Source organism: Pseudomonas sp. S2_H01, assembly GCF_054668305.1.
This window is the reverse complement of the sequence record NZ_CP162756.1, coordinates 2295572-2351310: the sequence shown is the minus strand read 5'-3', so window position 1 is coordinate 2351310 and position 55739 is coordinate 2295572. Positions and strand designations below refer to the sequence as shown.

Sequence of the window (55739 nt, the reverse complement as noted above, 5' to 3'; positions counted from 1 at the left end):
GGCGCTGGCGTTGAGCAGGTAGATGGCCGGGTACATGGCCCAGTAAAACAGGTACAGCGGAACGGCCGTCCACAACGACAGCAGTTCAGGCTTGCGGATGGCCCAGGATTTAGGAGCTAGTTCGCCGACCACGATGTGCAGATAAGAAATCACGAAGAAGGCGGAGAAGAACGACACGCCCTTGATCACTTCGGGCGAGCCAACGCCCATGGCTTCCAGCAGCGGCGCCAACAGGTGCGCGAAAGCGGGTTCACCGACCCAGCCCAGGCCCAGCGAGGCGAGCGTGATACCGAGCTGACAGGCAGAAAGATAGGCATCGAGCTGACTGTGTACGGTGCGAAGGATCCGGCCGCGCCAGCCGTTTTTCTCGGCGATGGATTCCACGCGAGTGGAGCGCAGTTTGACCATGGCGAACTCTGCTGCGACGAAAAAGCCGTTGAGCAGGACCAGAATCATTGCAAAGAGAATCATGCCGAAGTCGGCGAAAAGTGACGCGAAGCTAATACCTGGGGAAGGGTCCATGATGGGGTTTTGCGGGTTCCGTTTTGAAAAAGGATGAAATAAGCCCTCACGAATGGAGGGCATAAGCGATGCAATTTAGCGGCTATCGGCCACCAATACTAGGGCTTGGTCATCTGGATCGGGGCAAAGTTGCAGATGAATACGCTGCCTTTGCCCGGCACGCTGTTGATCTCCAGCGCGCCGCGATGGCGAAGCAACACGTGCTTGACGATCGCCAACCCCAGTCCTGTGCCACCGGTATTGGACGCCCGGCTGGAATCCACTCGATAGAAACGCTCGGTCAGGCGCGGGATGTGTTTGGGGTCGATACCGATCCCGGAGTCCTGCACGCTCAGGTGCGCGCCCCGGCCATCGGCCCACCAGCGGATGCGAATCTTGCCCTCGGCCGGTGTGTACTTGACCGCGTTGAAAATCAGGTTCGAGAACGCACTGCGCAATTCCGCCTCGCTGCCTTTCAGGCTCCAGTCGCTTTCCACGTCCAGGGTGATTTCCTGATTCTTGGCGCCTGACAGGGCCTGAGCGTCGTTCTTGATGCTCTGCAGTAACGCCGGCACGGCGATCGGCTGGTTGTCCGAGGGGTAATCCGTCGCCTCAAGCTTGGCGAGCAGCAGCAGGTCGTTGAGCAACGTCTGCATGCGGCCGCCTTGTTGCTGCATCTGTTGCAGCGCGCGGACCCAGCGCGGGTTCACCTCTTCCACGTTATCCAGCAGCGTTTCGAGGTAACCGCAGATCACCGTCAAGGGTGTGCGCAGTTCATGGGAGACGTTGGCCACGAAGTCTTTGCGCATTTGCTCCAGCAGATGAAGACGCGTCACGTCACGCACCAGCATCAGGTGCTCGTTGTTACCGTAGCGAGTGATCAACATCTGAATGCGCAGGCGGTCGTTGACCGGAGAAGGGATCTCCAGCGGTTCGGCGTAATTGGCGTGCTCGAAGTATTCCTTGAAACGCGGATGGCGCACCAGGTTGGTCACGGGCTGGCCGCTGTCCTGAGGTGTTTTGAGACCCAGGAGCGTTTCGGCAGCGCGGTTCCACCATTCCAGGTTGCCTTCGCTGTCGAGCATGATCACAGCGTCTCTCAGCGCCGCCGTGGACTCTTGAACCCGGTCGATAACGGCTTGCAGACGACCACGCACACGCTGATCGCGGCGTTGCAGGTGATAGATGCTGTCGAAGACTTCGCCCCACAGTCCGTAGCCATCGGGCGGCGGCTCATCGGGTTTGTGATGGCGTAGCCAGTCATGCAGCCTGAGCAACTGTTTGAGGGTCCAGGCCAGGTACAGGCCCAGGCCGATTGCCAGGCACCCGCCATAATGGCCGCTGATCAGCCCGGCCAGCAGCGAGGCCGTGACCAATAGCAGCAGATGGCGGATCAGGGTGCCATGCCAGTTTTGGTTCAATTAACGCGTCCTTGTCTTCCGCGATCGGAGTCGCTACCAAAAGCTGCTCAGCTTTTGGTGGAAAAACGGTAGCCAGTACCGCGGACGGTTTGTACCAGATTTTCGTAAGCATCGCCGAGGGCTTTACGCAGGCGACGAATGTGAACGTCCACCGTGCGCTCTTCGACGTAAACGTTGCCGCCCCAGACCTGATCGAGCAGCTGGCCGCGGGTGTAGGCGCGCTCCTGGTGGGTCATGAAGAACTGCAGCAGGCGGTATTCGGTCGGGCCCATTTCAGCAGGTTTGCCGTCGATGGTGACGCGATGACTGATCGGGTCCAGCAGCAGACCGCCCACTTCGATGGGCGACTCACCGTCGTTCGGGCCCGCGCGGCGCAGCACGGCCTTGAGGCGCGCCACCAGTTCACGAGGAGAGAAGGGCTTGGTGATGTAATCGTCGGCGCCGACCTCAAGACCCTGAATCTTGTTGTCCTCTTCGCCTTTGGCCGTGAGCATGATGATCGGGATGTCCCCGGTCAGCTCATCACGCTTCAACCGACGCGCCAGCTCGATGCCGGACGTGCCGGGCAGCATCCAGTCGAGCAGGATCAAATCGGGTTTGCGGTCGACGATGACCGCGTGGGCTTGCTGAGAGTTCTCTGCCTCCATGCAGTCATAGCCGGCCATTTCCAGTGCGACGGCGATCATCTCGCGAATCGGCGCTTCGTCGTCGACGATCAGAATGCTCCTGCCAACCATGCCTTGAACCTCATGTCATTTAACTGTCTTGGGGCGCATTAGATAACGGAATTATTGCAGTCGTGTGACAGGTTAGTTCGAACCAGGCGCATTGCCCGGTCTAGGGCTAAGCTTGTGGTCTTGTCCTACAACGTTTGTCCAACCTACGACTAACAAAAAGGGAACATACCGATGGCTAAAATTTCTTCTGCTTTTATGGGTCTTTTTGCTGCTGTTGCACTGGCATCCTCCGGGATGACGTTTGCTGCTGACCCCGCGATGGTGACGAAGGACGGCATGATGGCCGACCACAGCAATATGATGCTGTACACGTACGACAAGGACTCAGGTGGCAAGTCCATGTGCAACGACCAGTGCGCAACCAACTGGCCACCGATGATGGCACCGGCAGACGCCAAGGCGTCAGGTAAGTGGACCACGATCAAGCGTGACGACGGCAAGATGCAGTGGGCCTATGACGGCAAGCCGCTCTATACCTTCAAGAACGACAAGCCCGGCGAAATGACCGGCGATGGCAAAGGTGGCGTGTGGCACGCCGTCCACGGCATGAAGCACTGATCGGAGCTGCCCTTCAAACCTGCGCTGGCCTGTCGAAGGTCAGCGCAGCGCGTAGTCCACGACGATCCCCACGAATATCGCCAACCCCGCCCAATGATTGTGCAGGAAAGCCTTGAAGCAGGCTTGGGGCGCTTTATCCCGCGTCGACCAGAATTCCCAAGCGAAGCATCCCGCCGCGACCAGCAGGCCGAGGAAGAAATACAACCCAAGCTCAAACCTTGAGCCGGCGAGCATCAGGCAGAACAGCGCCAGGCACTGCAGCGTCAGGATGATCACCCGATCGGCGTCGCCAAACAGCACGGCCGTGGATTTCACCCCGATCTTCAGGTCGTCCTCGCGGTCGGTCATCGCGTAATACGTGTCGTAGCCCACCGTCCACAACAGATTGGCGATGTACAGCAGCCACGCGGCGGCAGGCAGGTCGCCGGTCTCGGCCGTGAACGCCATCGGCATGCCCCACGAAAAGGCCGCGCCCAGCACCACTTGCGGGTAATAGGTGTACCGCTTCATGAAGGGGTAGGTGGCAGCCAGGGCCAGGCCTCCGAATGACAGCCAGATCGTTGTCGAATTGGTCAGCAGCACCAGCAGAAAGCTCAGTCCCACCAGCACGGCGAACAGAATCAGCGCTTCTTTGGAGGTGACCCTGCCGCTGACCAGAGGGCGTTGCTCGGTGCGTTTGACGTGACCGTCCACCTTGCGGTCGGCGAAGTCATTGATCACACAGCCCGCAGCGCGCATCAGGAACACGCCAACGACGAAGATCAGGACGTTGCTCAGCGATGGCGAGCCTTTGCCGGCAATCCATAAGGCCCACAGCGTTGGCCACAGCAACAGGTAGATGCCAATCGGCTTGTCGATGCGGGTCAGTTGAATGAAATCCCAGGCGCGTGGATGCAGGCGGTTAAGGGACTTGAGCAGCGACAAGTACATCAGTGACGCTCCTTGGCGGATTCGGAGGCGGCATCAATGGCGCGCCAGACGGTCGGCAAAAATACCTCGGCGACGAGGATGCCCAGCGCCCCTCGCGTGAAACAGGAGCGACGACCCCAGAGTCCTGCGCGGTTATCCGCTTGCGGCAACCAGGACGAGGGGTATTGGCAAATCTGCAAAGGTCCGCGCGCGAACGCCCGGTCGCTGAACAGCAACTCGCCCAGCGAGCGCGTCCCCAGTTCGTCCATGTGCAAGCCATCGTTTTCCAGCGCGGCACGCGCGGCGACGCTTCGGGCAAATACCCACTTCTCGCCATGCCCGAGCAGGTATACCTCGCGCACCCAGCCTTCACTGCCATCCGGCAGGTTCAGCGCCGCACATTCATCGGCACGCAGCGGTTGCCAGCCTTCGAACAACGGCGTGACGCTAAAGCCATCGTGGGACAGTCGGGTGAGGCGGCGGGTCAGGGAGTCTTCGTGGAACAGCCACTCAAGGACGACGGGCGCGGGCGCATTGATCAGTTGATCGCGCAACAGCCATTCGGGCGTTGGGCATGCAGGATTTTGCTGGATCACAGTGAACAGTTATTGGCAGCAATCGAGGCGGCGAGCTTAGCATGATTGAGGAGGCTGGCCGACGACCGGGTCGGGGTCTGCGCGTCGATGAAACTTGCGTGAACGCCCGGTGATCAGTAAAACGCCCAGACCCATTCGAAAAAGCGTGCGACGGCCGTCAAGTGTCTGGGCACGTATAGCCTGTGAACCAAGAGAACCAACCCATGAAAAAGTGGCAATGCATTGTCTGTGGCCTGATTTACAACGAAGCCGATGGTTGGCCGGATGACGGCATTGCACCGGGCACCCGCTGGGAGGATGTCCCGCAGGACTGGCTCTGCCCTGACTGCGGTGTCGGTAAAATGGATTTCGAGATGATCGAAATCGGCTGATCCGCCGTTCCTTATCTGATTCAGGAGACACGAATGAACGCACCTGTGGTGATCGTCGGTACCGGCCTTGCGGGTTATAACCTCGCACGGGAATTTCGCAAGCTCGATGGCGAAACGCCGCTGCTGCTGATCACGGCCGATGACGGTCGTTCCTACTCCAAACCCATGCTCTCCACCGGCTTTGGCAAGAACAAGGAAGCCGACGGCCTGAGCATGGCCGAGCCCGGCGCCATGGCCGAACAGCTCAAGGCCGAAGTGCGCACCCACACTCGAATCAGTGGTATCGACCCGGGTCACAAGCGCCTGTGGATAGGTGAAGAGTCGGTGTACTACCGTGATCTGATCCTGGCCTGGGGCGCAGAGACCGTGCGTGTGCCGGTGGAGGGCGATGCCGGCGACGCCATCTTCCCTATCAACGATCTGGAGGACTACGCACGTTTTCGCACTGCAGCAGCAGGCAAGCGGCGTGTGCTCATCCTCGGCGCTGGCCTGATCGGTTGCGAGTTTGCCAATGACCTCATCGTGGGCGGTTACGAGGTCGATCTGGTGGCGCCTTGCGAACAGGTCATGCCGACCTTGTTGCACCCGGCGGCAGCGGCGGCTGTTCAAGCCGGACTTGAGAGTCTGGGCGCGCGTTTCCACTTGGGCCCTGTCCTGACCCGGCTCTCGCGAACGGGCGAGGGCCTTGAAGCGCACCTGTCCGATGGCGAAGTTGTGCCGTGTGATCTGGTGGTGTCGGCCATTGGCTTGCGGCCCCGGGTCGATCTGGCTGCAGCCGCAGGCCTTGAGGTTGGCCGAGGGGTGGTGGTTGACCGTCACCTCAAGACCTCTCACGCCAACATCTATGCGCTGGGCGATTGCGCCGAAGTGGACGGGTTGAATCTGCTCTATGTCATGCCGCTGATGAGCTGCGCACGTGCCCTGGCGCAAACACTGGCTGGCACATCTACGCCGGTCAAATACGGCCCCATGCCGGTGACGGTGAAAACGCCTGTTTGCCCACTCGTGGTTTCGCCACCGCCCAAGGGCCGGGAAGGCGTCTGGACCGTTGAAGGGCAGGGCGCGGACATCAAGGCGCTGTGTCACGATGCGGACGGAAACCTGCTGGGTTACGCCCTGACAGGCGCCGCCGTCATGGACAAACTGGCCTTGAACAAGGTCTTGCCACCGCTGCTGGCATAAATAGCTGTCGTTCTGTCGGATAAGGCACGTTTTTGTTGATACAAACGTGGCCCACGTACTGGCGCGGGGATCGGCAGCATGCCATCCTCATTCCGGTCTGCCGCAACGTAGAGCCGTTGCGGTACCTGCTCGCTGCCCTGGAAGGGTGGCACGGGACATAAAAACAAAAAACCGTAAAAGAGGCTTCATATGCGTAAACCAGAACTCGCAGCCGCTATTGCCGAAAAGGCAGATCTCACCAAAGAACAAGCCAATCGTGTCCTCAATGCCGTCTTGGATGAAATCACCAACGCCTTGCACAAAAAGGACAGCGTGACCCTCGTGGGTTTCGGCACGTTCCTGCAGCGCCATCGCGGCGCGCGCACAGGCAAGAATCCACAGACTGGCGAGCCGGTCAAAATCAAGGCCAGCAACACCGTTGCATTCAAGCCGGGCAAGTTCCTGAAAGACAGCGTTAACCCTGTCGTGACGCCTGCGAAGAAGAAATAAATAGCTGGACGTCTTGCGGAAGGCGAACAGCGTGGAAATGGGCATACCAAGCAGTTGGATGCCCATTTTTTATGGCCGGTTGTCTGGCCCGGCGAGCTGTCTGCGTCGCCACTTTGCGACCGTCGGGTTCTGTTACGTCATTCGGTGTTCAAGCTCGCTACACTGCCGTTGGTTGCTCATCCGCACCTGATCGCATGAGGCGTCGCACATGAAGTTTCGTTTTCTCCTCTGGATGCTGGGTCTGCTCATGACCCGCGCCAGCCGCAACAACCCTGCATTCCAGCAACAGCTCGCCGGCAAGGACCTGACGTTCCAGCTGCAGACCTGCGACGGCAAAGTGGCTCGTCATTTCGTGGTGAAGGATCAACGCGTCAGCAGCCGCAGTGGCGCTGTCGCCGCGCCAGCGTTTGCGATCTCGTTCAAGGACGCGACTTACGGCTTCGCCACGATGCAGGCGAAGAACAAGCAACTGGCGTTCATGCAGGGGATTCAGGACAAGAACATTCAGGTCACCGGCAACACCGGACTGGTGATGTGGTTTCAGGGCCTGACGAAGTATTTGAAGCCGAGGAAGAAAAAGGTCTGAGGCTGGAAAAAAACCAACGGTGGGAGCGAATTCATTCGCGATGAATCAGCAAGACCAATACAAACGTGTCGGCTGAAAGATTTATCGCGAATAAATTCGCTCCCACAGATTTTCGAGTCGTTTCATTCACCCTTGCAGTCATTGAGCGCAGCTTTCGGCGGAATGCCGCTCAGGTCGAGCTTGGTCCCACAGGTCGTTCCAACCGCCGTGGAATCACAGGCGGTTGGCACAAGCGGTCAATCAGTGGAACTGCGAGGCGAGTTCGCGCAGCAGCACTTCGGCTTCCAGCACCTTGTGCACCACGTCCTGCGCTTTATCGCGTGGCAGTTCCAGGCGTTCGAACAGCTCGTCCGGAATGCTTTCCATCGGGCCGGAGCCGATCCCTTCCTTGCGCAGCAGACGCACCGCCAAACACACCAGGTTGGCGTACTCGCAATGTTCGCCGTTGTAATGCGGGTCGTGCTGAAAACGCAGCGCGGTAGAGAGTTCTTCAGGCATGTCCCAGTTACGCATCAGCCAGGCACCGATCTGCTCGCGGGAAATGCCCAGCAGATGCTGCTCCACGAAGCTGTGGTGAAGGTGCGGGTTGACCTCGATTTGTCGGCAGATCAGCGAGAAGTGCGGCGGAAAGACGTGCGCCAGCAACAGATAGCCGAAGTTATGCAGCAAACCGGCAAGGTACGTCAGGCCGCTTTCAGGGCGCTTGGCGCGCGGCATGGCGCGGGTCAGGCCTTCGATGACGGCGGCGGTGTAGATCGACTGCTGCCAGTACGGCGTCGCGTGCTGCGGATGATCCTTGGGCAAGGCCAGTGTCTTGCCCAGCGCCAGACCCAGGGCCAGGTTGATCACCAGGTCGAAGCCCAGCACGCGCACGATGGCGTCTTCAACCGAGCGAATCTTGCCGGCGGAGCCGTAATACGGCGATGCCGCCCAGCTGACCACCTGCGCGGCCAGCGCCGGATCGGTTTCCACGACACCGGTAATGTCGTCGATGGTCGCGTCCGGATCGACACGCAGTTTGATGATTTTTTGAGCAGTGTCCGCCAGCGGCGGAATTTCCACCGTCGCTTCCAGGCGTTGCTGGATGCGGCGGGCGGTGAAATTCTGGACGGCCTTGGTGATCTCCTCACGGTCGTCATCGGGACGCGTCAGGTTCGGTTGCACCAGATTGACCGGCTCGCCGAAGGTGGCGGCGCTGGCTTTGCTCAACAGGGATTTGAAGTCTTCGCTGCTGATCTCCAGCAGCAGGCCAGGCTCGCCCGAGTCGATCAGTACGGTGGGCTCCTGAAGGATGCGCTCTTCGTACAGGCACGGTGAACTGGTCAGGGCCGGAAGGGCGGGGAGGCTATGCAGGTTGTTCTTGCCGAGCATCTGATCCAGGTGCTCTTGCGACACGGCGGTCAGCTTGCGACCGGTCAATTCGGTAATCCGATTGAGGTCCAGCAACTGGCTCTGCGGGAAAAGGATCAGCAGCGCGCCAACGGAATCGTGGACCAGAACGGCCTGGACCTTCTGCGCAGTGGGCAGCGTTTCGTCGTCCATGACTTCCCGGAAGTTGATGGCCGCTTTGCCAAGCAACTGCCGAATAACAGACGGGGCGTGTTGGGTTGCGTCGATGTGGGCAACTTCTGTCATGGCCTGTATCCAGATTCCTACAATTGCTGAAGTATAACCAGCTTAGTTGTTATATAGGTGAGACACGTTCTTATTGTTGACTGCTTCACACTTGCCCGTATTGCTGCCCGTGGCGCAACCAGCGCTCCAGCAGGGGGCTGACATGTTGCGGCCAGCGCTCCAGCAATGCTTGCGCGGCATCCCGAACGGCCGGCAACAGGTCTGCGTCGCGCATCAAATCGGCGACCTTGAATTGCAGCAAGCCTGTCTGCCGCGTTCCCAGCATCTCGCCCGGCCCGCGAAGCTCCAGGTCTTTTTCGGCGATGACGAAACCGTCGTTGGTTTCGCGCATGATCCCCAGCCGCTGTTTACCGATCTGTGATAACGGCGGATGGTACAGCAGCACGCAATGACTCGCTGCGCTACCGCGTCCGACCCGGCCGCGCAACTGATGAAGCTGGGCGAGACCCAGTCGTTCAGGGTTCTCGATGATCATCAGGCTGGCGTTGGGAACGTCCACACCCACTTCAATGACCGTCGTTGCGATTAACAACTGCAGATTGCCTTGTTTGAACTCGGCCATGACCGCCGCTTTTTCCACCGGCTTCATGCGGCCATGAATCAACCCGACCTTGAGTTCGCCCAAGGCGCTCGTCAGCTCTTCGAAGGTGGTTTCGGCAGCCTGACAGGTCAGCTCTTCAGATTCTTCGATCAGCGTACAGACCCAATAGGCCTGACGGCCTTCGGCACACGCGTTGCGGACCCGCTCCACGACCTCGATGCGACGGCTGTCGGCGACCAGTACGGTGTTGACCGGCGTGCGGCCCGGCGGCAATTCGTCGAGGATCGAGGTATCGAGGTCAGCGTACGCGCTCATCGCCAGCGTGCGCGGAATGGGGGTGGCGGTCATGATCAGCTGATGCGGACACATCAGGCCGCCGACGCCCTTTTTGCGCAACGCCAGCCGCTGTTGAACGCCAAAGCGGTGCTGTTCATCGATGATCACCAGCGCGAGGTTCTTGAACTGCACTTCATCCTGAAACAGCGCGTGGGTGCCGACCACCATGGGAGCACCGTTGGCGATCTGTTCAAGCGACGCAGCCCGGGCCTTGCCCTTGAGCTTGCCGGCCAGCCAGGCGGTTTCAATGCCCAGTGGCTGCAGCCAGCGCGTGAAGTTGATGAAGTGCTGTTCGGCCAGAATCTCGGTCGGCGCCATCAGCGCGACCTGGTAACCGGCCTCCAGCGCCTGCAACGCTGCCAGTGCGGCGACCACGGTCTTGCCCGCGCCCACGTCACCCTGAATCAGCCTCAGCATGGGTTCTTGCTGACTGAGGTCGTAGGCGATTTCCTTGCCGACGCGTTGCTGTGCGCCTGTCGGTGGAAACCCCAGGTTAGCGAGGAACTGCGTTGGAAGCCGCTTGGCGACCGGCAGCGCTGGCGCCCGTTGGGAGCGCAGGCTTTCACGCAGACGTTGCTGCGACAACTGATGAGTCAGGAGTTCTTCAAAGGCCAGCCTGTGCTGCGCCCAGTGGTGGCCCAGCGCGAGTTCTTCGACATCCGCGTCGGCGGGTGGGTTATGCAGGTAATGGATCGCGTCAGCCAGTGGCGCCAGTTGATAGTCGCGCGCAAGCTCTTCCGGCAGCCAGTCAGGCAAGCTTCTTGGCCCCAGCATCCCCAGGCTTTGCTGACACAACTGGCGCAAGCGCTGCTGGGTCAGGCCTTCGGTGGTGGGGTAAATGGGCGTGAGCGTCTGTTCGACCGCGACGTGCTCTTCGTCGGTGATCGCACGGTATTCGGGATGGTAGATCTCCAGTCCCGAGGCGCCGGGACGGGCTTCGCCATAGCAGCGCACATGCGTGCCGCGCTTCAAGCCATCCTTCTGTGCGTTGCTGAAGTGGTAAAAACGCAGGCTCAGCACGCCAGTGCCATCACCCAGACGGACCAGCAGGCTGCGACGTTTGCCCATCACGACGTCGGCACCGCTGACGACGCCTTCGATCACCGCATCCTGCCCCGGGCGCAACGCGCCAATGGGCACGACGCGGGTGCGATCCTGATAACGCAGCGGCAGATGGAACAGGACGTCCTGAATGTTCTCCAGGCCGACCTTCGCCAGCTTTTCAGCCATGGCCTCGCCGACGCCCTTGAGCGCCGTTACCGAGACGTGGGACAGCTCAGTCATACCGCCTCTTAGCTCGCTTGTGCCTGGGCTTTAGGGCGAGCAACGGAGCACAGACGAATGGAGTCGGCGAGGATTTCGATGGCTTTGGGCCGCGGGAAGCTCGCACGCCAAGCGATGGCGACCGTGCGGAATGGCACAGGAGGCGACAGCGGACGCACTTCAATCACGCCCGGCGCATAGTGATGGCTGTCGACTGCGGACATGGGCAGGATCGAGACGCCCAGCCCCGAGGCCACCATGTGGCGGATGGTTTCCAGCGAGCTGGATTCGACCGTCGTGTGCTTGGCGCTGTCGCCCCCTTTGACCAGCGTCGGGCACGCTTCGAGCACCTGGTCGCGGAAACAGTGGCCTTCGCCCAGCAACAACAGACTCTTGTCGTTCAGTGCCGATGCGTCGATGGTGGTTTTCTGCGTCCACGGATGATCAGCCGGCATGAGCACGTAGAACGGCTCGTCGTACAGCGACATGGTCAGTACGTCGGCTTCGTTGAACGGCAGGGCAATGATGATCGCGTCGAGTTCACCGTTGCGCAGCTTGTCGCGCAGCACATGGGTGAAGTTCTCTTCGATATACAACGGCATTTGCGGGGCGACCCGGTGCAGTTGCGGAATCAGGTGAGGAAACAGATAAGGACCGACGGTGTAGATCGCACCGACTTTCAGCGGCGCCGTCAGTTGGTTCTTGCCCGTCTGGGCGAGCTCACGAATGCCTTGAGCCTGCTCGAGCACCTTCTGCGCCTGAGCTACGATGCCCTCGCCAACCGGCGTAAGACGTACGGCACTCTTGCTGCGCTCGAAAATCAGCACACCGAGTTCATCTTCCAGCTTCTTTACGCCGACCGACAGTGTCGGCTGGCTGACGTGGCAGCGCTCAGCCGCATGGCCGAAATGCTGCTCTTGAGCGAGGGTAACGATATAGCGCAATTCTGTGAGGGTCATAGCGTGCGTCCATGAAGTTGCGGCCCCAGCATAGCGGGTGCAATCGATAGACGCACGTTATCAGGCCCTCTGTTGTCACAAAATCAACGTTTCAACGTTTATCCAGTGAATAAACGAAGGGCGCGACCACTTCCAGCGTGCCATTGTTGAGCAATTCCGCTGGCGGCTTGGGCAGCGGCTGGGCACGGCGAATCATCTCAAGGGTTGCGCGGTCCAGCGATGCACTGCCCGACCCCCCTGCGATTTCGTACGACAGCACCCGGCCTTCGCCATCCACCACGAAACGCAAACGGTTGATGCCTTGCATGCCGCGCCGACGGGCGTCGTCCGGATAACGTTTGTACTTGCTCAGGTGGCGCAGCAGGTCACCCTGCCAGGTTGGCAGTGCGGTGCTCGGCGGTGTGGGCGGAGCGGGTTGCGGCGCAGCCGATTTTTCCGGTTTAGCGTTGGAAGGTGGCGTGTCGACCGGTTTCTCATCGGCAGGCTTTTCCTCCTTCGGCGGCTCAACCTTCTTCACCGGCTTGGGCGGCTGTGGTTTGGGCTTGGGTTTGACCGGTTTGGGAATCGCGATTTCCGGCTTTGGCGCTTCGGCAATGGGCGGAATCGGCAACTCTTCTTCCGGCGCAGGCGGCTGCGGCGGTTGCACCACTTTCGGCGGTGGCGGCGGAGCAGGCTCAGGTAAGGGAGCCAGCTCGACCATCATGGCTGCCGGGGGCAGCTCGATGGCCTGCGAGGCGGGCCAGCGCAGCGCGACGATGATCGCAACCGCGTGAACCGCCAGCACCAACAACAGACTACCGCTATAGCGCGTCAGTTTTTGGCGCGTATTGATCATTTCTTACCAACCGTCTCAAGACCCACCAGACCGACTTTCAGGTAACCGGCGCCGCGCAGGGCATTCATGACGTCCATGAGGTCCCCGTAGTCCACGCCCTTGTCGGCCTGGAAGAAGATCGTGGTGTCCTTCTTGCCTTTGGTCCTGGCATCCAGGACCGGGCCGATCTGCTCGCGCGCAACCTTTTCGTCGCCCAGGTACAGGCTCTGGTCAGCCTTGACGCTCAGAAAAATCGGCTTTTCCGGTCTGGGTGCCGGTTTCGCTGTGGAGGCGGGCAGGTCGACCTTGATGTCTACGGTTGCAAGAGGCGCTGCCACCATGAAAATGATCAGCAGCACCAGCATGACGTCGATGAACGGCGTCACGTTGATTTCGTGGTTCTCGGCGAGATCGTCGCCACCTTCGTTCAGATGCAGGCCCATGGTTTACCCCATTTTTACCCTGTGCGGCTGCTGGACACGCTCAGCGACGGGCTGGTGATCCAGATCGCGGCTGACGAGCAACAGAACTTGAGCAGAGGCGTCGGACACCTGCGCCTTGTAACCGGCAATGGAGCGTGCGAACACGTTGTAGATGACCACGGCAGGAATCGCGGCCACCAGACCGAGAGCGGTGGCCAGCAGCGCTTCGGCGATGCCCGGTGCGACGACTGCCAGGTTGGTGGTCTGGGTCTTGGCGATGCCGATGAAGCTGTTCATGATGCCCCACACGGTACCGAACAGGCCGACGAAGGGCGCGGTCGAGCCGATGGTGGCGAGTACGCCGGTGCCCATGCTCATGTTGCGGCCGCAGGCTGCTACGAGGCGCTCGAGGCGAAACGCAACGCGCTCCTTGATGCCTTCACGTTCGCGACTGTTGACCGAGAGGTGCATCTCTTCCAGCGCATCGTGAACCAGCAGGTGGGCCAGCGTGCCCTCCTTTTTGGCGCCGGCGCTGGCTTCATCGAGCGTGCGTGCGCGCTTGAGGGCGGCGATCTCGCCACGCAGACGACGCTTGGCGCCGATCAGTTCCAGGCCTTTGGCAATCCAGATGGTCCAGGTGATGATCGAGGCGATGGCAAGGCCGATCATTACGGCTTTAACGATAATGTCTGCATTCTTGTACATGCCCCAAGGCGACAGGTCGTGGGACATGCCCAGGCTGTTCTCTTCGGCGACGGGCTCGATCGAATCTGCGGGGAAGGCAGGATCCTGAACGGCAGGGGCTGTCGCGGTGTCAACCGGAGCAGCAGCAGGCGCTGCCGACTGAACCGCAGGGGTTGGCTGGGCAGGAGCGCTGGAATCGGCAAGCGCAACTGGCGTCAGCATCAGGCTGAATAGAACGGCGACAATGGCGCGCCCTGCACGAGGCAGACCTGAAAATGTGATTGACGAAGCGGCGGATTGAATAGGTGTCATGCTGGCCCGACCTGATATGAAAATAGGTGTTCGTTCTGGATGCGTCGCGCTGGCCCGAGGCGAGCGGAGGAGAACAAAGGGCCGACATTATTGCAAGTAATTCTTGTTAACAAAAGTAATAGAGTCTCTTTTTTTAACGCGAACGCGTCCCGATGGTCGCTTTTCAGGCCGGTTTTATTGGTCGAAACCTACTTTTGATGTGGAGATTGGTCATGGCGGCACCGACCGTTCTGATTGCTGGATGTGGTGACATTGGTGGGCGTCTGGCGTTGCAGCTACTGCCTCAAGGGTGGACGGTGTACGGCCTGCGCAGAAATGTGGCGAAGCTGCCGCACGGTGTGCGAGGCGTGGGCGGTGACCTTTTTGACGCGCGAATCCCGGTTCAATGGCCCGAGAGCCGAATCGATTATCTGGTCTATTGCGCGACCCCGACGGCGCGGGACGAAGCCGGTTATCGCGCAGCCTACGTACAGGGCTTGCGTCATGTGCTCGGCTGGACAGAGCGCAGCGGGCAGAAGCCCAAGCGGATTCTGTTCGTGTCGAGCAGCAGTGTTTATGGGCAGCAAGGAGGCGAGTCGGTCGATGAGACGTCGCCTGCCGAAGCCGACGGATTCTCAGGCCGCGTGATGCGAGAGGCCGAGCAGGTGGCCCTGAACAGTGGCGTGCCGGCGAGTATCGTCAGATTGACCGGAATCTATGGGCCGGGCCGTAGCGATTTGATGAACCGGGTTCGTCAGGGTTACAGCGTGGCCGTCGATCCGCCGCTGTACGGCAACCGCATTCACGCGGATGACGCTGCGGGTCTGCTGGCTTTCCTGTTGCAGGCCGATGCGAAGGGGGACGCACTGGAAGACTGCTATCTGGGCGTTGACGACGCGCCGGTGCCTTTGGCTGAAGTGGTGGACTGGATGCGTACTCGCCTCAATGTGACGCAGTGGTCCGACGAGAACAGTGTGAGACGCGCAGGCAGCAAGCGGTGCAGCAACGCGCGGGCCAAGGCGCTGGGCTGGGTGCCGCGTTATGCGAGTTACAAGGAAGGGTATGAGGCGATGTTGGCTGATAATTGATTAAGTCTTGTGACAGACCCTGTAGGAGCGCGCTTGCCCGCGATGGCATTTCTGCCGTCACCACAGAGGTGATTAGCTGATTGCAATCGCGGGCAAGCGCGCTCCTACACACTCAAACAGGCGTAGAACTCAATTTTTCTCCAACACCCAATGCCGCTCGCCCGGACGCAAGTCCGGCATTTCAGTAGCCTGGGCATTGTTTACGGCCTGGAAGATTTCCAGTTGCTTGCCTTGGCGCACAAAGACCCACGGGTTGCCGCGCTCATTTTTCTCGAGCCACATGCTGTCGTACTCGCCACTCATGGCGGCGCAATCGCCCGCCAGACAGAGCGCGTAACGGTCGTTGCCCGGCAGGCCTGTCACGCTGCCGTCCGGCTGAAACTCAACGACGCTGCCTTGTCCGTCGCCATTGACGATCGTCCATTTGCCGCCCAGGTAGGCGGTATAGAGCGCACGCTCAAAGCTGCTTCCGGGTGGTGCGCCAGCGGGAGCGGCTTGCTTGGGCATGCGGAAATGCTGTTCGGGGCCTGAATCGCTGGCGCTTTGAACCAGCTCGTCGCCTTTCAGCTTGAGGTCGTCAGAGGCGCTGCCATAAACATTCACCTTCCACGATCCGTCGGGATCTTTGGCGATCTTGCCTTCGGTGAGTTCGAATCCGTTATAGGACGTAGCCTGGCCTGCCGCTGTATTGACGTTCCATTCCAGTGTCGGCCCGTACGCCAGCAGCGACTGGCGCAAGTTGCCGCCTTCTGCCGCAGCGTCGATGGCGGCTTGATTGATCCAGGTGCCGTCCGGGGTTTTGTTGGAATGGCTGGCGCAGCCGCTCATCAGCGCGGCCAGCAGCGAGAGGGCGAACGCGACGCGCATATGCATGCGGAGTCCTTCCTTTGCTCTGAGGGTAGCGGAGCGTGAATACGCTCCGCGGGGGATTTACTCGACGACCAGCACGGCGTCCATTTCAACCATCGCGCCTTTTGGCAGGGCAGCCACGCCGATGGCGGCGCGCGCAGGGTAAGGCTGTTCGAAATACTTGCCCATGATCTCGTTGACCTTGGCGAAGTGGCTCAAATCGGTCAGGAAGATGTTCAGCTTGACGATGTCCTTGAACGATCCGCCTGCAGCTTCAGCCACGGATTTCAGGTTTTCGAAGACCTGAACGGTCTGGGCTTCGAAGCCTTCAACCAGTTCCATGGTTTTCGGGTCCAGAGGAATCTGACCCGACATGTAGACGGTATTGCCAGCTTTGATCGCCTGAGAATACGTGCCGATAGCGGCAGGGGCTTTGTCGCTGGAGATAACGGTCTTGCTCATGAAGAACTCCTGTTGGCGGTTTGGCTACGCACGCATGCGGGTGATGCGAATCACACCGGTCAAGGCGCGCAGTTTCTTGATCACACGGGCCAGGTGCACGCGGTCGTGCACGCTGACCACCAGTTGGACCACGCTGATACGACCATCGCGTTCGTCCATGCTGATTTTCTCGATGTTGCCGTCGGCGGCGTTGACGCTGCTGGCCAGCAAGGCAATAAGCCCGCGCTGGTGCTCCAGCTCGACCCGCAGCTCGACATTGAATTCGCCGGTCACGTCCTTGGCCCAGGAAAGCTGGATGCACTTTTCCGGGTTATGGCGGATTTCGCTGATATTGCGGCAGTTATCCAGGTGCACGACCATGCCTTTGCCCGCAGACAAGTGGCCTACGATCGGGTCACCCGGAATCGGCGTACAGCACTTGGCGTAGCTGAGCACCAGGCCTTCGGTGCCACGAATCGCCAGTGGGCCTTCAGCGCTAGGCAGCTCTTCACCCTCGCTGGCGAGCAGACGCCTGGCGACGACATACGCCATGCGGTTGCCCAGGCCGATGTCTTCGAGGAGGTCTTCAATGACCTCGACCCGGTACTCGGCCAGGATCAGTTGCACGCGTTCGTTTGGAATCTTTTCCAGGCTGCTGTCGAAGCTGTTCAGCACCTTGTTGAGCAGGCGCTCACCCAGGTTGATCGACTCCGAGCGCCTTTGTAGCTTCAGCGCATGGCGAATGTGCGTGCGCGCCTTGCCCGTGACGACGAAGTTGAGCCATGCCGGATTCGGGCGTGCGCCCGGCGCACTGACGATTTCAACAGTCGAACCGCTCTGCAGAGGTTCGGACAGTGGCGCCAGGCGGCGATTGATCCGGCAGGCAATGCAGCTGTTGCCGACGTCCGTGTGAACGGCGTACGCGAAGTCGACGGCCGTGGAGCCTTTGGGCAGCTCCATGATCCGGCCTTTGGGCGTGAACACGTAGACTTCGTCCGGAAACAGATCGATTTTTACGCTTTCGATGAATTCCAGCGAGTTGCCGGCACGTTGCTGCATTTCCAGCACGCCCTTGACCCACTGGCGGGCGCGGGCGTGCGTACCTTTCGGCTGTTCGTCGCCAGAAGACTTGTACAGCCAGTGTGCGGCGATGCCGTTGTTGGCCATCTCTTCCATTTCGCGCGTGCGGATCTGGATTTCGATGGGCACGCCATGCATGCCGAAGAGCGTGGTATGCAGCGACTGATAGCCGTTGGCCTTTGGAATCGCGATGTAATCCTTGAAGCGTCCAGGCAACGGTTTGTACAAATTATGTACAGCGCCGAGCACGCGATAGCAGGTGTCTACCTTGTCGACGATGATCCGGAACGCGTAGACGTCCATGATCTCGTTGAAGGCGCGACGCTTGCCGCGCATCTTCTTGTAGATGCCATACAGGTGCTTCTGCCGCCCGCTGACTTCGCCTTCGATGCCGTCGACCGCCAGACAGTGGCTCAGCGACTCTTCGATCTTGTTGACCAGTTCCTTGCGGTTGCCGCGAGCCCGTTTGACGGCCTGACCGATGCGCGAGGAGCGCATCGGATACATGGCCTTGAAACCCAGGTCTTCGAATTCGATACGCACGCTGTGCATGCCAAGGCGATTGGCGATAGGGGCGTAGATCTCGAGGGTTTCCTTGGCGATGCGTCGGCGTTTTTCGCCTGACAGCACTTCCAGCGTGCGCATGTTGTGCAGGCGGTCAGCGAGCTTGACCAGGATCACGCGGATGTCGCGTGCCATGGCCATGGCCATTTTCTGGAAGTTTTCGGCCTGTGCCTCAGCCTTGGTCTCGAAGTTCATCTGGGTCAGTTTGCTGACCCCGTCTACCAGTTCGGCCACGGTTTCGCCAAACTGCGCACAGAGCGCTTCCTTGGCGATGCCGGTGTCTTCGATCACGTCATGCAGCATCGCGGCCATCAGGCTCTGATGGTCCATGTGCATATCGGCAAGGATATTGGCCACCGCCAGCGGGTGCGTGACGTAGGCTTCACCGCTGCGACGGCGTTGGCCGTCGTGGGCTTGTTCGGCGTAGAAATACGCTCGGCGAACCAGATTGACCTGGTCGGCGCCGAGGTAGGTCGAGAGGCGATCGGCGAGGGCGTCTATGCTCGGCATGGTGCAACTCCTTGCCGAGGATGGTGACCCTGCGCCTTGCTACGTCGACCGGGCATAGGCTTAGACGGCCTCGTTGGACTCGTCCTCGAACGCTGCGAACAGTGGTTCATCTTCAACGATTTCGGCTTCTGCAATGACGGCGTAATCCATCAGGCCCGCTGCGATTTCGCGCAGGGCAACAACGGTAGGCTTGTCGTTTTCCCAGGCCAGCTTTGGCTCTTTGCCGCCGGTCGCCAGTTGACGCGAGCGCTTGGTGGCGAGCATGACCAGCTCAAAGCGGTTATCTACATGTTCCAGGCAGTCTTCAACGGTCACGCGGGCCATGGGTATTCCTCGTAGCAAATGCGGTATGCGCGGTGCCCGGATGGGCGAGCGGACTCGGTAGTTTACAAGCGGACAGCTCAAAGCTTCAAGCGGCAAGCCCCAAGCGGTCGATTTATGGCGCTGTTTCGATGCGCTTTGCACCGCACCTGTAGGAGCGCGCTTGCCTGCGATGGCGGTGTGTCTGGCAATGAATGGGTTGAATTCATCGACGCCATCAGGGGCAAGCGCTCCTGCAGTTGATTATGCAAGCAACTGCGTCAGCAGCTCGGTATGACGCTGTTGCTGGTGTTCCTGGCTCAGCAGGTTGGCGCGGAAGATGGCTTTGAGGTCTTCCAGGGCCGTCGCGAAATCGTCGTTGATGACGATGTAATCGTACTCGACGTAATGGCTCATTTCACTGACCGCTTCGCGCATCCGGCCTTCGATGATCTCGTCGCTGTCCTGCCCGCGATTGGTCAGGCGCTGACGCAAGGCCTGCTGGGTCGGCGGCAAAATAAAGATCGAGCGCGCGTGGGGCATCAGCTTGCGCACTTGCTCGGCGCCTTGCCAGTCGATTTCCAGAATCAGGTCGTGACCTTCATCCAGTGTCTGCTGCAGGCGGCTTTGCGAGGTACCGTACAGGTTGCCGAACACCTCGGCCTGCTCGAGGAAGTCGCCGTGTTCGATCATCCGCACGAACTCTTCGCGATCAACGAAGTGGTAATTAACGCCGTCCACTTCGCCCGGGCGCATGGCGCGGGTGGTGTGGGAGACGGAAACGCGAATCTGCGGCTGAGCATCGATCAGGGCTTTGACCAGGCTGGTCTTGCCCGCGCCCGAGGGGGCGGAAATGATGTACAGAGTGCCGGTGCTGTGGGTCATGTCTAGATTGGCCTTACTCAATGTTCTGCACTTGTTCGCGCATCTGCTCGATCAACACCTTGAGGTTGACTGCGGCTTGAGTGCTGCGAGGGTCGAAGGCTTTGGAGCCCAGTGTATTGGCTTCGCGGTTGAGCTCCTGCATCAGGAAGTCCAGCCGGCGTCCGGCTTGTCCGCCGGTCTTGAGCACGCGGCGAACTTCGGTGACGTGGGTGCTCAGGCGGTCGAGTTCTTCTGCGACATCGCTCTTCTGCGCCAGCAGGACCATTTCCTGTTCCAGGCGTTGTGGATCGAGCTCTGCCTTCATGTCGGCGAAGCGATCCAGCACCTTCTGGCGCTGGGTCGCGAGCATCTGCGGCACCAGGGTGCGCAGGGTAGCCACTTCGGTCTTGATCGACACAAGCCGTTCGTCGAGAAGTTTGGCCAGGTCTGCGCCTTCGCGGGCGCGACCGGCTTTGAGTTCATCCAGCGCTTCGTTGAACAAGGCCAGTGCATCGTTGTTCAGCGCCTGCGGATCGCTCGCATCGGCGACCAGCACGCCGGGCCACGCCAACACTTCCAGTGGATTAAGGGCGGCAGGCTGCTTGATCAGGCTCGCGATGACTTCAGCGGCGGCGACCAGTTGGCTGGCGCGTTCACGGTCTACCTGCAGCGGTTTGCCGGCGGTTTCCTCGGTGAACCGCAACGTGCATTCGACCTTCCCGCGCGACAGGCCCTGACGCAATGCTTCGCGTACAGCGCCTTCCAGGTCCCGGAAGGATTCAGGCAAACGCAGATGAGGTTCCAGATAACGATGATTGACCGAGCGCAATTCCCAGCTCAGCGTGCCTTGAGTGCCGGCTCTTTCAGCCCGGGCGAAAGCCGTCATGCTGTGCACCATGGGAATTACCTCTATAAAAGTCAGGAGTTAGCCTGGAAGGGACGATGTTCTGTCCAGATGAATGTGATGAAGAAGCGACAGGCTATAAAGGCGCAAGATTGTAGCTCAGTGCGAGGTGCGCGCCCAACGTTGGCGATGTCGCAAGACGTGTGCAATGTCGCCGTTTCGCTGCCTAGTAGCGCTTTTTCATAAGCCCGCGGGTGCCCAGTGGTCATTGATGCCTCATTAGATGTCCCCAGCGCGGGTCCTCGCCTCTATAATGCTGGTCAGTTTTCCGTCTCAGTACAGGTATCCCAGATGAAACGTCCAAGTGGTCGCGCTGCCGATCAGCTTCGCTCGATCCGCATCACCCGCAACTACACCAAGCACGCCGAAGGGTCTGTACTGGTCGAGTTCGGTGACACCAAGGTGATCTGCACCGTCAGCGTCGAAAACGGCGTGCCGCGTTTTCTAAAAGGTCAGGGCCAAGGCTGGCTGACTGCCGAATACGGCATGTTGCCGCGCGCGACGGGCGAGCGTAACCAGCGCGAAGCCAGCCGTGGCAAACAAGGCGGCCGTACCCTTGAGATTCAACGTTTGATCGGTCGTTCCCTGCGCGCTTCGCTGGACATGTCCAAGCTGGGCGACGTGACGCTGTATGTCGATTGCGACGTGATCCAGGCCGATGGCGGTACTCGCACGGCGTCGATTACGGGTTCGATGGTGGCGCTGATCGATGCGCTGAAAACCATCAAGAAGCGTGGCGGCCTCAAGGGTGGCGATCCGTTGAAGCAGATGATCGCGGCGGTTTCGGTCGGGATGTATCAGGGTGAGCCGGTGCTGGACCTGGACTACCTGGAAGACTCGGCCGCCGAGACCGACCTCAATGTGGTCATGACCAGCACAGGCGGTTTCATTGAAGTTCAAGGCACCGCCGAAGGCGCACCTTTCCAGCCTGCCGAGCTCAACGCAATGCTGGCGCTGGCGCAGAAAGGCATGAACGAAATCTTTGAGTTGCAGCAGGCGGCGCTGGCCGACTGATTGCCGAAGATGTGATTCGCGTTACCACCGTCAGAACAGGGAAAGCATGATGATCGACAGTCAGCCGCCGTTGCCAGTGCCGAGCAAGGAAGTCCGCCAATGGGCCATGATGTGCCACTTTGCGGCGTTCTTCGGCCTGATCTTTCCGTTCGGTAATCTGCTGGGGCCATTGATTGTCTGGCAGTTGAAGAAAGAGGCCGATCCGTTCATCGATGCTCAGGGCAAGGAAGCCCTCAACTTTCAGATTACCGTGGCCATTGCTGCGATGATCTGCTTCCTGCTGATGATCGTCGTCATTGGTTTTCCACTGCTGATGCTGGTTGGCGTTGGAGCCTTGGTGCTGACGATCATTGCCGGGGTCAAGGTCAACGACGGGATCGCCTATCGTTATCCGTTTACCTGGCGGTTGATCAAGTAAGCGAGGCGATGGTTTGCTGCTCCTACAGGGTTGGGCGGCTGTCTAAACGCCGGACAAACAAAAGCCGACTTCACGTCGGCTTTTTTTGAGCAACTGAACGTCAGATGGTCAACGTCCAGTCGTAGTCCACAATCAGCGGCGCGTGCTGTGAGAAGCGCGGCTGGCGTGGCAGGCGTGCGCTGCGTACGAAACGGCGCAGACCCGGCGTCAGCAATTGATAGTCGAACCGCCAGCCCAGATTCAGCATCTCGGCCTGTTCGTTATCCGGCCACCAGCTGTACTGATCGCCTTCGCGGCTGACTTCACGCAGGGCGTCGACATAACCCATGTTGCCGACAATCTCGTCCATCCAGGCACGCTCTGGCGCCAGGAAGCCCGGAGATTGCTGGCTGTCGCGCCAGTTCTTGATGTCCAGCTTCTGCTGCGCAACGTAGAGCGAGCCACAATAAATGTACTCGCGACGCTTGCGGCGTTGCTTGTCCAGGTACTTGCCGAAGTCGTCCATGAGCTTGAACTTCTGGTTCAAGTCCTCATCGCCGTTCATCCCGGAGGGGAGCAGCAAGGTTGCAATACTGACTTTGTCGAAATCCGCCTGCAGGTATCGCCCGTAACGGTCGGCCGTTTCAAAGCCCAGACCGTTGATTACCGCCTTTGGCTGCAGTCGCGAGTAAAGCGCCACACCACCTTGGGCAGGAACTTCGGCATCGCAGGCATACAGGAAGTAGCCGTCCAGTTGGTAGGCTGGATCGTCCAGTTCAAAGGCGGAGGCGCGGGTATCCTGAAGACAGATGACGTCGGCATTCTGGGCTTGCAGCCAACTGAGCAAACCACGCTCGACTGCAGCCTGAATACCATTAACGTTCACACTGATGATCCGCATAAATGGCCCCAAAAATCACGTGCGTGTATGATACCCGAGCTCTACCTAATTAGCTAAATCCGTGGTATTCGGGGCTTTTTTCATGCAGGCGTATCAGCGCGATTTCATTCGTTTTGCCATCGATCGCGGGGTTTTGCGCTTCGGTGAGTTCACTTTGAAGTCGGGACGCACCAGTCCTTACTTCTTCAATGCCGGTCTTTTCAACAGCGGTTCAGCGCTTGCTCAACTGGGTAAGTTCTATGCCGCCGCCGTCGTGGAAAGCAGTATTTCCTTCGATGTTCTGTTCGGGCCAGCGTACAAGGGTATTCCTCTGGCGGCCGCGACAGCCGTAGCTTTGGCCGATCACCACAACCTTGACCTGCCGTGGTGTTTCAACCGCAAAGAGGCCAAGGCGCACGGTGAAGGCGGCAGTCTGGTGGGGGCTCCACTGACCGGCGATGTCCTGATTATCGACGACGTGATCACGGCGGGTACCGCGATTCGCGAAGTCATGCAGATCATCCAGGCTCAGGGCGCGAATGCGGCGGGCGTGCTGATCGCATTGAATCGTCAGGAGCGTGGAAACGGTGAGCTTTCTGCGATCCAGGAGGTCGAACGTGACTTCGGCATCCCGGTGGTGAGCATCGTTTCGTTAAACCAGGTTCTCGAGTTCCTGGCTGACGATCCTCAGCTCAAGCAGCATTTACCTGCCGTCGAAGCGTATCGGGCTCAGTACGGAATCTGAGTCATTAGAGGATCTCGTTTTTATGCTCAAGCTGGGCACAGTAGGTCTTTGTTGGGTTCTGGGTGTGGGCTGCGTTGCAAGCGTTCAAGCCGCCGATAATCCGGGCATCCTGCTCTATCGGTATGTCGACAGTCGCGGGGTGACCGTGCTGGATCGTCAGGGTGTGCCCGCTGAGTACTCCGGTAAGGGCTACGAAGTGCTGAATCAGCGCGGTCGCGTGATTCAGGTCGTGCCGCCCGCGCCCACAGCCGATCAGGCGCGAGAGGCGCAAGCTGCTGCGCAGGCGGCCAAGGTCCAGGCTGACGCCGATGCGCAGTTGTTGCACCTGTACAGCAGCCTGGCAGACGTTGACCGTGCGCGAACGCGAAAACTCGCGGAGCTGGACGGCCTTATCTCGGTTGCGCAAGGCAACATCCAGAACCTGTCGACCCAGCAGGCAGCCTTGCAAGGTCAGGCTGCGGATCAGGAGCGGGCAGGGCGACAGGTGCCGCAAAGTCTCATCGATCAGATGAACGATGTGCGTGATCAGCAGCAGAACCTCAAGGTCGACATCTTGCGGTATCAGACCGCGCGACAGCAGGCCGATACCGAATTCGCCCAGGATCGGGCGCGTTTGAAGCAGTTACTTGCGCAGTGAAATGCTGAAGCAAGACCCTCGACATACAAAAAGACCCCGCCGGTTTGCGCCGACGGGGTCTTTTTTTGGGCGTTGCCCGTAATCAGTGACGCTTGCGGTTACTGATCAGCGTGCCCACGCCGGTGTCGGTGAAGATTTCCAGCAGGACAGCGTTCGGCACGCGACCGTCGATGATGTGGGACGTGGTGACACCGCCCTGGACCGCTTCCAGCGCGCAACGGATTTTTGGCAGCATGCCGCCGTAAATGGTGCCGTCGGCGATCAGGCCGTTGACCTGTTCGGTGGTCAGGCCGGTCAGGACCTTGCCTTCCTTGTCCATCAGGCCGGCGATGTTGGTCAGCAGCATGAGTTTCTCGGCCTTCAGCGCTTCGGCGACTTTGCCTGCAACCAGATCGGCGTTGATGTTGTAGGACTCGCCGTCAGCGCCGACGCCAATCGGTGCGATGACCGGGATGAAATCGCCTTTGACCAGCATGTTCAGCAGGTCGGTGTTGATGCCCACGACTTCCCCGACATGGCCGATGTCGATGATTTCCGGCTTGGTCATCTCCGGGGTTTGACGGGTCACGTTCATTTTTTTCGCGCGGATCAGTTGCGCGTCTTTACCGGTCAGGCCGATGGCGCTGCCGCCATGACGGTTGATCAGGTTGACGATGTCCTTGTTGACCTGGCCGCCCAGCACCATCTCCACGACGTCCATGGTCTGGGCATCGGTAACGCGCATCCCGTCGATGAAGTGGCTTTCGATGGACAGGCGCTTGAGCAGGTCGCCGATTTGCGGGCCGCCGCCGTGAACCACGACCGGGTTGATGCCCACTGCCTTCATCAACACGATGTCGCGCGCGAAGCCGGTCTTCAGCTCTTCGCTCTCCATGGCGTTACCGCCGTACTTGATCACCAGCGTCTTGCCAACGAAGCGTCGGATGTAAGGCAAGGCTTCGGAAAGGACCTTGGCGGCATTGGCTGCGGCGTCACGTTCGAGGGTCATTTGGGCTCCACTCAAAAAGTTAGATCAAAAAGGAAGTTCTAAATCCGGTGCTACGTTTTTCAGCTGAGCATGGAACACGTCTTTGATTCGCTGCAGCTCGGCCTCTGTTTCGGCTTCGAAACGCAATACCAGCACGGGTGTGGTATTGGAAGCGCGGACCAGACCCCAGCCTTTCGGATAGTCGACGCGCACGCCGTCGATGCTCGTCAGGTTAGCGTTGCCCCACTGTGCATCCCGTTCCAGCGCTTCGATGATGCTGAACTTGCTGGTTTCGGTGACCTTGATATTGATCTCCGGTGTCGACAGGTCATTCGGGAAGGTCTGGAACAGCTCTTCGGCGCTCAGCGTCTCCTGGCTGAGAATCTCCAGCAGGCGCGCAGCACTGTAGATACCGTCGTCGAAACCGAACCAGCGTTCCTTGAAGAAGATGTGGCCGCTCATTTCGCCTGCCAGCAGCGCGCCGCTTTCTTTCATCTTCTTTTTGATCAACGAGTGACCCGTCTTCCACATGACCGGGCGACCGCCATATTCCTGGATCAACGGTATCAGGCGACGGGTGCATTTCACGTCGAAAATGATGTCAGCCCCCGGATTGCGTTTGACGACATCGCGGGCGAACAGCATCAGCAAACGATCGGGGTATATGACGCTGCCTGTGTTGGTGACGACACCTACGCGATCGCCGTCGCCATCAAACGCCAGGCCCAGATCGGCACCGGTTTCCTTGACCTTGGCGATCAGGTCTTGAAGATTTTCCAGCTTGCCCGGGTCGGGATGGTGATTCGGGAAGTTACCGTCGACCTCGCAAAACAGTGGAATAACCTCACAGTTCAGGGCCTCCAGCAGTTGAGGGGCGATGACGCCGGCTGCGCCATTGCCGCAGTCGACCACGACCTTGAGGCGGCGTGCCAGTACCACGTCATTGGTGATCTGCCCAGCATACAGGTCGAGGATGTCGACCTTGGTCACGCTGCCTTTGCCTGCGGGCAACTGGTTGCGCTTGATGCGCTCGTGCAGCGCCTGGATCTGCTCGTTCGCCAGCGTGTCGCCCGCGATCATGATCTTGAAGCCGTTGTAGTCTTTCGGGTTGTGGCTGCCGGTCAGCATCACGCCGGTACGGCCCTGGAGGACATTCGCGGCGTAATACAGCGCCGGGGTGGGAACCAGGCCGATATCGCTGACGTGACAGCCGCTGTCATGCAGGCCTTTGATCAGCGGTGCAACCAGTTGCGGGCCGGACAGGCGCCCGTCGCGGCCAACCGAAACGTTCGGCTCGCCCTGTGCCAGGCTCTGTGCACCGATGGCGCGGCCGAGCCAGTAAGCGGTTTCGCTGGTCAGGGTTTCGCCGACGATGCCGCGGATGTCATAGGCGCGGAAGATGGAGTCGGGGAATTCGGGGGCGATGGATACGGTACTGCTCATTGCGTGGGCGTGCTCCGACTTCAGAGAATCTTGTGATTCATCGAGCAGGTCGATGTCGAGAATGTCGGTGTCTTGAAACAGCGGATCGGTCAGCTCGGTGTCATCGACATCGGGTGACGAAAATACGGCGTTGCTGCTCGTTGAACCGTGGCTGGCGGCGGGCGAGGCAGCGTTGCTGGCCGCCAACGGCGATGCCGGTTGGTTGCGCAGCGAGAATCTCGCCATGCTCTGCGCCAACCCGTTGAGGGCTGGCATGCTCAAGCCGAAGGCTTTGACGGCTTTGCCCCCCGAGAGTTCTTGCAGCAGTTGTTCCAGTTGTCGGGCGTCGGCGAGGACGCGACGCTTCAGGGCGCTTTCGTTCAGATACAGCCCCAGCAGTACGCTGGCGATGGCAACCAGCGCGGCGAGCAGCAGCATCAGGGATGGCGGCGAAGCGTTCAGTGCGGGGCCGGGGGTGAACGTCAGCTTCCAGTTGGGATAGCCGGTCGGGAAATCCATGGCGCGACCATCATCGGCCTGTCCGCGGGTCAGAAAGCTTTGTGCCGTTGCGTTGCCAAACTGCTGGCTGAGCACAATCTGCCCGACATCAGCGGGGGCCTCAGGCAGTGCATTGGTCAGGCGCTGCATTTTGAACGCCAGCAACAGCGTGCCGTTGATTGGCGCGTCCGCTGCTTCACGCAGTGGCGCAACACTGTAAATCACCCAGCCGTCGCCCACTTTACGGGCCTCTGGAGGCGGAATTTCACCTTTGCCGGCTTTGGTGAGCATGTCCAGCGTCGCGAAGCTGATCGGCAACGGGCCCTGATTGTCCACGGTGTTGAAGCCGAGCGGTGAGAGCCGGGCGCCGATCACGCCGTCCCGGTAACCCAGCGGGCGTTGAGCGGCTTCGATCTGCTGCGGATTATTGCTTTGCAGGGCCTGAGCCAGCGTAGCGTCCATCGCTGCTGCCTGAGTGTCGGCAGTGATCTGACGTAACGCTTTGCCAGCGGCTCCGGCTTGCGCAGTGCCCCATGCCTGGGCGAGGAGATCTTTCTCCTGAGGCTGGCTGAGCAGGCCCAGCCAGACCAGGATGCCCGCCGCTATAAGGCCGATGAGCGCAGGGAGAAGGCCCGGACTTGCCAAGCTCAGGTTTGAGTCCTTGACCGTTGCGTCAGTGGTTTCCGGGCGGGACGTCGCCTTGGCTGTGCGCTTGATGCCTTTCAAACTTGACTCTCCCTGCTCGTACTTCCTGGGGCGATTTTTTAGTTATTGCATCGTGCCAGGCCGATTCAGGCCTTTGGCGACAGCGCTGCCAGGGCGATGTGCGCAGAATCAGTGGGTGCCGGAATGACCGAAACCACCTGCACCACGCTGGCTTTCATCGAACTCCTGAACGATTTCGAAGTGCGCCTGAACGACCGGAACCAACACCAATTGGGCGATACGCTCCCCGATAGCAATCTTGAAAGCCGTCTGACCCCGATTCCAGCAGGAAACCATCAGCTCACCTTGGTAATCGGAGTCGATCAGGCCCACCAGGTTGCCGAGCACGATGCCGTGTTTATGACCCAGGCCTGAGCGCGGCAGAATCAGCGCGGCAAGGCTTGGGTCTGCGATGTATATCGACAGGCCGGTGGGAATCAAGAGGGTCTGGCCGGGTTCGAGTACCGTTTCCTCTTTGAGCATGGCACGCAAGTCCAGCCCGGCGGAGCCAGTGGTGGCGTAGGCCGGAAGCGGAAATTCGTCGCCAATGCGAGGGTCGAGGATCTTGGCTTGTAGAGCATGCATACGTGATTAAACCTGGTTCATACGGTCGGCAATAAAAGTCATCAGCTGGCGGGCAATCTTGGCCTTGCTGGTCTGGGCGAAGAGCGTTTCTTGCAACGCTCGGTCGATCACGCTGCACGCATTCTCTTCGCTGTTGAAGCCGATGCTGGGATTGGCGACGTCGTTGGCGATGATCAGGTCAAGGTTCTTGTCCTTGAGCTTGCGGGCGGCGTAGTCGAGCAGGTGCTCGGTTTCAGCGGCGAAACCGACGCTGAACGGGCGGTCCTGACGTTGTGCGATGGTCGCGAGAATGTCCGGGTTTCGAACCATCTGCAGCAGCAGGCCATCACCGTTCGTAGGGTCTTTCTTCAATTTTTGTGGGGCAACAACTTCTGGGCGGTAGTCGGCGACCGCAGCAGATGCAATGAACAGGTCGCAGGGCATGGCGGCTTCGCACGCGGCGAGCATGTCGCGCGCGCTCACTACATCAATGCGCGACACCCGGTCCGGGGTCGTCAGGTTAACCGGCCCGGTGATCAGCGTGACGCGTGCACCGGCTTCGGCCGCAGCTTCGGCCAACGCAAAGCCCATTTTTCCGGAGCTGTGGTTGGTGATGTAGCGCACCGGGTCGATGTTTTCTTGCGTCGGCCCGGCCGTGATCAGCACATGCTTGCCGGTCAGCGTAAGGCGCTGGAAGCAGTCGGCCGCGGATTGAGCCAGATCGTTGGGTTCGAGCATGCGCCCGAAACCCACGTCGCCGCACGCCTGACTGCCGCTGGCCGGGCCAAACATACGGAAGTCTCGCGCTTCGAGGGTCTGCAGATTGGCTTGCACCGACGGGTCGCGCCACATGGCCTGGTTCATGGCCGGGGCGACAGCGACGATGGCGTCTGTCGCCAGCACGACCGTGGTCAGCAGGTCGTTGGCGATGCCCTGAGCCAGTCGTGCGATCAGGTCGGCAGTGCCGGGAGCGATCAGCACCATGTCAGCCCATTTCGCCAGCTCGATATGGCCCATCGCAGCTTCTGCAGCGGGGTCGAGCAGGTCCATGTGGACCGGGTGACCGGACAAGGCCTGCATGGTCAGAGGTGTAATGAACTCGGCCCCGCCCTTGGTCATGACCACGCGCACTTCGGCCCCGTGGTCGCGCAACCGGCGAACCAGTTCAGCGCTCTTGTAAGCCGCGATGCCGCCGCCGACGCCGAGAACGATGCGTTTCCGATACAGCCGCTGCATAGGCCTGCCTTTTTGGTCGAGTTAACACGCGGCAATCAAACGCCTCCCCAGGCCGGACTGTCGCGCAAAAAAGATGGGCTAAGATAGCACAGCGACCGCACGGGAACAGCGGCGCCCATGTCCATGGAGGTGCTATGAGTATTCGAGATTGGCCTGCGGCCGAGCGACCGCGGGAGAAGCTGCTGGAGCGAGGGGCATCGAGTCTCTCCGACGCTGAATTGCTCGCCATTTTTTTACGCACGGGCGTTTCCGGCAAAAGCGCCGTGGACCTCGCCCGACATCTTCTGGGGCAATTTGGCAGCCTGCGTGCGCTGCTCGAAGCCAACCTCGCTTCGTTCAGCAACGAGCTGGGCCTTGGACCGGCAAAGTTCGCGCAATTGCAGGCGGTCATGGAAATGGCCCGGCGGCACATGGGGGAAAATCTCAAGCGGGGTTCAGCCTTGAAAAGCCCGGCCGAGGTGCGCAGCTACCTCAAAGCGATACTCCGGCACGAGCCGCATGAAGTGTTTGGTTGCCTGTTTCTGGACAGCAAAAATCGTGTTCAGGCGTTCGAGGCGTTGTTTCACGGCTCGATCAATGTCGCTCATGTACACCCTCGGCAGGTGGTCAAGCGGGCGTTAGCCCATAACGCCGCAGCGCTTATCCTTTGCCACAATCATCCGTCCGGCATCTGCGATGCCAGCCCTCAGGACATCGAACTCACTCGGCGGCTCAAGGAGGCGCTGGCGATGATCGACGTGGTGGTGCTTGATCACGTGATCATCGGGGATGGCGATCCGCTGTCGATGGTGGAAAGCGGGTTAATGTAGTTTTCGCCAAACCTGCAGAAGCCCGCTGACTCCTGTTCGGCCCAAGTCCTGTGAGAGTGAGCTTGCTCGCGAATGCAGTGTGTCAGCCACCTTCAACAGTGACGGACACACCGCGTTCGCTGCCGTCGTAACCTCCGACGTCTCCTACAGGACCCGCGATCAGTCTTTGGTTTTAGCGTTGTACCGTGCTGATTGCTCAACCTACAAACGCTGGCGAGCCGAACGCCCGCGCTCATGCTGCAGACGCCGGATGGGCAATTACTTCACAGTCAGCTTCGAAAAGTCCTGGCGTCCGAACGGGCTGACCTCATACCCCAACACGTTCTTGCGGGTCAGGGCGAAGGCGGTCGGGTGTGCCAGTGGCAGCCACAACGCCTGTTTCTGGATCTGCTCCTGCGCCTGGTGATACAGCTTGCTGCGCTGCGCCTGATCGGTCACGGCCTTGCCGCTGCTGATCAGCTTGTCCAGGCCCTCGTCGCAGTAGCGCGCGAAGTTGGTGCCGGATTTGACCGCTGCGCAGGAGAACTGTGGCGTGAGGAAGTTATCCGGATCGCCGTTGTCGCCCGCCCAGCCCATGAACAACAGGTCGTGCTCACCGGTTTTGGCGCGCCGAATCAGTTCGCCCCATTCAATCACCTTGATTTCAGCCTTGATGCCGACAGCGGCCAAGTCGTTCTGCAGCAATTGTGCGCCTGCACTCGGGTTCGGGTTAAGCAGGCTGCCGGACGGGCGGGTCCAGATCGTGGTCTTGAAGCCGTCCTTCAGTCCGGCTTTCGCCAGCAGCTCTTTCGCCTTTGCGACGTCATATTTGTAACCGGGCAGATCGCTGGCGTAACCCCAGGTGTTAGGTGGGTACGGGCCATTGGCTGCTCGCGCCGAGCCTTCAAAGACTGCTTTCAGGTAGGTGTCCTTGTCGAACGCAAGGTTGATCGCCTGACGTACTTCGGGCTTGTCGAGTGGCGGATGTTGGCTGTTGATTGCCAGGAAGGCTGTCATGAACGCGTCGGTCTTCTCGACTTTCAGGTTCGGATCCTTCCCTGCCTCGGTGACATCCAGCGGTTTGGGTGAGAGGGCAACCTGACACTCGTTCTGCTTGATCCGCTGCAGGCGCACATTGGCATCCGGGGTGATGGCATACACCAGCGTGTCCACCGCAGGTTTGCCCGCGAAGTAGTCCGGGTTGGCTTCGTAACGCACTACGGAATCTTTCTGGAAGCGCTTGAACACGAACGGCCCGGTGCCGATCGGCTGGCTGTTGAGCTTTTCCGGTGTGCCGGCTTTCATCAGCTGCGCGGTGTACTCCGCCGAATAAATAGACGCAAAACCCATGCTCAGCGTGGCGAGGAAGGTCGCGTCAGGATGGTCGAGGGTAATGCGTACCGTATTCGCATCCGGCGCTTCGACTTTTTTGATCAGCGACGGCCACTGCATCGACTGCGCGTGAGGGAAGCCCTGTACCGCCACCTTGTTCCAGGGATTGGCCGGGTCGAGCATGCGCTGGAAGCTGAACACCACGTCCTCGGCGTTCATGTCGCGGGTCGGGGTGAAGTAATCGGTGTGATGAAATTTCACGCCGGAGCGCAATTTGAAGTCATACGTCAGGCCGTCCGGCCACACACTCCAGCTTTCTGCCAGACTGGCGACCAGCTTGCCGGTCTGGGCGTCATAATCCACCAGACGGTTCATCAGGACATCGGCCGAGGCGTTGGTGGTGGTCAGCGAGTTGTATTGCACCACGTCAAAGCCTTCGGGGCTGGCTTCGGTGCAGACGCTCAGGCTGGTGGCGGCGTGAGCCATCAATGGCGCTGACAATGACGCGAACAAAAAGGGTAAAACAGCTAGGCGCATGGCGATTTTCCTTTCAGAGAGAGCCCATCTGCCGGCGCAGTCTGGTGAGCGACTTACCCTAGACTATGGATTGGCGCAGAACAATCGCTGTGGCGCGACGAGTGGTATATTTCCCGTTGCGCCCTGCGCTGCTGGCCTTGTCGGGCGCAAAGCCCTGAGTTTCTTTCAGGTAATTCGTCGTTTCTGTTGTTGCTCCCCAGGGTTTCTGGTATAAAGCAGCGCTCTTTTCTAGGGGCCCGCTGCCTTCACCGCAGGTGTGGCCGGTAAGACCCCTGAAGAAACGCGGCGCCTGGCGCCAAATGACTGAGAGATTAAGCGGCCAACCCATGCCGGGTTGGGCATGTGGTTTTAGAGGGCTGAGGCATGTCGAGAGTCTGTCAAGTTACCGGTAAGGGTCCGGTAACCGGGAATAACATTTCCCACGCGAACAACAAAACCCGTCGTCGTTTCCTGCCAAACCTGCAGCATCACCGCTTCTGGGTTGAAGAAGAGAAACGCTTTGTACGTCTGCGCGTATCTGCCAAAGGCATGCGCATCATCGACAAGCGTGGTATCACGGTTGTTCTGGCCGAAATCCGCCGCGCTGGCGCTAAGGTTTAAGGGAGAGAATCATGCGTGAATTGATCCGTTTGGTGTCGACCGCTAACACCGGCCACTTCTACACCACCGACAAGAACAAGCGCACTACCCCGGACAAAATCGAAATTAAAAAATTCGATCCGGTTGCTCGCAAGCACGTGATCTACAAAGAAGCCAAAATCAAGTAATTGATTTTTGCCTCTTATAAAAAGCCCGCAGCGATGCGGGCTTTTTTGTGCGCGATGGGTTTGTATCGCAATTGATCATGTAGGAGCGCGCTTGCCCGCGAATGCGTCTTTTCAGCCACATCTCTGGTGCTGACCTGACTCATTCGCGGGCAAGCGCGCTCCTACAGTTGAAGATCGCATCAAGCCTTCTGCTCAAACACCACGTAAATCTTGCGGCACGCCTCCAGCACTTCCCAAGTGCCTTTGAAACCTGCCGGTATCACGAAGCGATCCCCGGCGCGCAGTGTCTTGGCGTTGCCTTCCTCGTCACGCAATACAGAGACGCCCTGCACAATCTCGCAGTATTCGTGTTCGGTGTAATTGACCTTCCACTGTCCGACTTCGCCTTCCCACACGCCTGCGCTCATCTGGCCGCAGGGGCTGTTGTAATGGTTGTAGACGGTTTGCTCCGGATCGCCTTTGAGGATCTTCTCTGCGGCAGGTTTGAAGCGCTCTGCAGCAGTGGTGGCTTCGCTGAAGTCGACGACGCTTTGGATACTCATGTCTCTGGCTCCTGAATGGCATTGGAAGAATGATTGTTTGATGAGGACGTTGGGCGATAGTGCCGGGCGCCTGATGACGCGCTGTTGAATAAAATGCACGATTTCGCGTCGTTTTGCCTCTTTTTGTCCAATATATTGGAAATTCATCGAGCGCTGGTTTAGGGTGACGTTTGCCTTTGGCCGATCCGACAGCATGTCAGGCGATGTCCTACAGCACGGTTCATGAGCGCGAGGGCGCGCACAATTCATAAGAGGAGGATGTTTCATGACCACCCTGACTCATGCTGACTGGGAAAAACGCGCCCAGGATCTGAAGATCGAAGGCCGCGCCTTCATCAATGGCGAGTACACCGCCGCCGCTTCCGGCGCAACGTTTGACTGCATCAGCCCGGTCGATGGTCGATTCCTCGCCCACGTCGCCAGCTGCGATGCCGCCGACGCCCAGCGCGCCGTCGAAAATGCACGCGCTACCTTCAACTCGGGTGCCTGGTCACGTCTGGCGCCGGTCAAGCGCAAGGCAGCAATGATTCGCTTTGCTGCGCTGATCAAAGAAAACATCGAAGAACTGGCGCTGCTTGAAACCCTGGACATGGGCAAGCCGATCAGTGATTCCTATGGCATCGACATTCCGGGTTCCGCGCAGGCGTTGAGCTGGAGCGGTGAGGCCATCGACAAGCTGTACGACGAAGTAGCGGCTACACCACACGACCAATTGGGTCTGGTGACCCGTGAGCCGATCGGTGTGGTCGCGGCGATCGTGCCGTGGAACTTCCCGTTGCTGATGGCGTGCTGGAAGCTGGGCCCTGCGCTGTCGAGCGGTAACTCGGTCATTCTCAAACCGTCGGAAAAGTCGCCGCTGACCGCCATTCGTGTCGCGCAGTTGGCGGTTCAGGCGGGTATCCCGGCCGGCGTGCTCAACGTTCTGCCGGGTTACGGTCACACCGTCGGCAAGGCGCTGGCGCTGCACATGGATGTCGACACGGCGGTATTCACCGGTTCGACCAAAATCGCCAAGCAGTTGCTGGTCTACTCGGGCGAATCGAACATGAAGCGCGTCTGGCTGGAGGCGGGCGGCAAGAGCCCGAACATCGTCTTCGCGGATGCGCCGGACCTGCAGGCGGCCGCTGAGTCGGCTGCCAGCGCCATTGCCTTCAACCAGGGCGAAGTGTGCACCGCGGGCTCGCGCCTGCTGGTCGAGCGGTCGATCAAGGATAAATTCCTGCCGATGGTGATTGAGGCGCTGAAAGCCTGGAAGCCGGGCAACCCGCTGGACCCTGCAACCAACGTCGGGGCGCTGGTGGACACTCAGCAGATGAACACGGTTCTGTCCTACATCGAAGCGGGCCATACCGACGGCGCCAAGCTGGTTGCCGGCGGCAAGCGCATCCTGCAAGAGACAGGGGGCACCTACGTCGAACCGACGATTTTCGACGGCGTGACCAATGCCATGAAGATCGCCCAGGAAGAAATCTTCGGCCCGGTGCTGTCGGTGCTGACGTTCGATACCGCGGAAGAGGCGATCCAGATCGCCAACGACACGCCGTATGGTCTGGCTGCCGCCGTATGGACCGCCGACCTGTCCAAGGCGCATCTGACGGCACGTGCGTTGCGTGCGGGCAGCGTCTGGGTCAACCAGTACGACGGTGGCGACATGACCGCGCCGTTCGGGGGCTTCAAGCAATCGGGTAACGGTCGCGACAAGTCGCTGCATGCGTTCGACAAGTACACCGAGCTGAAAGCGACCTGGATCAAGTTGTAAAAGCCAGACGTTACACACTCTGTGGGAGCAAATTCATTCGCGATTGGCCGGTACACCCGATAAATCTGTGTCGGAAGTGCTGCCGCATCGCGAATGAATTCGCTCCCACAGGGGGAATGCGGTGGGTTCAAGCTTTACAACCGAACAGCTTTCCTACACAGCCGGGTCCTCAAAGAACCCGGCTGTTCTGTCTCATCCCTTTGAGCCACAGGAGCGTGGTGATGCGTTGGGGTACTTATTTCGCGGTGCTGTCGTCCGTCTTGAGCGTCGGTCTGGCGTTGGGCGTGAGCATGCCGCTGGTGTCGTTGCGCCTTGAAGCGTGGGGTTACGGCGCGTTTGCCATCGGCGTCATGGCGGCGATGCCGGCCATTGGCGTATTGCTGGGCGCGAGCCTTGCCAGCCGCCTGGCTTCGATTCTGGGCACCGCGAACCTGATGCGTCTGTGCCTTTGGGGCGGTTCGATTTCCGTGGGTTTGCTGGCGCTATTGCCCAATTACTGGATCTGGCTGGCGCTGCGGCTGATGCTCGGCGTGATCCTGACGATGGTGTTCATCCTTGGTGAGAGCTGGATCAACCAACTGGTCACCGAAAACCTGCGGGGCAAGCTGGTCGCGCTGTATGGCAGCTGCTATGCGCTCAGTCAGTTGGGCGGACCGTTGTTGCTCGGCGTCATCGGCACCGGACACGACTTCGGCTTTTGGGTCGGTACTGCGCTGCTGGCGACGTCACCTCTACTGCTGCTGGGAAGGTCCGGTGCGCCAAGCGCCGAAGCCAGCCATGTCAGCCTCGGTGATCTTGCCGGGTTCTGTCGGCAGTTGCCTGCAATCGCGTGGGCAATTGCGTTGTTTGCAGGTTTCGAGGCGATGATTCTGACGCTGTTGCCGGTGTATTGCCTGCAACAGGGGTTCACGCCAGAGATCGCGCTGGCGATGGTGAGCACGGTGGTCGTTGGCGATGCGCTGCTCCAGCTGCCGATCGGTGCGTTGGCGGACAAGATTTCCCGGCGTCGACTGTTCTCCGGCTGCGCGGTGGCGTTGATGGCGTCGAGCCTGGCGATTCCGCTGCTGGTCGATACGGTTGCCATCTGGCCATTGTGGGTCGTGTTTGGCGCCAGTGCAGGCGGGCTGTTCACGCTGTCGCTGATTCTGATCGGCGAGCGCTATCGCGACGACGCGTTGGTACGCGCCAACGCTCATGTCGCGCAGCTGTGGGGTATCGGTTGCTTGTTGGGACCCTTGGCCGCGGGTGCGGGCAGCCAATGGATCAGTGGACAGGCGCTGCCGCTGTTGATGGCCGCGGGGGCATTGGGTCTTGTGATTCTGTCCCAGCGCCCACGAGCGTTCGGCACCGTCCAGCCGGTGGCAGCCTAGAGCATCCTTTCAAGGCCGACGGCGCTGCTGAACCAGGCGTTCAGTCGGCGCCACCAGTCGCCGGGTTCTTTGTACAGCGTGTGAATCTTGCCGTTGTCTTCGGTCACCCAGACCACGCGATCATTCTCAAGCTTGGCCTGGTAACTAATGGCGGGCGCCATGCCTTGCAGCGCCAGATCGCGCAGGTATTCCGTCAGTTCGGGGCTGTCGACGAGCACGCCGACTTCGGTGTTCCACAGCACCGAGCGCGGGTCGAAATTGAAGGAGCCGACGAACATCTTCTGTCGGTCAAAAATCATTGCCTTGCTGTGCAGGCTGGACTCGGAACCGCCCTTCAGGGTTTTGGTGCGCAGAAATCTGGGTCCGCTGCCCCCTCGGTTGCTGGGGTCTCCCGGCTGGCGTCGCAGCTCGAACAACTTCACGCCGTGCGCCAGCAATGCTTTGCGGTACGGGGCGTAACCGCCATGGACGGCTGGCACGTCCGTGGCTTCCAGCGAGTTGGTTAGCAGGCTCACTGAAACGCCTTTGTCCGAGAGCCCGGTGAGGTAGACCAGCCCCTCCTGTCCCGGCACGAAATACGCCGAAATCATCATCAATTCCTGATGCACGTTCAGCAGATCGGGGCTCAGTTGCGTGGTCAGCAACAAATGCGGGTCGGGCTCGCCCCGTGACAGCACTTTGGTCGGTGCGTCCCACAGGGCCTGGTTGTGCGCCCAGATCAGTTCGTTGAGCCAGGTCTTCATGCGGGGCTGGGTCTTGTAAGCCATCAGCCGTTCGTACAGGGCTTTTTTCTCGACATGCGCCTGGTCCAGCGAGGCCGCCAGACGCGTGCGCGCTTCGGCCAGGTCCTTGGTGTCGGGAGGCCAGTAGAGGAAGTCGTCAATCGGCTTGCTCAGGGTGCTGTTCCAGTACTGGTCGAAGCTATGACTGAGTTGCTCGGCCACCGGGCCGACGCTGAGCATGTCGATGTCGGTGAAGTTCAGGTTCGGTTCGGCGTCGAAGTATTCGTCACCCAGATTGCGGCCGCCCACGATGGCCACTGCGCTGTCGGCCAGCCACAGCTTGTTGTGCATGCGTCGATGTTGCTGCGACAGATTGAACAGCCGCCCCATGTTGCGCGTGGCGCCGGTGCTGCGGCCCAGATTGAGCGGGTTGAACAGGCGAATCTGAATGTTGGGATGCGCGGCGAGGGTGGCAATGACTTCATCCAGACCGTCGCTGGTGGTGTCGTCCAGCAGGATGCGAACGCGCACGCCGCGGTCTGCGGCCTTCAGCAGTTCATCGATCAACGCCCGGGTGCTGAGCCCGTCGTGAACGATGTAGTACTGCAGGTCCAGGCTGGTTTTGGCGTTGCGGATCAGTTCGGCCCGCGCCATGAAGGCTTCCGTGCTGTTGGGCAGCAGGCGAAAACCGGAGCGGCCTTCGTACGGCGCGGCCTGGGCCATGATCGAGCGTCCGAAGGAAGACGCCGACGCGGGCAATGCCTGACTCGGACCGTCATCCGCCACCGGCGTATGCGCGCATCCGCTGATGCCCAGGGCACAGGCCAAAAGGAGGGGCAACGCCCATGTGTTGGTCAACGCAATCATCCAGAAGTCACATCATGGCGATATGACCGCGTTTTCGGCAAAAGGTTAAGTCGCGGCGTCGGTTTGGGCCATGAGCCGCGCCGCCATTGCACCGACCTTGCGCACCGCCTCCTCGATTTTCGGCGTCGGCTTGGCCGCGAAATTCATGCGCAGGCAATTTCTGTACTTGCCTGAGGCCGAAAAAATATTGCCGACGGCGATCTGTACGCCTTGGCCTTCCAGCGCGCGATTCAGGCGAAGCGAGTCAAAGTCCTCAGGCAACTCGACCCAAAGCATGAAGCCGCCTTGCGGACGGCTGACCCGAGTGCCCTCCGGGAAATAACGCGTCACCCAGTCGGTCATCAAGTCTCGGCTGCGCTGATACTGGCCACGCATCCGGCGCATGTGCGGTTCGTAATGCCCGGCCTGCAGAAATTCGGCAATCGCCAGTTGCGGTTGGGTCGCGGTGGAACCGGTGCTGATGTATTTCATGTGCAGCACACGGTCGAGGTAGCGCCCCGGCGCAACCCAGCCGACGCGCAGGCCGGGCGCCAGGGTTTTTGAGAAGGAGCTACAGAGCAGGACGCGTCCGTCCACGTCGAAGGATTTGATCGTGCGCGGGCGAGGGTAGGTGTAGGCAAGGTCGCCATACACATCGTCCTCGATGATCGCCACGTCAAAGCGCTGGGCGAGGGTCAGCAGGGCGCGTTTGCGGTCCTCCGGCATGATGTAACCCAGCGGGTTATTGCAGTTGGGCGTCAACTGTATGGCCTTGATCGGCCATTGTTCGAGGGCCAGCTCGAGTGCGTCCAGGCTGATACCGGTGATGGGGTCGGTCGGTATCTCCAGCGCCTTCATGCCAAGGCCTTTGAGCGCCTGCATGGCGCCGTGAAAGCTGGGTGAGTCCACGGCCACGATGTCACCGGGTTCGCAGATGGAGCGAATGCTGACCGCCAGCGCTTCCTGAGCGCCGGTAGTGATCACCAGATCATCCGGGGCAATGCTGGTGCCCGAGTTCAGCAACAGGCGGGCAACCTGATCACGCAGGCATTGCGTGCCATGAATGTTGTCGTAATACAGCCCCGGCATGTCCTGACGGCGGCTGATCTTGCCCAGCGCCTGGGTCAACGGGCGCAAGGTCGGGCTGCTGATGTCGGGCATGCCCCGCGCCAATTGAACGACGTCGGGGCTGGGAATGGCTTTGGCCAGCTCCAGCACTTGATCCCATTGCGAGATATCGACCGGACGCTGTGCGGGGCGTCCTACAACGGGCAATGCAGGTGTCTTGCGCCCTGCAGGAACAAAGTAACCCGATTTGGGCCGAGGAGACGCCAGACCATTATCTTCGAGCAACCGATAGGCCTGTTGCACGGTACTGAGGCTGACACCGTGTTCAAGGCTTAGCGCGCGGACCGAGGGCAGGCGATCACCGGGTCGGTAGAAGCCGTTTTCGATGCGCGTGCCGAGCAGCTCGGCAAGATTGACATAGAGGGTCATGGCGTACTCCCGCACAGTGTCGCGTCGGTTGACCGATACAGATGGGTCGAAAATACAGCATTCAGGCGTTGATGTATTGAATCTGTATGCAAAAAATTAGAATTCTTTGGATCTGTAATGGTTTTCCATACAGACGCATCATGGAATCACTTGAAACCCATGATGAGGTGTCTGGAAATGAACGGAATGAGCGATGTTCGGCTGACGCTGTATGCACAGGAGTTGGTGAGAGAGCAGGAGGTGCTGGTGCGCGTCAATGCGCCAAAGGGCCTGGGTATGTGGGGCTTGTTTCAACACCGGCGAGTTACGCGGCGAGCGCTCTTGAACTTGACTGACGATCAACTGCGCGACATTGGCCTGAGTTATGAGCAGGCACGCCAAGAAGCGCTCAAGCCGTTCTGGAGAGAGTGATGCGGGCTAACGCAAGCTTGCTTTCGGAAGGCTCAAGGCAAACCGACGTCTTCAAGCACACTGAATTCTTTGTGGGAGACGTCGGAGGTTACGGCGGCAGCGAATGCGGTCTATCAGGTGAATGTGTATGGCTTGGCAGGCCCCATTCGCCAGCGAGCCGGCTCCTACAAGGCTGCGCCATCTGATCCGGACCAGCTCTTGAGCCGATGCCAAAGCATCCCCAGCGCCAGCAAAGGCGAGCGCAGATGTTTGCCGCCCGGGAAGGTCATGTGTGGAACCTTGGCGAACACGTCGAAGCCGCTACTGTGCTGACCACTGATGGCTTCACCCAGTAACTTGCCCGCCAGATGCGTGGCATTGAGCCCATGACCCGCATACGCCTGGGCATAGAACACATTCGGATGCTCATCCAGACGCCCTATCTGCGGCAGGCGATTGGCGCCGATGCCGATCATCCCGCCCCACTGGAAATCAATCTTCACGTCCTTGAGCTGTGGAAAGACCTTGAGCATTTTCGGCTGCATGTACGCACCGATGTCCTGCGGATCGCGCCCGGAATAGTGGCAGGCGCCGCCAAACAGCAGGCGCTTGTCGGCCGAGAGCCGGAAGTAATCCACCGCCACTCGCTGGTCACACATGGCGGTATTGCGCGGAAGCAGTTGCTGCGCCAGGTCGTCGCCCAAAGGCTCGGTGGCAATGATGTAACTGCCAGCTGGCAGGACCTTGCCGCTCAGGGTCGGGTCCAGATCGTTCAAATAAGCGTTGCAGCCCAGCACCAGCGTGTCGGCGCGAACCAGGCCCTGCGCGGTATGCACCTTGACCTGTGCGCCGTACTCGAGGCGGATCACGGGCGAATGTTCGAACAGTTGAACGCCCAGTGATTTCGCAACGGCGGCCTCACCCAGCGCCAGGTTCAGCGGATGCAAATGGCCCGAGCCCATGTCCAGCATGCCGCCCGCGTAATTGCCTGAACCGATGACGCTGCGCAGGTTGTCGGGCGCTATCAGCTGCAACTCATGGCGATAGCCCAGTCCGCGCAGTTCCTCTGCCTCCTCGGCGAAACCGTCGAATTCCCTGGGTTTATTGGCCAGGTCGCAATAGCCCCACGTAAGGTCGCAGTCGATCCGGTATTTCTCCACGCGCTGACGGACAATCTCGACGGCTTCCAGCCCCATCCGTTTGAGCTCACGCACGCCGCTGTCGCCGATCACGTCGCGAAAGCGCTCGACATGATGTCCCACGCCGCGAATCAACTGCCCGCCGTTGCGGCCGCTGGCGCCCCATCCGATTTTGTGCGCTTCAAGCAATGCGACACTCAGTCCACGCTCGGCCAGTTCGATCGCCGTGTTCAGTCCTGTAAAGCCGCCGCCGACCACGCAGACGTCCACGTTCATTTCCCCGCTCAAGGCAGGTTCATCAGGCTGTGCGTGAGAGCTGGCCGCGTAATAAGAGGCGGCGTGACTAGAGGCGTGGTTCGGTCGAGCGCGGGCGTCCATGGCGATTCTCGGGAGGCTGTTTGGAAAATTTTACGGAGGGTAGCCTGCGGGTTGTCGCTCGGGCAAGGAAGGGCGGGCGGCTGTCCCCTGTCCAGAGGGTGGGGCACAATGTCGGCTTTCACAGGGAAATTTCACGCGATGAGCTGCAACAGCCAGAAAATCCGCGATTTGCGGCGGCAGATCCCGTCCTTCGAATGCGTGCCCGGCTGCCACGATTGCTGTGGGCCGGTGACGACGTCGTCCGAGGAGATGGCGCGCTTGCCACGCAAGACGGCCGCGGAGCAGGAAGCGGCGCTTAATGAGTTGAACTGTGTGCACCTGGGGCCCGACGGCTGCACGGTGTATGACGAGCGCCCGCTCATCTGCCGGTTGTTCGGCACCACCCAAACCCTGCCATGCCCCAACGGCCGCCGCCCTGCGGAGCTGATTCACCCGCGGGTGGAGAAACAGGTGCATGAGTACATTGCGTCGACGCGGCAGGTGTTGGTTTAGCTGCACAAACGGTGTGGTGTCTGATCTGACCTTGTTGGCGACTCGATCAATTGTAGGAGCGCGCTTGCCCGCGAAAGCGCAAGGTCAGTCAACATAGATGTCACCGATAGACCGCAATCGCGGGCAAGCGCGCTCCTACAGGTAAAGCTACGGCCGATCACTCCGGAATCGGCAGGTTCAGACTCTCCTTCACCTCTTCCATCACGATGTAGCTCTTGGACTCGCGCACATGCGGCAGCTTGAGCAGGATGTCGCCCAGCAGCTTGCGGTAGGAGGCCATCTCCGAGATGCGCGCTTTTACCAAGTAGTCGAAGTCACCCGAGACGAGGTGACACTCCAGCACATGAGGCAGTTTGAGGACCGCTCGGCGGAATTCCTCAAATGTGTCGCCCGATTTGTAATCCAGACTGATCTCGACGAACACCAGCAGACTAGCCTTCAGGTTTTGCGGATTGAGCCGGGCGTTGTAGCCCATGATGATGCCTTCGCGCTCGAGGCGACGGACCCGTTCTGTACAGGGCGTGGTAGAGAGGCCCACGCGTTCGCCCAGCTCCGTGAAGGAAATTCTGCCGTCGCTCTGCAGGATGCGCAGGATGTTGCGATCGATCTTGTCCAGCTCACGTTTTGACTGGTGTTGGGTGCGCATGGCTTACCCCCTCTGCTAAAGCCTTGGTTGTCGAGAATTAACGCCGAATATAGGCGCTTATATAGTGAAAAGCACTGCTCGATGCTTTTTATACTACCCACATCCTTGCTTAAAACTTCAAAACGTCAGCGGATATCCGCGATGAGGAAATCAACATGCGCGTCCTGGTCCTTGGAAGTGGCGTAATCGGTGTCACCAGTGCTTATTACCTGGCCCGTGCGGGCTTCGAGGTGACGGTGGTAGACCGTCAGCCTGCCGCTGCCATGGAAACCAGCTTTGCCAACGCCGGGCAGGTGTCGCCGGGCTATGCATCGCCGTGGGCCGCACCGGGCGTACCGCTCAAAGCCATCAAATGGTTGTTGCAGCGCCACGCGCCGCTGGCGATCAAGGCAACCGCCGACATCGATCAATACCTGTGGATGGCGCAAATGCTGCGCAACTGCACGCAGAACCGCTATGCGGTGAACAAGGAACGCATGGTGCGTCTGTCCGAGTACAGCCGCGACTGCCTTGACGAACTGCGCGCAGAAACCGGCATTGCCTACGAAGGCCGTAGCCTGGGCACCACGCAACTGTTCCGTACGCAAGAGCAACTGGATAACGCCGCCAAGGACATCGCCGTCCTCGAGCAGGCGGGTGTGCCGTACGAGGTCCTGGACCGCGAAGGCATTGCCCGCGTCGAGCCCGCGCTGGCCAGCGTCAGCAACATCCTCAGCGGCGCCCTGCGTTTGCCAAACGACCAGACGGGCGATTGCCAGCTGTTCACTACGCGTCTGGCCCAGATGTGTGTGAAGTTAGGCGTTGAATTCCGATTCGGCCAGTCGATCGAGTCGATCGACTTCGCGGGCGACCGGATCAACGGCGTGCGCGTCAACGGCAAACTGGAGACGGCTGATCGCTATGTGCTGGCGTTGGGCAGCTACTCGCCGCAATTGCTCAAGCCGCTGGGCATCAAGGCGCCGGTATACCCGCTTAAGGGTTACTCGCTGACCGTGCCGATCACCAACCCTGACATGGCGCCAACCTCGACCATTCTCGACGAGACCTACAAGGTTGCGATCACCCGTTTCGACAACCGGATCCGAGTGGGCGGCATGGCGGAGATCGCCGGTTTTGACCTGTCGCTCAATCCTCGCCGGCGTGAAACGCTGGAGATGATCGTCAACGATCTCTATCCTCAGGGCGGCGACCTGACCGAGGCCAGTTTCTGGACCGGTCTGCGTCCAACCACCCCGGATGGCACGCCCATCGTCGGTGCTACACCGTATCGCAACCTGTTCCTCAATACCGGCCACGGAACACTTGGCTGGACCATGGCCTGCGGTTCCGGTCGTTTGCTGGCCGATCTGATCGCCCGCAAAACGCCACAGATCAGCGCCGAAGGCCTCGATATTTCCCGCTACGGAAGCTCCAAGGAGATCGCAAAACATGTCAATCCAGCGCCAGCTCACCAATGAGCGCATGAGCCAGATCGTCGTCCACAACGGCACCGTTTACCTTGCCGGGCAAGTGGGTGACGACATGGCGGCGGGTATCGAACAGCAAACCCGCGAGACGCTCAATACCATCGAGCGCCTGCTGGACCTGGCCGGTACCGACAAGAGCCGCATTCTGTCGGTGACGATTTACCTGAAAGACATCGACGCGCATTTCGCCGGGATGAACAGCGTATGGGACAAATGGCTGCCCAAGGGCGTCGCGCCAGCCCGTGCTACCGTTGAAGCCAAGCTGTGTGAACCGGAAATTCTGGTTGAATTGTCGGTGACGGCAGCGTTGCCGTAAAAAACGCCCAACCCTTGTAGGAGCGCGCTTGCCCGCGAAGGCGCTGTGTCAGTCAGCCTGGATGTCACAGATAAATTGCAATCGCGGGCAAGCGCGCTCCTACAGTTCGAATATCTCCTAGACCAGAAGCCTTGCCATGCGTCCAGCCCGCGCCCTCATCGATCTCTCCGCCCTGCGGCACAACTATCAACTGGCCCGTGAAACGACAGGCGCGAAGGCGCTGGCCGTGATCAAGGCCGATGCCTATGGGCACGGTGCCGTACGCGTTGCCCAGGCGCTCGAAGCCCAGGCCGATGGTTTTGCGGTGGCCTGCATCGAAGAAGCCCTGGAGCTACGCCAGGCCGGTATTCGCGCGCCGATTCTGTTGCTGGAAGGGTTTTTTGAGGCCGACGAACTGCCGCTGATCGTCGAGCACGATTTCTGGTGCGTGGTGCATTCGCTGTGGCAACTCGACGCCATCGAGCAGACTACCGTCGGCAAGCCGCTGAACATCTGGCTGAAGATGGACTCGGGTATGCACCGCGTGGGTGTTCACCCGGCGGACTATGAGTCGGCCTACAAACGCCTGCTGGCCAGCGAGAAAGTCGCCAAGGTCGTGCTGATGACTCACTTTGCACGGGCCGACGAGCTGGGAAGTGCTCGCACGGACGAGCAAGTGGCGGTCTTTCAGTCGGCTCGCGAAGGGCTGTCGGCCGAGGTCAGCTTGCGCAACTCGCCCGGCGTGATGGGCTGGCCCAACGTGCCGAGCGACTGGGTGCGGCCCGGCATCATGTTGTATGGCGCGACGCCCTTTGATCAGCCGCAATCGGTAGCCGATCGCCTGCAGCCCGTTATGACGCTGGAATCCAAAGTGATCTGCGTGCGTGAGCTGCCAGCCGGCGAGCCGGTGGGTTACGGCGGGGCTTTCGTGACCGACCGCAACATGCGCATCGGCGTGGTCGCGATGGGTTATGCCGACGGGTACCCGCGTCAGGCGCCGACCGGTACACCGGTGATGATCGACGGGCATCGCAGCCAGCTGTTGGGGCGCGTGTCGATGGACATGCTGTGTGTCGACCTGACCCACGTGCCGGCCGCAGGTGTAGGCAGCCGAGTCGAGCTCTGGGGCAAAAACGTGCTGGCCAGCGACGTCGCCACCCACGCAGGGACCATTCCTTATCAGATCTTCTGCAACCTCAAGCGCGTGCCAAGGCTCTATTCCGGGGATTGAACGCGCTGGTCGCTTCATTCGTCCGAACCCTTTGCGGCCCATGGCGGCCGCGGGTCCCTTTGCTAATCGGGTCAAGTGTTGTAAATACTGAACGCGGTCGCCATCATGGCGGCCACTTGACCGTATTTGATTATCAGGAGGACTCCAGCATTGGACGTCGGTGAACGACTGCAATCCATTCGTAAACTCAAAGGTCTGTCCCAGCGCGAACTCGCCAAGCGAGCGGGCGTGACCAACAGCACCATTTCCATGATCGAGAAAAACAGCGTGAGTCCCTCGATCAGTTCCCTGCGCAAGGTGCTGGGCGGCATACCGATGTCCATGGTGGAGTTCTTTTCGGAAGAGCTTGAGCCAGAAAACCCGACTCAAGTGGTCTACAAGGCCAGCGAGCTGATCGATATCTCGGACGGCGCTGTCACCATGAAACTGGTCGGCAAGTCTCATCCAGACAGGGCCATCGCGTTCCTGACCGAGGTGTATCCGCCAGGCGCCGACACCGGCGAAGAAATGCTCGTTCACGAGGGCGAAGAGACCGGCATTCTGGTCGAGGGACGACTGGAGCTTGTCGTTGGCCTCGATACTTATGTGCTTGAGGCAGGCGACAGCTACTATTTCGAAAGCACCCGACCTCATCGCTTCCGTAATCCGTTCGACGTTCCGGCGCGGCTCATCAGCGCTGCCACGCCGGCGAATTTCTGATCCGCGAAACCCTTCCCCCGTTGAGCCATCACGCGGGGAATTGGGCGGGCCCGAAGCAACAGGCCGACGCACGAATAACCCTGCGGTGCTCAGGGATGTAACGACCAACGGGCTACCCGCTATACTTTCGCCGTCTGCGGCTTACCGTGACCGCAGGGGCGTTATAGCCACCATGAGGGTGAAAGCGTGAACCTTACTAATAAGATCCTGGCTGCTGTTGCACTCCTCGCGTTTTGGGCTTTTGCGGCCCAAGCCTCCACCAGCGATGACCTCGCCAAACGACTCGAGCCTGTCGGACAAGTCTGCATCCAGGGCAAAGAATGTCCCGGCATGGACGTCGCCGCCACGGCCGGTGGCGCGGGTGGCGCAAAATCCCCTGACGACGTGATCGCCAAACACTGCAACGCCTGCCATGGCACCGGGCTGCTGGGCTCGCCGAAAATCGGCGACAGCGCCGATTGGGGCAAGCGCGCCAAAGAACAGGGCGGCCTTGACGGTCTGCTGGCCAAGGCGATCAGCGGCATCAATTCCATGCCACCTAAAGGCACCTGCGCCGATTGCTCGGATGAAGAGCTCAAAGGCGCGATCAAGAAGATGTCCGGGCTGCAGTAATCCGTTGCTAGCCTCTACACAGAACCGCTCGGGATGACCGGACTCCGCGCGGTTTTTTTGTATGTGCGCGAACGGTTGGTCTATCCACACCTTGTGATGCGTAAGCGGTCGCTTGCAGGGGCTCGATGCAGCAAATCCCGTCGATCCCCGGTCCAACCTCCATCGAATAACAATCAGGAGAGGCCGGATGCCGCATTCCTGCTCCATCGAGCAAGCTGTCGATCATGTACTGGCCGAGTTGCCTGCCCACATTCGCATGGGCATGCCGTTGGGGCTGGGCAAGCCCAACCGGTTTGCCAACGCGCTGTATGCCCGCATCAAATCGCTGCCTGATCGGCAACTGACGATCTATACCGCGCTGTGCCTGGGTCGGCCTGCGTCGGGTGATGGGTTGCAGGGGCGCTTTCTCGAGCCTTTTCTTGAGCGTGTTTTCGGCGACTACCCCGAGCTGGATTTTCTGGCTGATCTGCACAAGGACAACCTGCCGCCGAACGTGCAGGTCGAGCAGTTCTTCATGCAGCCCGGCAGCCTGCTGAACAGCACTCAGGCGCAGCAGGACTACGTCAGCAGCAATTACAGCCATGCGGCGCGGGACATCAACGCCAGCGGCCTGAACTTGATCGCTCAACTGGTGGCCCGTGATCCGCAACACAGCGACCGGTTAAGTCTGAGCTGCAACCCCGACATCACCCTCGACCTTTTGCCCATGGTGGAAAAGCGCAGGTCTCAGGGTGAAACCATTCTGGTGCTGGGGCATGTTCACGCCGACCTCCCGTACATGCCGGGTGATGCCGAGGTAAGCCTCGACACTTTTGATCTGCTGATCGAACACGAAGAGCGCAGCACGCTGTTTTCCACGCCAAACATGCCGGTCGGTGTCCAGGATCATTTCATTGGCGTGTATGCCAGTACGCTGGTTCGCGACGGCGGCACGTTGCAGATCGGCATCGGCTCGATGGGCGACGCACTGACGGCAGCCCTGCTGGCGCGGCAGGCAGACAACGAAGCCTATCGCGCCTGCCTCACGGAGCTGGAGGGTATCTCTACCTGGAGGCCGCTGATCGAAGCAGAAGGCGGCGTGATGCCGTTCGCCGCCGGGCTGTACGGTTGCAGCGAAATGCTGGTTAACGGGCTGTTGGTGCTGCTGGACGCCGGCATCATCCGGCGTAAGGTCTACCCCGACGCCGCGTTGCAGAAGCTGGCCGATGCCGGGATGCTGGATGAGTCCATTCACGGCAACGGCGTGTTGATCCATGGTGGCTTTTTTCTGGGGCCGCGCAGCTTCTATGAGCGCCTGCGGGAGTTGACGCCCACGCAGATGGCCCAGATCAACATGACCGCCATCAGCTACATCAACGAGTTGTATGGCGACGAAACGCTCAAGCGGCTGCAGCGACGCGATGCGCGGTTCATCAACAGCGCATTCACCGTCACGCTGCTCGGCGCAGCCGTTTCCGACCAATTGGCCGATGGGCGTGTGGTCAGCGGTGTCGGCGGGCAATACAACTTCGTTGCCCAGGCCCATGCACTGGAAGGCGCGCGTTCGATTTTGATTCTGCGCAGTTGGCGGGAGTCGGGTGGAGACGTCAGCTCCAATATCGTCTGGGAATACGGACACACGACGATTCCACGGCATTTGCGGGACATCGTCATCACCGAGTACGGCATTGCCGATCTGCGCGGCAAAACCGATGCCGCCGTGATCGAAGCCCTGCTCAACATTACCGACTCACGCTTTCAGCCGGGCTTGATTGAGCAGGCGCAGAAGGCGGGCAAGCTGCCCAAGGGCTTCCGTCTCGACCCTTTGTTCAGTCAGAACACCCCGCAACGGCTGAAAGCGATTCGCGACCGCTTTCCCTCGCTGTTTACCGAATACCCGTTGGGCACCGATTTCACGCCACCTGAGCGGGATCTGTTGCGCGCACTGAACTGGCTCAAGAGTAAGTTCAAGCTCACTGAACTGATCGACCTTGGCAAGGCGACGCTGGAAGCCCCGGAACCGGATGCATTTCCCGAACACCTGCAGCGGATGGGACTGGATCAGCCGCAAGGGTTGCGCGAGGAGCTGTATCAGCGACTGTTGCTGGCGGGGTTGCAGGCAACCAGCGGGTCATGATGATCGTGTCAGAGCAGCGTCTTCGCGACCAACAACACCGCTGCAATCATCCCGGTTACGGCAAACAGCTGCTGCAGCCTTGGCCCGGCCAGAAACCTTGCGGCCTGCCGCCCGATGATCAGGCCGACCACCGCACCTGCCGCAAACGGCACGCCCACGGCCCAATGCATCACACCGCTGACGCTGGCGGTGATGACGCTGGCAGTCGAGACCAGTGCAATCACGGCCAGTGACGTGGCGACAATGCTCTTCATGTCCAGGTCGGTGTAACGGGTCAGCGCCGGAATGATCACGAAACCGCCGCCCACGCCGAGCAGTCCCGACAGCACACCCGACATCACGCCCGTGATCGCCAGCGAACGGGCGCAAGGCAGCGTCCAGCGCAGGCGACCTTCCAGCGGGTTGAGAACGCAAGGCAGGAATTCGGCGCGTGCTGCGGGCTGACCATGGTGCAGCTCGTGAGCGGCCTTGCGATAAATCCGCCCGCACGCATAGACCAGCACCACGGCGAACCCCAGCGCCAACGGTGCGTTGGGCAGTTGATGAGCAAGCCATAAGCCCAGCGGGGCGAAGCAGACACCGATCACCGCGATGAACAAGGCGGCGCGATACCGCACGATGCCTTGGCGCAAGCCCAGCAACGCACCGACGGCGGCCGCAAGCCCAACCGCCAGCAAGCCGACAGGCGCGGCTTCAACCATCGTTAAACCCAGTCCGAACACCAACAGCGGCACCGCGAGAATGCCGCCGCCCGCGCCGGTGAGTGCCAATACCGCGCCAATGATTGTGCCGAGGCCGGCTCCGATCAGTTCGTGTTCAGGCATTGTGGGTGGCGTCCACCGTCGGTGTCGGTCGGGCCATCCATTCGCGTCCCTTGAGCATCGCGTGCCAGTAAATATGCGGCAGTGCGGCGGCTTTCAACCACCAGGCCAGTCGCGTCGGGCGTCGCCCGTCGAGCAGCCAGCTCGGGAAGCTCGGGGCGACTTTGCCGCCGTAGGTGAACTCGGCGAGGACGATTTTGCCCCGTTCCACCGTCAGCGGGCAGGAGCCGTAGCCGTCGTAATGGGCCAAATGTGCCCGCCGATTTAGTGCCACCAACACGTTGTTGGCGACCACGGGCGCCTGTTTTCTCGCCGCTGCTGCGGTCTTGGCGTTGCTGGTGTTGGTCACGTCACCCAATCCGTGGACGTTGGTGAACTGGCGATGGCGCAAGGTCGCGGGATCGACGTCAACCCAGCCAGCCGCATCAGCCAGCGGGCTCTGCCGAATGAAATCCGGTGCAATCTGCGGCGGCACCACGTGAAGCATGTCGAAGGCCTGCTCGACGGTTTCGCTGGAACCATCGGCCAGCGTTCGAACGAACGTGGCGAGTTGCCGTGGACCATCGACCGCGACCAGTTTCGAACCGAACGTCAGGTCGATGCTGTACTTACGCACGTACTCCATCAACGCAGGCACGTACTCGGCAACCCCGAACAGTACGCCGCCCGCGTTGTGAAACTCCGTGTTGATGTGGGCAAGGCGATCGGTTTTGAGCCAATGATCACAGGACAGGTACATGGCCTTTTGCGGCGCACCGGCGCATTTGATGGGCATCGGCGGCTGCGTGAACAATGCGCGGCCCTGTTTGAGTTGCTGAGCCAGTTGCCATGTGTAGGGCGCCAGATCGTAGCGATAGTTGGATGTCACGCCATGGCGGCCCAGGGTTTCGCGAAGGCCGTCGATGGCGTCCCAGTCCAGTTTCAGGCCCGGGCACACCACCAGTTGCTCGTAGCCGACGCCCCGGCCGTCGTTGAGTACGACTTGATTGTGGGTGGGATCGAAGCGCTCGACCGCCGCCTTGATCCAGCGTGCTTTGGCGGGGACTACCGTCGCCATGCTGCGGGCCGTGGATTCGGGCTGGAAGATGCCCGCGCCGACCATGGTCCAGCCAGGCTGGTAGTAATGCGTATCGGCGGGGTCGATCAGCGCGACGTCCAGCGACGCATCGCGCGCCAGCAGGCTGGAAGCGGTGGCGATGCCCGCAGCGCCTGCGCCGATGATCAGGATTTGATGATGAGTCTTGTTGCCAGGCATGGAGTTGTTTCCAAAAAAATCTGAAGTCGGGCACCGACCGCAATCGGCGCCGGCGGCTTGCGTCACAGGGCGTTGATCGGGATCTTCAGATACCGCACACCGTTGTCTTCCGGCTCCGGAAGGTGGCCGCCGCGCATGTTGATCTGCACCGAAGGAAGGATCAGCACGGGCATGTCCAGCGTCGCATCGCGCTTTTCGCGCATCTCGACGAATGCGTCTTCGTCGATGCCTTCGCGAATGTGGATGTTGTGGGCACGCTGTTCGGCCACGGTAGTCATGTACATCAGCTCACGGCCGTTGGGCAGGTAGTCGTGGCACATGAAAAGACGTGTTTGCGGCGGCAGGCTGAGAATCCGGCCAATCGAGCGATACAGCGTGCGCGCATCGGCGCCTGGGAAGTCGCAGCGCGCCGTGCCGTAATCGGGCATGAACAGCGTGTCGCCGACAAAACCCACTGTCTGGCCATAGGCTTCGATGAGGTAGGTCATGCAGGCGGGCGTATGGCCGGGTGTATGCATTGCGCGGGCCTGCAAGGAACCGATCTGAAAGTGCGCGTCATCTTCCAGCAACCGGTCGAACTGGCTGCCATCGCGCGCGAACTCCCCTTTGGCGTTGAACAGTGTGCCGAAAACCTTCTGCACGCGGGTGATGTGGCTGCCAATGGCGACAGCACCGCCGAGTTGCTCTTTCAAGTATGCAGCGGCCGAGACATGGTCGGCATGCACGTGGGTTTCCAGAATCCACTCGACCGAGACGCCCAGTTCGCGAACCCTGGCGATCAGCTTGTCCGCCGACTCGGTGTGTGTCCTTCCCGATTTGGGGTCGTAGTCCAGCACGCTGTCGATCAACGCGGCCTTGAGGGTTGAGCGGTCGATGACCAGATAACTGATGGTCCAGGTCTGCGGATCGAAAAACGCCTCCACGCACAATGTTTCGCCGATGTTCATGGGTTCTCTCCAGAAGATGCCTGATGCCAGACCGGTTGGCAGTCGCTGGCTGGAGAGATCAATATCCATGCCAGCGTATTTTCAGGGTCTGATCTGGATACCGAGGCCTGTTTATAAGGGATTGTGCTGTCGGGGCAGCGAGACGCAAACGCGTTCTCTGCCATAACTGGCAGTCAATTGGCAGCAAGTGGCAGTTGATGGCAGTGGCTGGGGCAAAGGAGTACCCTTGCGCTACGCGCAGGAGATCCACATGGCAAACGCTTCAAATGCTCTTTCCAGCCCGCAGATGCAGGCGCTGGTGTCCTATCTTGAGCACGACACCCATCCCACCATCGTGTTGGACATTGACTACAACATAGTCGCCGCCAACACGGCTTACCAACGGCAATTTGGTGTGGAGGGGCGGCCCCATGTGGGCGCCAAGTGCTATCGCGTGTCCCATCAGTTCGCCGTGCCCTGCGATCAGGCCGGGGAGCATTGCCCAATGCGCAAAGCGTCGGAAACCAAGGTGCCGGAACGCGTACTGCACATTCATCACACGCCCCGTGGTCCTGAGCATGTGGACGTGGAGCTGCGTCCGATTCTGGATGCCCGGGGCGAGGTGTTCGCGTATGTCGAGCGGCTGAACAGCGTGGCCGTGGCGTCCGTTCAACCGCAACAAAGCGGCTTGGTCGGGCGTTCGGCTGCTTTCAACGAAGCGCTGACAGCGCTGCAGCGCGCCGCGCCGTCGCAGATTCCCGTGCTATTGCAAGGCGAGTCCGGGACCGGCAAGGAGCTGTTCGCTCGCGCGCTGCACGCCGCCAGCCCCAGAGCCAGTGGGCCGCTGGTGGTGGTCGATTGCACAGGATTGACCGAGACGTTGCTGGAAAGCGAACTGTTCGGCTACGAAAAAGGCGCGTTCACCGGCGCTCTGCAGCGCAAGATCGGCCTGGCGGAAAGCGCCCATGGCGGGACGTTGTTTCTCGACGAAATCGGGGAAGTGCCCTTGGCGATGCAGGTGAAACTGCTGCGCCTGATCGAGTCAGGGAGCTTTCGTCCCGTCGGCAGCCTGCGCACGGTTCATTCGGATTTCCGTCTGGTCGCGGCCACGCACAAGCCGCTCAAGGAAATGGTCGCAGCGGGGAGTTTCCGTCAGGACCTGTTCTATCGCATCAGCGCGTTCCCGATTCGTCTGCCTTCCTTGCGAGAGCGCAGTGAAGACTTGCCGCTGCTGATCGAAAGCCTGTTACGTCGGCTGGCGCCGGGCGCTGCGCCGAGGGTCGATGACGACGCGATGAAGCTGCTGCGTTTGTACCCATTCCCCGGCAACATTCGCGAACTGCGCAACATCATGGAGCGGGCGCGGCTGTTCACGGACGACGGCGTGATTCGCGCGCAGGACTTGCCCCCGGAAGTGCGTACCCAGCAATCTTCGCCCTTGGCCATTCGCTCTGCGGGGCGCAATGACCTGGAGTCGCTGGCCCATGCGCTGCAAGCCTTCGACGGCTCGCGCAGTGAATTGGCGAAGCATCTGGGGTTGAGCGAGCGCACGTTGTATCGGCGGCTGAAAGCGTTGGGAATCAATAGCTGACTCAACGCGAGTCGATGTAGGAGCGCGCTTGTCTGGCCCGCGCTCCTGCTTCGGACTGGATCAGTCCACGAACGTCACCACGCCGCCATTCAGCGACTTGACGCGGGCCAGCGATTCGACGCGATAACCCTGCGTGTCCAGCTCTGCACGGCCGCCTTGGAACGACTTCTCGATCACAATACCCAGCCCGGCCACGGTCGCGCCGGCCTGCTTGATGATCGAAATCAGCGCCTGGGACGCCTTACCGTTGGCCAGGAAGTCATCGATGATCAGCACGCGGTCGCTGCTGGTCAGGTGCCGCGTACTGATGGCGATGGTGCTTTCGGTCTGCTTGGTGAAGGAATACACCGAGGCCGAGAACAGGTTTTCAGTCAGGGTCAGCGACTGATGCTTGCGGGCGAAGATCACCGGGATGCCCAGTTTCAGGCCGGTCATCACCGCAGGCGCGATGCCCGAGGCCTCGATGGTGACGATCTTGGTGATCCCCGAGTTGGCGAACAACGTGGCGAACTCGTCACCGATCTGCTGCATCAGGACCGGGTCGATCTGATGGTTCAGAAACGCGTCGACCTTCAATACCTGGTCGGAAAGTACGATGCCTTCCTCGCGAATTTTCTTGTGCAGTGCTTCCACGTCGGTGTTCCTCAGGGCGCAAAACGCGCGAAATTGATGTTTATCTTTTCAGCATGGCGCGAATGTCCGCCAATGCCGTATTGCCGCGAACGGCCTTCACTTCGGTGGGGGTGTCGTCGTTGCCTTCCCAGGCCAGATCGTCCGGCGGCAGCTCATCGAGAAAACGGCTGGGCAGGCAGTCGATGATCTCGCCGTATTGCTTACGCTTGGCCGCAAACGTGAACGCCAGCGTCTGACGGGCGCGGGTGATGCCCACGTAGGCCAGACGGCGTTCTTCCTCAATGGTGTCGGCCTCGATACTCGAACGGTGCGGGAGGATTTCCTCTTCCATGCCCATGATGAACACGTAAGGAAACTCCAGGCCCTTGGAGGCGTGCAGGGTCATCATCTGCACACCCTCAGCGCCGTCTTCTTCTTCCTGCTGACGTTCAAGCATGTCACGCAGCACCAGTTTGCCGATCGCCTCCTCGATGGTCATGCCGCCTTCTTCGTCCTTCTCCAGCGTATTTTTCAGCGCTTCGATCAGGAACCACACGTTGCCCATGCGGTAATCGGCGGCTTTGTCGCTGGAACTGTTCTGACGAATCCAGTTCTCGTAATCGATGTCCATGACCATGCTGCGCAGGGCCGCGATCGGGTCCTGTGTCGCGCACTGCTGACGCACGCCGTCCATCCAGTGCTTGAAGCGCTTGAGGCGGTCGGTGAACCGACTGTCCAGATGCTCGCCCAAGCCGATTTCGTCGGTGGCCGCGTACATCGACACCTTGCGTTCGGTGGCGTAATTGCCGAGTTTTTCCAGCGTAGTCGAGCCGATCTCCCGGCGCGGCACGTTGATCACCCGCAGAAAGGCGTTGTCGTCATCCGGGTTCACCAGCAGGCGGAAGTAGGCCATCAGGTCTTTCACTTCCTGGCGGCCGAAGAAACTGTTC

At 60.2% G+C, this 55739-nt stretch carries 57 protein-coding genes (2 of these 57 running past the window's edge); 24 read left to right on the top strand and 33 right to left on the bottom strand.

What is annotated here, in order from left to right; genetic code table 11:
* From AB4N84_RS10440 to phoB, 3 genes are all read right to left on the bottom strand, one after another.
* Window positions 1–522: the 5' end (the start) of a hemolysin family protein gene (locus AB4N84_RS10440; RefSeq protein WP_074754753.1), read on the bottom strand. The gene continues 819 nt to the left of window position 1, outside the view; only the first 522 of its 1341 coding nucleotides appear in the window; its start codon is at window positions 520–522; the stop codon falls past the left edge of the window.
* A 98-nt stretch (window positions 523–620) separates the two neighbouring features.
* On the bottom strand, window positions 621–1922 hold the full coding sequence (gene phoR, locus AB4N84_RS10435; protein WP_074754749.1) for a phosphate regulon sensor histidine kinase PhoR: 1302 nt from the start codon (window positions 1920–1922) through the stop codon (window positions 621–623).
* Window positions 1923–1969: 47 nt separating this feature from the next.
* Window positions 1970–2659 (bottom strand): phosphate regulon transcriptional regulator PhoB, encoded by a 690-nt coding sequence (gene phoB, locus AB4N84_RS10430; RefSeq protein WP_062379821.1) that lies wholly within the window; start codon window positions 2657–2659, stop codon window positions 1970–1972.
* Window positions 2660–2830: 171 nt separating this feature from the next.
* Between phoB and AB4N84_RS10425 the strand changes: the two genes are divergently transcribed.
* Entirely contained in the window at window positions 2831–3217 is a 387-nt protein-coding gene (locus tag AB4N84_RS10425) for a COG4315 family predicted lipoprotein (protein WP_074754745.1), read from the top strand.
* Window positions 3218–3256: 39 nt separating this feature from the next.
* On the opposite strand, the gene ubiA is transcribed toward AB4N84_RS10425, so the two are convergent.
* Complete coding sequence (gene ubiA, locus AB4N84_RS10420) at window positions 3257–4147, bottom strand: 4-hydroxybenzoate octaprenyltransferase (RefSeq protein ID WP_074754743.1); 891 nt, start codon at window positions 4145–4147, stop codon at window positions 3257–3259.
* Window positions 4147–4722, bottom strand: a complete 576-nt coding sequence (locus AB4N84_RS10415) for a chorismate--pyruvate lyase family protein (RefSeq protein WP_074754741.1) — start codon at window positions 4720–4722, stop codon at window positions 4147–4149. Before AB4N84_RS10415 ends, ubiA begins: the two co-directional genes overlap by 1 nt.
* A gap of 203 nt (window positions 4723–4925) precedes the next feature.
* On the opposite strand from AB4N84_RS10415, the gene AB4N84_RS10410 reads away from it, so the two are divergent.
* From AB4N84_RS10410 to AB4N84_RS10395, 4 genes are all read left to right on the top strand, one after another.
* The gene (locus AB4N84_RS10410) at window positions 4926–5093 is read left to right on the top strand and encodes a rubredoxin (RefSeq protein ID WP_074754739.1); all 168 of its coding nucleotides are present in this window, start codon (window positions 4926–4928) and stop codon (window positions 5091–5093) included.
* A 33-nt stretch (window positions 5094–5126) separates the two neighbouring features.
* Window positions 5127–6275 (top strand): NAD(P)/FAD-dependent oxidoreductase, encoded by a 1149-nt coding sequence (locus AB4N84_RS10405; RefSeq protein WP_460046250.1) that lies wholly within the window; start codon window positions 5127–5129, stop codon window positions 6273–6275.
* A 189-nt stretch (window positions 6276–6464) separates the two neighbouring features.
* Window positions 6465–6764 (top strand): HU family DNA-binding protein, encoded by a 300-nt coding sequence (locus AB4N84_RS10400; protein WP_074754735.1) that lies wholly within the window; start codon window positions 6465–6467, stop codon window positions 6762–6764.
* A 208-nt stretch (window positions 6765–6972) separates the two neighbouring features.
* A complete protein-coding gene (locus AB4N84_RS10395) occupies window positions 6973–7350 on the top strand; it encodes an SCP2 sterol-binding domain-containing protein (protein WP_074754733.1) in 378 nt (125 codons plus the stop codon).
* Between the two features lie 240 nt (window positions 7351–7590).
* Here AB4N84_RS10395 and AB4N84_RS10390 read toward each other — a convergent pair whose 3' ends face one another.
* The 6 genes from AB4N84_RS10390 to exbB all read right to left on the bottom strand — a co-directional run bounded on the left by AB4N84_RS10390 (window position 7591) and on the right by exbB (window position 14316).
* Window positions 7591–8985, bottom strand: a complete 1395-nt coding sequence (locus AB4N84_RS10390) for an HDOD domain-containing protein (protein WP_074754731.1) — start codon at window positions 8983–8985, stop codon at window positions 7591–7593.
* 85 nt (window positions 8986–9070) lie between these two features.
* Window positions 9071–11146: an ATP-dependent DNA helicase RecG gene (gene recG / locus AB4N84_RS10385; RefSeq protein ID WP_074754729.1), complete on the bottom strand. Its 2076-nt coding sequence runs from the start codon at window positions 11144–11146 to the stop codon at window positions 9071–9073.
* Between the two features lie 8 nt (window positions 11147–11154).
* Window positions 11155–12084 (bottom strand): hydrogen peroxide-inducible genes activator, encoded by a 930-nt coding sequence (locus AB4N84_RS10380; protein WP_074754727.1) that lies wholly within the window; start codon window positions 12082–12084, stop codon window positions 11155–11157.
* Between the two features lie 91 nt (window positions 12085–12175).
* Window positions 12176–12919 carry an energy transducer TonB gene (locus AB4N84_RS10375; protein ID WP_460046248.1) on the bottom strand — a complete coding sequence of 248 codons (744 nt, stop codon included), beginning with the start codon at window positions 12917–12919 and terminating at the stop codon, window positions 12176–12178.
* Window positions 12916–13341, bottom strand: coding sequence for a TonB system transport protein ExbD (gene exbD, locus AB4N84_RS10370; protein ID WP_074754723.1), 426 nt, complete (start codon window positions 13339–13341; stop codon window positions 12916–12918). The genes AB4N84_RS10375 and exbD overlap by 4 nt, the downstream gene beginning before the upstream one ends.
* 3 nt (window positions 13342–13344) lie before the next feature.
* Complete coding sequence (gene exbB / locus AB4N84_RS10365) at window positions 13345–14316, bottom strand: tonB-system energizer ExbB (protein ID WP_074754721.1); 972 nt, start codon at window positions 14314–14316, stop codon at window positions 13345–13347.
* A 212-nt stretch (window positions 14317–14528) separates the two neighbouring features.
* On the opposite strand from exbB, the gene AB4N84_RS10360 reads away from it, so the two are divergent.
* Window positions 14529–15383, top strand: a complete 855-nt coding sequence (locus AB4N84_RS10360; protein ID WP_460046247.1) for an SDR family oxidoreductase — start codon at window positions 14529–14531, stop codon at window positions 15381–15383.
* Between the two features lie 129 nt (window positions 15384–15512).
* Here the strand turns inward: AB4N84_RS10360 and AB4N84_RS10355 are convergent, their stop codons facing one another.
* The 6 genes from AB4N84_RS10355 to AB4N84_RS10330 all read right to left on the bottom strand — a co-directional run bounded on the left by AB4N84_RS10355 (window position 15513) and on the right by AB4N84_RS10330 (window position 20889).
* Complete coding sequence (locus AB4N84_RS10355) at window positions 15513–16250, bottom strand: hypothetical protein (protein WP_074754957.1); 738 nt, start codon at window positions 16248–16250, stop codon at window positions 15513–15515.
* 63 nt (window positions 16251–16313) lie between these two features.
* Window positions 16314–16694, bottom strand: a complete 381-nt coding sequence (locus AB4N84_RS10350) for a RidA family protein (RefSeq protein WP_074754717.1) — start codon at window positions 16692–16694, stop codon at window positions 16314–16316.
* Between the two features lie 24 nt (window positions 16695–16718).
* On the bottom strand, window positions 16719–18827 hold the full coding sequence (gene spoT / locus AB4N84_RS10345) for a bifunctional GTP diphosphokinase/guanosine-3',5'-bis pyrophosphate 3'-pyrophosphohydrolase (RefSeq protein ID WP_074754715.1): 2109 nt from the start codon (window positions 18825–18827) through the stop codon (window positions 16719–16721).
* Window positions 18828–18887: 60 nt separating this feature from the next.
* Entirely contained in the window at window positions 18888–19151 is a 264-nt protein-coding gene (gene rpoZ / locus AB4N84_RS10340; RefSeq protein ID WP_004887180.1) for a DNA-directed RNA polymerase subunit omega, read from the bottom strand.
* Window positions 19152–19391: 240 nt separating this feature from the next.
* Complete coding sequence (gene gmk / locus AB4N84_RS10335; RefSeq protein WP_460046246.1) at window positions 19392–20012, bottom strand: guanylate kinase; 621 nt, start codon at window positions 20010–20012, stop codon at window positions 19392–19394.
* A 13-nt stretch (window positions 20013–20025) separates the two neighbouring features.
* Entirely contained in the window at window positions 20026–20889 is an 864-nt protein-coding gene (locus AB4N84_RS10330; RefSeq protein WP_074754711.1) for a YicC/YloC family endoribonuclease, read from the bottom strand.
* Between the two features lie 297 nt (window positions 20890–21186).
* Between AB4N84_RS10330 and rph the strand changes: the two genes are divergently transcribed.
* Both rph and AB4N84_RS10320 read left to right on the top strand, forming a co-directional pair.
* On the top strand, window positions 21187–21909 hold the full coding sequence (gene rph, locus AB4N84_RS10325) for a ribonuclease PH (protein ID WP_074754709.1): 723 nt from the start codon (window positions 21187–21189) through the stop codon (window positions 21907–21909).
* A 49-nt stretch (window positions 21910–21958) separates the two neighbouring features.
* The gene (locus AB4N84_RS10320; RefSeq protein WP_074754707.1) at window positions 21959–22327 is read left to right on the top strand and encodes a DUF4870 domain-containing protein; all 369 of its coding nucleotides are present in this window, start codon (window positions 21959–21961) and stop codon (window positions 22325–22327) included.
* A gap of 100 nt (window positions 22328–22427) precedes the next feature.
* On the opposite strand, the gene AB4N84_RS10315 is transcribed toward AB4N84_RS10320, so the two are convergent.
* On the bottom strand, window positions 22428–23207 hold the full coding sequence (locus tag AB4N84_RS10315) for an exodeoxyribonuclease III (RefSeq protein ID WP_062379788.1): 780 nt from the start codon (window positions 23205–23207) through the stop codon (window positions 22428–22430).
* 82 nt (window positions 23208–23289) lie between these two features.
* Between AB4N84_RS10315 and pyrE the strand changes: the two genes are divergently transcribed.
* Window positions 23290–23931, top strand: coding sequence for an orotate phosphoribosyltransferase (gene pyrE / locus AB4N84_RS10310; RefSeq protein ID WP_074754705.1), 642 nt, complete (start codon window positions 23290–23292; stop codon window positions 23929–23931).
* Between the two features lie 22 nt (window positions 23932–23953).
* Complete coding sequence (locus AB4N84_RS10305; RefSeq protein WP_460046244.1) at window positions 23954–24568, top strand: DUF4124 domain-containing protein; 615 nt, start codon at window positions 23954–23956, stop codon at window positions 24566–24568.
* A gap of 82 nt (window positions 24569–24650) precedes the next feature.
* Here the strand turns inward: AB4N84_RS10305 and argB are convergent, their stop codons facing one another.
* From argB to coaBC, 4 genes are all read right to left on the bottom strand, one after another.
* Window positions 24651–25556, bottom strand: a complete 906-nt coding sequence (argB, locus tag AB4N84_RS10300; protein ID WP_062379782.1) for an acetylglutamate kinase — start codon at window positions 25554–25556, stop codon at window positions 24651–24653.
* Window positions 25557–25580: 24 nt separating this feature from the next.
* Window positions 25581–28181 (bottom strand): phosphomannomutase/phosphoglucomutase, encoded by a 2601-nt coding sequence (locus tag AB4N84_RS10295; RefSeq protein WP_460046243.1) that lies wholly within the window; start codon window positions 28179–28181, stop codon window positions 25581–25583.
* A gap of 108 nt (window positions 28182–28289) precedes the next feature.
* The gene (gene dut, locus AB4N84_RS10290; protein WP_074754699.1) at window positions 28290–28745 is read right to left on the bottom strand and encodes a dUTP diphosphatase; all 456 of its coding nucleotides are present in this window, start codon (window positions 28743–28745) and stop codon (window positions 28290–28292) included.
* Between the two features lie 6 nt (window positions 28746–28751).
* Window positions 28752–29960, bottom strand: a complete 1209-nt coding sequence (gene coaBC, locus AB4N84_RS10285) for a bifunctional phosphopantothenoylcysteine decarboxylase/phosphopantothenate--cysteine ligase CoaBC (protein WP_074754697.1) — start codon at window positions 29958–29960, stop codon at window positions 28752–28754.
* Between the two features lie 134 nt (window positions 29961–30094).
* On the opposite strand from coaBC, the gene radC reads away from it, so the two are divergent.
* A complete protein-coding gene (radC, locus tag AB4N84_RS10280; protein WP_074754695.1) occupies window positions 30095–30769 on the top strand; it encodes a RadC family protein in 675 nt (224 codons plus the stop codon).
* Between the two features lie 258 nt (window positions 30770–31027).
* Here radC and AB4N84_RS10275 read toward each other — a convergent pair whose 3' ends face one another.
* Window positions 31028–32617: an ABC transporter substrate-binding protein gene (locus AB4N84_RS10275; protein ID WP_460046241.1), complete on the bottom strand. Its 1590-nt coding sequence runs from the start codon at window positions 32615–32617 to the stop codon at window positions 31028–31030.
* A 363-nt stretch (window positions 32618–32980) separates the two neighbouring features.
* On the opposite strand from AB4N84_RS10275, the gene rpmB reads away from it, so the two are divergent.
* Window positions 32981–33217 carry a 50S ribosomal protein L28 gene (rpmB, locus tag AB4N84_RS10270; protein WP_037016669.1) on the top strand — a complete coding sequence of 79 codons (237 nt, stop codon included), beginning with the start codon at window positions 32981–32983 and terminating at the stop codon, window positions 33215–33217.
* Between the two features lie 11 nt (window positions 33218–33228).
* Window positions 33229–33384: a 50S ribosomal protein L33 gene (gene rpmG, locus AB4N84_RS10265; protein ID WP_062379766.1), complete on the top strand. Its 156-nt coding sequence runs from the start codon at window positions 33229–33231 to the stop codon at window positions 33382–33384.
* A gap of 179 nt (window positions 33385–33563) precedes the next feature.
* Here rpmG and AB4N84_RS10260 read toward each other — a convergent pair whose 3' ends face one another.
* Window positions 33564–33926, bottom strand: a complete 363-nt coding sequence (locus AB4N84_RS10260) for a cupin domain-containing protein (protein WP_074754691.1) — start codon at window positions 33924–33926, stop codon at window positions 33564–33566.
* A gap of 265 nt (window positions 33927–34191) precedes the next feature.
* Between AB4N84_RS10260 and AB4N84_RS10255 the strand changes: the two genes are divergently transcribed.
* Both AB4N84_RS10255 and AB4N84_RS10250 read left to right on the top strand, forming a co-directional pair.
* Complete coding sequence (locus tag AB4N84_RS10255; protein WP_074754689.1) at window positions 34192–35685, top strand: aldehyde dehydrogenase; 1494 nt, start codon at window positions 34192–34194, stop codon at window positions 35683–35685.
* A 221-nt stretch (window positions 35686–35906) separates the two neighbouring features.
* Window positions 35907–37055, top strand: a complete 1149-nt coding sequence (locus tag AB4N84_RS10250) for an MFS transporter (RefSeq protein WP_460046240.1) — start codon at window positions 35907–35909, stop codon at window positions 37053–37055.
* On the opposite strand, the gene AB4N84_RS10245 is transcribed toward AB4N84_RS10250, so the two are convergent.
* A complete protein-coding gene (locus AB4N84_RS10245; protein ID WP_460046985.1) occupies window positions 37052–38635 on the bottom strand; it encodes a phospholipase D family protein in 1584 nt (527 codons plus the stop codon). The two genes, AB4N84_RS10250 and AB4N84_RS10245, sit on opposite strands and share 4 nt — an antisense overlap.
* 54 nt (window positions 38636–38689) lie before the next feature.
* Window positions 38690–40120: an aminotransferase-like domain-containing protein gene (locus AB4N84_RS10240; protein ID WP_460046238.1), complete on the bottom strand. Its 1431-nt coding sequence runs from the start codon at window positions 40118–40120 to the stop codon at window positions 38690–38692.
* 177 nt (window positions 40121–40297) lie between these two features.
* On the opposite strand from AB4N84_RS10240, the gene AB4N84_RS10235 reads away from it, so the two are divergent.
* Complete coding sequence (locus AB4N84_RS10235; protein ID WP_460046237.1) at window positions 40298–40531, top strand: DUF1127 domain-containing protein; 234 nt, start codon at window positions 40298–40300, stop codon at window positions 40529–40531.
* Between the two features lie 164 nt (window positions 40532–40695).
* Here the strand turns inward: AB4N84_RS10235 and AB4N84_RS10230 are convergent, their stop codons facing one another.
* Window positions 40696–42027 (bottom strand): NAD(P)/FAD-dependent oxidoreductase, encoded by a 1332-nt coding sequence (locus AB4N84_RS10230; protein WP_460046235.1) that lies wholly within the window; start codon window positions 42025–42027, stop codon window positions 40696–40698.
* A 138-nt stretch (window positions 42028–42165) separates the two neighbouring features.
* On the opposite strand from AB4N84_RS10230, the gene AB4N84_RS10225 reads away from it, so the two are divergent.
* The gene (locus AB4N84_RS10225) at window positions 42166–42519 is read left to right on the top strand and encodes a YkgJ family cysteine cluster protein (RefSeq protein WP_074754681.1); all 354 of its coding nucleotides are present in this window, start codon (window positions 42166–42168) and stop codon (window positions 42517–42519) included.
* 157 nt (window positions 42520–42676) lie between these two features.
* Here the strand turns inward: AB4N84_RS10225 and dadR are convergent, their stop codons facing one another.
* On the bottom strand, window positions 42677–43165 hold the full coding sequence (gene dadR, locus AB4N84_RS10220; protein ID WP_074754679.1) for a transcriptional regulator DadR: 489 nt from the start codon (window positions 43163–43165) through the stop codon (window positions 42677–42679).
* Between the two features lie 155 nt (window positions 43166–43320).
* Here dadR and dadA point away from each other — a divergent pair, with 155 nt between their 5' ends.
* The 6 genes from dadA (at window position 43321) to AB4N84_RS10190 (ending at window position 49584) form a co-directional block, all read left to right on the top strand.
* Window positions 43321–44622, top strand: a complete 1302-nt coding sequence (gene dadA / locus AB4N84_RS10215; RefSeq protein WP_460046234.1) for a D-amino acid dehydrogenase — start codon at window positions 43321–43323, stop codon at window positions 44620–44622.
* Window positions 44594–44947 carry a RidA family protein gene (locus AB4N84_RS10210; RefSeq protein ID WP_346833435.1) on the top strand — a complete coding sequence of 118 codons (354 nt, stop codon included), beginning with the start codon at window positions 44594–44596 and terminating at the stop codon, window positions 44945–44947. Before dadA ends, AB4N84_RS10210 begins: the two co-directional genes overlap by 29 nt.
* Window positions 44948–45083: 136 nt before the next feature.
* Complete coding sequence (gene alr / locus AB4N84_RS10205; RefSeq protein WP_460046232.1) at window positions 45084–46157, top strand: alanine racemase; 1074 nt, start codon at window positions 45084–45086, stop codon at window positions 46155–46157.
* A 150-nt stretch (window positions 46158–46307) separates the two neighbouring features.
* Window positions 46308–46856 (top strand): cupin domain-containing protein, encoded by a 549-nt coding sequence (locus AB4N84_RS10200; RefSeq protein ID WP_074754671.1) that lies wholly within the window; start codon window positions 46308–46310, stop codon window positions 46854–46856.
* 186 nt (window positions 46857–47042) lie between these two features.
* The gene (locus AB4N84_RS10195; protein ID WP_074754669.1) at window positions 47043–47468 is read left to right on the top strand and encodes a c-type cytochrome; all 426 of its coding nucleotides are present in this window, start codon (window positions 47043–47045) and stop codon (window positions 47466–47468) included.
* A 187-nt stretch (window positions 47469–47655) separates the two neighbouring features.
* A complete protein-coding gene (locus AB4N84_RS10190) occupies window positions 47656–49584 on the top strand; it encodes an acetyl-CoA hydrolase/transferase C-terminal domain-containing protein (protein WP_460046230.1) in 1929 nt (642 codons plus the stop codon).
* A gap of 8 nt (window positions 49585–49592) precedes the next feature.
* Here AB4N84_RS10190 and AB4N84_RS10185 read toward each other — a convergent pair whose 3' ends face one another.
* The 3 genes from AB4N84_RS10185 to AB4N84_RS10175 form a co-directional block, all read right to left on the bottom strand.
* On the bottom strand, window positions 49593–50408 hold the full coding sequence (locus tag AB4N84_RS10185) for a sulfite exporter TauE/SafE family protein (protein ID WP_460046229.1): 816 nt from the start codon (window positions 50406–50408) through the stop codon (window positions 49593–49595).
* Entirely contained in the window at window positions 50401–51660 is a 1260-nt protein-coding gene (locus tag AB4N84_RS10180) for an NAD(P)/FAD-dependent oxidoreductase (protein WP_460046228.1), read from the bottom strand. Before AB4N84_RS10180 ends, AB4N84_RS10185 begins: the two co-directional genes overlap by 8 nt.
* A 62-nt stretch (window positions 51661–51722) precedes the next feature.
* The gene (locus tag AB4N84_RS10175) at window positions 51723–52607 is read right to left on the bottom strand and encodes an MBL fold metallo-hydrolase (RefSeq protein ID WP_460046227.1); all 885 of its coding nucleotides are present in this window, start codon (window positions 52605–52607) and stop codon (window positions 51723–51725) included.
* A 250-nt stretch (window positions 52608–52857) separates the two neighbouring features.
* On the opposite strand from AB4N84_RS10175, the gene AB4N84_RS10170 reads away from it, so the two are divergent.
* Window positions 52858–54177 carry a sigma-54 interaction domain-containing protein gene (locus AB4N84_RS10170; RefSeq protein ID WP_460046226.1) on the top strand — a complete coding sequence of 440 codons (1320 nt, stop codon included), beginning with the start codon at window positions 52858–52860 and terminating at the stop codon, window positions 54175–54177.
* Window positions 54178–54237: 60 nt separating this feature from the next.
* On the opposite strand, the gene AB4N84_RS10165 is transcribed toward AB4N84_RS10170, so the two are convergent.
* Together AB4N84_RS10165 and rep are read right to left on the bottom strand one after the other, a co-directional pair.
* Complete coding sequence (locus tag AB4N84_RS10165) at window positions 54238–54810, bottom strand: xanthine phosphoribosyltransferase (RefSeq protein ID WP_074754655.1); 573 nt, start codon at window positions 54808–54810, stop codon at window positions 54238–54240.
* A 40-nt stretch (window positions 54811–54850) separates the two neighbouring features.
* A protein-coding gene (gene rep, locus AB4N84_RS10160) for a DNA helicase Rep (protein ID WP_460046224.1) crosses the window boundary here: on the bottom strand, window positions 54851–55739 show its end. 1121 nt of this gene lie beyond the right edge of the window; 889 of the gene's 2010 nt are visible here — the last part of the coding sequence; the start codon falls outside the window, past its right edge; the stop codon is at window positions 54851–54853.

Excerpts from the sequence above, each read along its gene's own strand:
- phoB (WP_062379821.1), bottom strand. The coding sequence starts at position 2,659 with ATGGTTGGCAGGAGCATTCTGATCGTCGACGACGAAGCGCCGATTCGC.
- AB4N84_RS10425 (WP_074754745.1), top strand. The coding sequence starts at position 2,831 with ATGGCTAAAATTTCTTCTGCTTTTATGGGTCTTTTTGCTGCTGTTGCA.
- ubiA (WP_074754743.1), bottom strand. The coding sequence starts at position 4,147 with ATGTACTTGTCGCTGCTCAAGTCCCTTAACCGCCTGCATCCACGCGCC.
- AB4N84_RS10410 (WP_074754739.1), top strand. The coding sequence starts at position 4,926 with ATGAAAAAGTGGCAATGCATTGTCTGTGGCCTGATTTACAACGAAGCC.
- AB4N84_RS10405 (WP_460046250.1), top strand. The coding sequence starts at position 5,127 with ATGAACGCACCTGTGGTGATCGTCGGTACCGGCCTTGCGGGTTATAAC.
- AB4N84_RS10400 (WP_074754735.1), top strand. The coding sequence starts at position 6,465 with ATGCGTAAACCAGAACTCGCAGCCGCTATTGCCGAAAAGGCAGATCTC.
- AB4N84_RS10395 (WP_074754733.1), top strand. The coding sequence starts at position 6,973 with ATGAAGTTTCGTTTTCTCCTCTGGATGCTGGGTCTGCTCATGACCCGC.
- AB4N84_RS10390 (WP_074754731.1), bottom strand. The coding sequence starts at position 8,985 with ATGACAGAAGTTGCCCACATCGACGCAACCCAACACGCCCCGTCTGTT.
- recG (WP_074754729.1), bottom strand. The coding sequence starts at position 11,146 with ATGACTGAGCTGTCCCACGTCTCGGTAACGGCGCTCAAGGGCGTCGGC.
- AB4N84_RS10380 (WP_074754727.1), bottom strand. The coding sequence starts at position 12,084 with ATGACCCTCACAGAATTGCGCTATATCGTTACCCTCGCTCAAGAGCAG.
- AB4N84_RS10375 (WP_460046248.1), bottom strand. The coding sequence starts at position 12,919 with ATGATCAATACGCGCCAAAAACTGACGCGCTATAGCGGTAGTCTGTTG.
- exbD (WP_074754723.1), bottom strand. The coding sequence starts at position 13,341 with ATGGGCCTGCATCTGAACGAAGGTGGCGACGATCTCGCCGAGAACCAC.
- exbB (WP_074754721.1), bottom strand. The coding sequence starts at position 14,316 with ATGACACCTATTCAATCCGCCGCTTCGTCAATCACATTTTCAGGTCTG.
- AB4N84_RS10360 (WP_460046247.1), top strand. The coding sequence starts at position 14,529 with ATGGCGGCACCGACCGTTCTGATTGCTGGATGTGGTGACATTGGTGGG.
- AB4N84_RS10355 (WP_074754957.1), bottom strand. The coding sequence starts at position 16,250 with ATGCGCGTCGCGTTCGCCCTCTCGCTGCTGGCCGCGCTGATGAGCGGC.
- AB4N84_RS10350 (WP_074754717.1), bottom strand. The coding sequence starts at position 16,694 with ATGAGCAAGACCGTTATCTCCAGCGACAAAGCCCCTGCCGCTATCGGC.
- spoT (WP_074754715.1), bottom strand. The coding sequence starts at position 18,827 with ATGCCGAGCATAGACGCCCTCGCCGATCGCCTCTCGACCTACCTCGGC.
- rpoZ (WP_004887180.1), bottom strand. The coding sequence starts at position 19,151 with ATGGCCCGCGTGACCGTTGAAGACTGCCTGGAACATGTAGATAACCGC.
- gmk (WP_460046246.1), bottom strand. The coding sequence starts at position 20,012 with ATGACCCACAGCACCGGCACTCTGTACATCATTTCCGCCCCCTCGGGC.
- AB4N84_RS10330 (WP_074754711.1), bottom strand. The coding sequence starts at position 20,889 with ATGGTGCACAGCATGACGGCTTTCGCCCGGGCTGAAAGAGCCGGCACT.
- rph (WP_074754709.1), top strand. The coding sequence starts at position 21,187 with ATGAAACGTCCAAGTGGTCGCGCTGCCGATCAGCTTCGCTCGATCCGC.
- AB4N84_RS10320 (WP_074754707.1), top strand. The coding sequence starts at position 21,959 with ATGATCGACAGTCAGCCGCCGTTGCCAGTGCCGAGCAAGGAAGTCCGC.
- AB4N84_RS10315 (WP_062379788.1), bottom strand. The coding sequence starts at position 23,207 with ATGCGGATCATCAGTGTGAACGTTAATGGTATTCAGGCTGCAGTCGAG.
- pyrE (WP_074754705.1), top strand. The coding sequence starts at position 23,290 with ATGCAGGCGTATCAGCGCGATTTCATTCGTTTTGCCATCGATCGCGGG.
- AB4N84_RS10305 (WP_460046244.1), top strand. The coding sequence starts at position 23,954 with ATGCTCAAGCTGGGCACAGTAGGTCTTTGTTGGGTTCTGGGTGTGGGC.
- argB (WP_062379782.1), bottom strand. The coding sequence starts at position 25,556 with ATGACCCTCGAACGTGACGCCGCAGCCAATGCCGCCAAGGTCCTTTCC.
- dut (WP_074754699.1), bottom strand. The coding sequence starts at position 28,745 with ATGCATGCTCTACAAGCCAAGATCCTCGACCCTCGCATTGGCGACGAA.
- coaBC (WP_074754697.1), bottom strand. The coding sequence starts at position 29,960 with ATGCAGCGGCTGTATCGGAAACGCATCGTTCTCGGCGTCGGCGGCGGC.
- radC (WP_074754695.1), top strand. The coding sequence starts at position 30,095 with ATGAGTATTCGAGATTGGCCTGCGGCCGAGCGACCGCGGGAGAAGCTG.
- AB4N84_RS10275 (WP_460046241.1), bottom strand. The coding sequence starts at position 32,617 with ATGCGCCTAGCTGTTTTACCCTTTTTGTTCGCGTCATTGTCAGCGCCA.
- rpmB (WP_037016669.1), top strand. The coding sequence starts at position 32,981 with ATGTCGAGAGTCTGTCAAGTTACCGGTAAGGGTCCGGTAACCGGGAAT.
- rpmG (WP_062379766.1), top strand. The coding sequence starts at position 33,229 with ATGCGTGAATTGATCCGTTTGGTGTCGACCGCTAACACCGGCCACTTC.
- AB4N84_RS10260 (WP_074754691.1), bottom strand. The coding sequence starts at position 33,926 with ATGAGTATCCAAAGCGTCGTCGACTTCAGCGAAGCCACCACTGCTGCA.
- AB4N84_RS10255 (WP_074754689.1), top strand. The coding sequence starts at position 34,192 with ATGACCACCCTGACTCATGCTGACTGGGAAAAACGCGCCCAGGATCTG.
- AB4N84_RS10250 (WP_460046240.1), top strand. The coding sequence starts at position 35,907 with ATGCGTTGGGGTACTTATTTCGCGGTGCTGTCGTCCGTCTTGAGCGTC.
- AB4N84_RS10240 (WP_460046238.1), bottom strand. The coding sequence starts at position 40,120 with ATGACCCTCTATGTCAATCTTGCCGAGCTGCTCGGCACGCGCATCGAA.
- AB4N84_RS10235 (WP_460046237.1), top strand. The coding sequence starts at position 40,298 with ATGAACGGAATGAGCGATGTTCGGCTGACGCTGTATGCACAGGAGTTG.
- AB4N84_RS10230 (WP_460046235.1), bottom strand. The coding sequence starts at position 42,027 with ATGGACGCCCGCGCTCGACCGAACCACGCCTCTAGTCACGCCGCCTCT.
- AB4N84_RS10225 (WP_074754681.1), top strand. The coding sequence starts at position 42,166 with ATGAGCTGCAACAGCCAGAAAATCCGCGATTTGCGGCGGCAGATCCCG.
- dadR (WP_074754679.1), bottom strand. The coding sequence starts at position 43,165 with ATGCGCACCCAACACCAGTCAAAACGTGAGCTGGACAAGATCGATCGC.
- dadA (WP_460046234.1), top strand. The coding sequence starts at position 43,321 with ATGCGCGTCCTGGTCCTTGGAAGTGGCGTAATCGGTGTCACCAGTGCT.
- AB4N84_RS10210 (WP_346833435.1), top strand. The coding sequence starts at position 44,594 with ATGTCAATCCAGCGCCAGCTCACCAATGAGCGCATGAGCCAGATCGTC.
- alr (WP_460046232.1), top strand. The coding sequence starts at position 45,084 with ATGCGTCCAGCCCGCGCCCTCATCGATCTCTCCGCCCTGCGGCACAAC.
- AB4N84_RS10190 (WP_460046230.1), top strand. The coding sequence starts at position 47,656 with ATGCCGCATTCCTGCTCCATCGAGCAAGCTGTCGATCATGTACTGGCC.
- AB4N84_RS10185 (WP_460046229.1), bottom strand. The coding sequence starts at position 50,408 with ATGCCTGAACACGAACTGATCGGAGCCGGCCTCGGCACAATCATTGGC.
- AB4N84_RS10180 (WP_460046228.1), bottom strand. The coding sequence starts at position 51,660 with ATGCCTGGCAACAAGACTCATCATCAAATCCTGATCATCGGCGCAGGC.
- AB4N84_RS10175 (WP_460046227.1), bottom strand. The coding sequence starts at position 52,607 with ATGAACATCGGCGAAACATTGTGCGTGGAGGCGTTTTTCGATCCGCAG.
- AB4N84_RS10170 (WP_460046226.1), top strand. The coding sequence starts at position 52,858 with ATGGCAAACGCTTCAAATGCTCTTTCCAGCCCGCAGATGCAGGCGCTG.